The organism is Polyangium sp. 6x1, from assembly GCF_029946515.1.
GTDB lineage: Bacteria > Myxococcota_A > Polyangia > Polyangiales > Polyangiaceae > Polyangium.
In genome coordinates this window covers 1-56,924 of record NZ_JARZHH010000062.1, presented here as the reverse complement: position 1 = coordinate 56,924, position 56,924 = coordinate 1, and the positions used below count along the sequence as shown (strand labels likewise).

Here is a 56,924-nt window from a genome sequence, read left to right as displayed (position 1 = left end):
CATTCCCGTATGATAATGTGCCAAGAAAAACGTTCGTCCTGCGCTAAAATGGCTTGAACTCGCCACGCGAGCGCTCGTAAATCTAGCTCAGGCCGCCCCACGCGGTCCGGGAGCGATGCACAATGCAGCGCAAAGGACCCGAGCGCCCACCGGGCGCGAGCGGGATAGGACACGTCTACGCCGAATGCCGGGAGCGTTTAATCGTGGCGCTGCTCCGGTGCGGCGTACGTGAGGTCGACGCGCCCGATGTGCTGCACGAGGTTTTCGCCACGTATGCGCGGCGGGTAGCCGAGGGCGTACCTATCAAGCGGCCGACCGACTATCTCCGGCGGATCGCTTTTGGGCACGCCGCGAACTATCGCAGGCTCCACCGCTGGCATGTCGAGGTGACGACGAGCCCCGGGCGCATCGAGGAAGCTCCGGATCCTTCCCCCTCGCCGGAGGAGCGCGCCGCGCTTGCGGAATGGTGCGACCGCGCCGGGCGGCTGCCGCCCGGCGAGCGCGCCGCGCTGCGGCTCCACCTCGAAGGCTATTCGATCGATGAGATAGCGCGCAGGCTCGAAACCTCGCGCGCTACCGCTTGGAAACGATTGTCCAGCGCCCGCAAGGCGCTTGCACGAGGAAGGTAATAGCGTGAAAAAGCAAGAAAACAACGATGCCAGGATCCACTACTACCCCGACGGCCGGATCATGGTCGAGATTCCCTACGAGATCGACGGCCGAACGGCCTTTCTCGTGTTCTTGCAGGAGCGGCCGGATCTGCACTTCGCAGGATTCTTCCACGACGCTCTGACGGACCGACCGGGCCTCTTGCGACGCGAGAAGATCGCGCCCGGTGACATCCCCAATTCCGACAACGTGCGGAATCGGGCGCGGACGATTGCGGGCCGAGCGATTGCACAAGGACCGTTGCAGCGGCTCATCCGTGCCGTGGTCCGATGCTTCTACGGGGGCGCCGATTACTGGCATTGCCTGAACGACAACCACGACTTGCGCGACGTCGAGGTCAAGGCCGACGATCTGCCGCCGTCGTCGGGGCCGATCTCGGGGGTTCCGCAGTCCGGGCCCGTCTCCACCGCGCCGTCCACCGATCGCAGCGATCCGCCCGTTCCCTCGTCCACGCGTCGCCCGTCTCGGTCATGAGTAACGCTCGCGTTTTCATGGAAAACCGCATATCCCCGACTGCGGAAGACTTCGGCGTAAGCATTCCGCTTCCGGCTCCCTCTTCCTTGGTCACGTCGGCGTTGCGGTCGCGGCCGTTGCCGCGCCTGCTCGTGCATCGATTCCAGCGGCGGACATCGGCTGAGATCCACTTGTCCACGCGCTTCGGGTTTCTCGTGCTCGTATTCGCACAACGAGGCCGACGCGACCCGAGGCTCCTGGATCTCTTCGCCGATTGCTACCGCGGTCGCCGATTCCTGGCACGGGGGCGGGTGTTCAATGGCGATGCTCGATTGGCCGTGTGCGGCGTGGCTGCCGCGTATATGCCGCTCGTAACGAACGCGGTTCAATGGGCGAGCCGTCAAACCGGCCGCCCGCCGTGCTGGTCGCCCCTGGGTTACCATGCGATATGCTGGGCTCGCAACCACGGGACGCAGCCCACCTTGGCCGAGCTCTCACGGTAGCGGCGCGAGCCAAAGCGGTAGGGCTTTCGAGCCTGGACGGGGAAGAGGCGCCCGGGCGAGCCTCACGCGCTCGCCCGGGGCCACGGGCGCGGCCTACGCCTTGCGCCCCTTGCGCGTGCTCTTGACGCCCGATGCCGGCGCATCCTGGCCAGTCGTCGGGGGCTCGCCGAGCAGAGCGTCTAGCGCTCGCATAGCGCGCCTCGCCCCTTCGACGTCGCCTGCCTTGATTGACGCGTCCAGGGCTGTCCGGAGGGCCGCGGTAGCGGCGTCCAAGGGGTTCGTCGGGGGAGCCGCGGGCCCCTCGCGTTCTTGTCGGGATTCTGTCACGCTACCAGGAATCGCGGGGTTAGCCTCTCCGATCGCCATGGGTGGACCGACTGAAAGATCCTCGTTTCCCGTGGGTTCTAGCTCGATCGGGTCGATCTCGTACTTTGGAGAAGGCGATGGCGCGGGACCTGGGGATCACAAAAGAGCTTGACAAGATTCCGTCGGTGATCTTGACGGTGGCGGAGCACCGTAGGTTCAACACCCTGTTCAGAAACGCCAAACCGGACATCCATAGCGTCGGTGACCTATGGAAGGTTTATGAGGAAGCATATAAGGATTTTCCGCACTGGCTCAATGCCATCAAGCCGTACTTCGGGAAGTAACATGAGACATCGAGGCACGATATGAGGACCGAGGTCCGAATCTGGATGATGAACTTCCGCATCCCGGGAGGACCGCTGACGATCCTCGGACCTTCGGGCTGCGGTTCTGACGTGGCCGTCTTCGATGAGGTGGCGGATACCACGACCATCACGCTCGACGAGACGGACGAACGCGTGCACCGACTCTTGAGCGTCCTCGAGGAGCGCGGCATCACAGCTTGGTGGGAATCGCGCTACGACTGCTTCACCGATGACGAGCTCGAAGCCGCGCGCCTGATCCTCATGGCCGCCCACAGCATCCTGGATGGTATTTTCGCGGGTCCGCGGGTGGGGACCCGGTACGACATGTCCGAGGCGTGCAAGCTCTGCGGCGCAGGAGCACGGCAGACATCCGCGATGGTGGTCGATGGAGAAAGTCTCCACCTCCTCGAGGCGAAACGCACGATACATACCTGTTACAACGACATCCTCGTCGACGAAAAGCTGGCCGGCGCGCTCGCGGAGAGCGGTGCCACGGGGATCTCCTTCCGGGGTGTCTTCGCGGCGTTCGAGAAGCGGGGCCATTTTCAGCTCCCGTGGCGGCAGCTCTGCGCGACGCACACGCTGCCTCGCATGTCGCCGCGTTCGACCGGGATCCAACCCTACAAGTCATGCTCTTGCGGGCGGAGCAGCTTCCTCACGCCGAGCAAATTCCCCACCCGTCTCGTGTACCGCGCGGCGGACGTCGCCGATAGCCGCGACGTCAACGTGACCTGGGAATGGTTTGGCGAAGTAAAGTTCAACGGCGACGTTTACGACTCCGTCCTCCCGTACCCCATGTTCCTCGTCACCCCGAAGATCTGGCGCATCTTCCAGGGCGCAGGCGTCACCGGGTTCGACTGGATCCCGATCCAGGTTGTGGACGAATAGGTCTGCCGCGCTCGCTACCCCTCGTCCTCGCCGTCCTCATTTGCGGTCTCACCCAGCCAAAATTCGAAGGGGTTGAAATTCGGATCCTTCTTACGCTCCTCCCAGCGCTCCTTGATGCGTTGGAATTCCGCCTCTTCTTCCGCTAGCACCTTCAGGAGCCCGTCCATCGTCTTCCACTTGGCATGCACCGACGCCTCGATGTCCGTGTAGCCCTGCGCGCGCAGCCACGCGGTCACCGCGAGCGCCCCCGCGAGCGGATTCCGGAAGGGGAGGTCGAGCGCGACCGATCCCTCCTCTTTCTCCACGCGCGCGTCGGTGAAGGAGTCCAGCGTCGCATCACAGTCCTCGTCGCCTTCGAGCGCGGGATCCTTGCACTTCGCTCCCCAAGGCGGCGTCTTCCGTTTCTCCGTGAGATACGCCTGGAGGGCCCGCTCCGCCTTCCGGTTTCGACCACGCGCCGAGATACGTAGCGGGATGGCCCCGTTGTACATCTGATCGAGCTCGGTCGCGCCCGCGCCGGCCAGAAACTCTCGAATCTGCTTTACCGGCAACGTGAGGCAATAAGGATGGTACACGACGACGGCATGGCCTATCGTCCTCGCGGAGAGCGCCGGGCCACCTTCGCCGATCGATTCCCAGTTCATCCCCGCATCCTTGCCGCTCCAATCGACGCCATGAGCTTCGCCGAACGCCCGGAGCGGCGGCGAGGGAAGGTATGCGAGCGGCTCGCCCCCCTCGTGGTCGCGCCACTGCTCCGCGCCCAGGCTCCCCAGATACGCATCGTGCGCCCGCGCGACCTCCGCGAGCTCCTTCGCCGCCCGCCGCGCCGCCTCCTCGTCGCAGAAGCGTGCGACCACGATCCAACTGCCGCTGTTGTTGCTGGCGAACCCGCGCCAAACCCACGCCGTCTCCTCGCGCGGCACCTCCTGCGCGCGCGCCGAAAAGAGCCCGCGCGTGCACCCGCGCACCTCGGCGTGCGGGCGCTCGGCGCGCATCTCCGTGTAGATGCGCTGGAGGTCCTCGAACGTGTCGAACGGGATCCGGCGCTGCTGAAAGGAGCAGACCTGCACCGCGCGATCCGGGGTGATCGCGAGGAACTCGTCCCCGGCCCCGCAATCGGGGAGATCGAAGAGCTTGGGGACATCGGGCAGGTGGGGCACGAGGCAGACGTCGAAGCGCACGGGGAGGCCTTCGAGCCGGCGGAGCGCGCGGCGGAGGAGCGTGAGGTCGTTCTCCGCGAGATGAAGCGAGGGATCGGGGCCCTTGTATCCGAGGAGCAGGACGTTGTTCGCGCCTGCTGCGAGGCTGTCCTGCACGAGCGGCTCGATCAGGCCCACGTTCGCGGGGGTGACGAGCACATTGAGGCCGACGCGGAAGCCGCGGAGCCGTCGCAGGGTGGCGCGGTACTGGTTGTCCGGGTACGCCGAGACGCGGAGCTCGGAGACGAGCGGGCGGAGCTCGGTGAGGACGGCGTCGGTCAGGAAGGTGCCGTTGGTCGTGAAGCCGAGCCCGAGCGGCGTCGTTTCGCGGAGGTTTCGCAGCAGGGGCACGAAGTCCTTGAAGAGCAAGGGCTCGCCGCCACCGAAGGCGACTTCGAGGACGCCCCACGCCGCTGCTTTCTGGAGGAGGTCGAGCAGGAAGGGGGCGTCGAGCAAGCTCCTCGCGTTCTTGTCGCGATAGCAGAAGCCGCAGCGGAGGTTGCACGCGGTCAGGAGGCCGATCTGGAGGATACGCGGGGCGCGCTTTCGCACGTGGGCGGTGGAGGGTCCACGGCGGAGGACGAGCGTGCCGGTGTCGCGGTGAAAGCGGAGGAAGCCGCCGTCGACGTTCGTCTGTGTCCAGCCGGCGGGGGGAGGGGAGGGAGCGACGGGGTTCGAGGGGGGCATGCGTCCGCTGGTTTGTCCAGGGACGTGCGGGCGTCAATCGGAAATGCGCGCTGCTGCGGCGCTCGACGAGGGGAAGTCGCTTTGGGACCCCTGCACGAAAAGCCGCCGGCTTTCCCTCCTCACCTCACCACGAACGGATCCCGATCCGCCCCGCTCACGAACACGGGCAGCCCCGGCAGCGCACCGGCAATGCGCTCCCGAATGCGCGGCAGCACGGCCCGCTCGCTGTTCGAATGCAGCGCGCACACGACCGTCATTCCGAGCTTCGCCGCCCGCAGCGCGTCGTGGTGCCGCATCTCGCCCGTCAGGTAGAGCTCTGCTCCTTGCCCGAGCGCGTCCTCCACCATTGCGCCCGCCGCGCCTGCGCTCGCCGCCACCGTGCGCACGGGCCCCGTCGTCGGCCCTGCCACGAGCAATGCCTCGATCCCGAGGCCGCGCTTGATTCGTTCCAGCAGCTCCTCGCGCGGCACGGCCGCTTCGAGCTCGCCGATGCGCCCGAGCCCGAGCGATTCCCCTTCCGGCGCCGGTCCGAATTTCGCGCCCGGCGCGCGCATCGGCCGGCGCGCGGGCAGCCCGCGGCCGAGGCCGAGCACGTCGGCCAAGAGATCGTTCGTCCCGCCCTCGGCCACGTCGAGCGCCGTGTGCGGCGAGTAAATGGCGATCCCGTCCCGGATCGCCTCGAAGATCGGCCCCGGCGCGACCACGCGCTTCATCGCCTCGAAGATCGGCGGGTGATACGAATACACGAGCTCCGCGCCCTTCTCGCGCGCCTCCGCGGCCACGCCGGGCGTGTAATCGATGCAGAGCAGCGCCGCGCGGATCTCCGCGGCCGGATCCCCGACGAGCAGGCCCACGTTGTCCCAGCCCTCGGCGAGCCGGAGAGGGGCGATCGATTCCAGCACGGGGAGCACGTCGGAGAGGCGCATGCATCCGCTCTTATCACAAAGCCCGCCCCCGCCGCGCGCTTTTGCGCTACCAGAGGGCCATGCCCGAGGCGCCCCCCGCTCGTATCGTCGTCTACGCCTCCGATCACGGCTTCGGCCACGCCGCCCGCATGCTCGCGCTCGCGTCGCGCCTCGCCGAGGACGTCGCCCCCGTCACGCTCTGCGCGGGCGCCGCCGCGCCCATGATCCGCGCCGCTTTGCCCTTCCTCCCCGCGCCCGTCGACGTCGCGTTTGCCTCGCTCGATCCCGGCCTCGCCCCGCGCCCCGGCGCCCTCGACTTCGACCTCGACCGCTCCCGCGAGGCCCTCGCCGCGTGGCGCGCCGATCTCCCCCGCCTCGTCGCGATCGAGGCCGAGCGCCTCGTGTCCCTCGGCGCCGCGCTCGTCGTCGCCGACGTCCCCGCCGCCGCGATCCTCGCCGCCGAGCGCGCGCGGATCCCCGCCGTCGTCTGCTCGAACTTCACCTGGCTCGACATGTACGCGGGGCGATTCGGCGCCGAGCTCGACGCGATCCTCGGAGACGCGTATGCCCGCGCCCGCCTCGGGTATCGCCTTCGCCTCGGCGCAATGCCGCTCGCGGGCCTCTCCGCCATTCACGACATCGACGGCGTCCTCGCGCGCCACCCGCGCCGCGATCGCGCCGCTGTCCGCCGCGAGCTCGGCGTCTCCGACGGCGACCTCCTCCTCGGCCTCGGCCTCGGCGGCAGCCTCGACGTCGTCCTGTACGACGTCCTCTCCGCCGCCGCGCCCGCCTCGGGCGTACGGCTCCTCGCGCCTTCCCACGCCGCCGATCCTCCTCGGCGCGGCCCGCTCGTCCATTTCCCCGCGATCACGCCCGACCCGCAGAGTTATTTCGGCGCCTGTGACCTCGTCCTCGCGAAAGCCGGGTATTCGACCCTCGCCGAGGCCGCCATCGCCGGCGTACCGCTCGCCGTCTTCCCGCTGCACGAAAGCCCCGAATCGGTGCGCCTCGCCCTCGACGTCGAGGCGATCGGCCTTGGCGTGCGGCTCGCGGACGAGGCGGAAGCGCGCGCTGCGTTATCGCGCCCCGAAGCTCTCTTCGACGCTGCGCGTCGTGCGTGCCGCGGGCCTTTGCCTGACGCGGCGCCCGCGCTTGCCGCGGCGCTCCGTGGGCTTCTGCCCTGAGCGCTCACCAAAAAGGGGTTTTCAAAGGGGCCGTGCGCGTGTAAACTCGGGGCCATTCTTCGCGAAGCGGGAGGAACTCTTCCATGGGATACGACATTGCGCAGGTGGCCCGGAACTACGAGCAGATGCAAGGCCGGGAGATCTCCTATGCCGAGATGAAGTGCAACCAGTTCGTCGTCGCCGTGCTGCGGGCCTCGGTGAACCCGAAGTTCCCTTACATGCTGGCGAACGACTTCGGGAGCTCGCCCTACTTCCAGAAGGTGACCGAGCCCCAGGCCGGTGACCTCGTCCACTGGCCCGGGCACATCGGCATCGTGCTCGACCCAGATCAGGGCACGTTCATCGGCTCGCAGACCTCGACGGGCGTGGCCGAGGCGAACTACAAGAAGGGCTACTGGAACGGCTCGTACGGCGGCAAGAAGCCGGACTCGTTCCTGCGGTACACCGGCTTCTGATCCACGCATGACGCGCCCCCGCCTCGACGTCGATCTCCAGCAGGTGATCGACGATGTCCGCGCGGGGCGCCCCGTCTCCGATCGCGCCTTCGACCAGCTCTTCCCCGAGCCGATCCGACGCGTCTCGTCGCGCTTCTGGACCCCCCTCGTCGTCGCCCGCAAGGTGAGCCGCCTCCTCGCCGAGGAAGGCGGCCCCGTGCTCGACGTCGGCGCGGGCGTGGGCAAGCTCTGCCTCGCGGGCGCGCTCACGACCGACGCGGTGTTCCATGGGATCGAGCACCGCGCCGCCCTCGTCGAAACCGCGAGGGAAGTCATCGACGCGCTCGGGCTCACAGGCCGCGCCGAGGTGCGTCAAGGCTCGCTCGACGATATCGATTGGAATGCGTACCGGGCGTATTATTTCTGCAATCCGTTCGAGGAGAACATTTTCCCCGAGGCGAGGCGGCTCGACGACGCGATCCCGCTGACCGAGGAGCGTTTTCAGAAGGACACGGCGCGGGTGGAAGCGGCGCTCGACGCGGCGCCGGTGGGCACGCGGATCGTGACGTTCCACGGGCTCGGGGCGCGCGTGCCGGCGACGTACCGGAAATACCCCGAGCGCACGGCCGGGACGGCCTTCCTCAATTTGTGGATCAAGGTCGACGCCGGGAGCGCGGGCGGGGAGGGGACGTTCGACGGGTGGATCGCGGGGCGCTGAGCCCTATTTGCGCCGCGCGAGCGCCCACGCGACGCCTGCTTGCATCGTCGACAGCGTGACGATGCCTTCGAGGCGCGCATCCATTTCGATCATGGCCTGCGCCATGGCCGGCTTCACGCCCGTGAGCACCACGCGCGCGCCGAGCAGACGCACGGCCCCGGCGGCGTCCACGAGCAGGCGCACCACCTCGCCGTCGACCGTCGTGACGCCCGTCACGTCGAGCAGCACCACGGCGACCTGGCGCTCGGAGACGCCGTGGAGCAACGAATCGAGCGCTTGCGCGGCGCGCGCGCCGTCGATGCGGCCGATGAGGGGCATCGCGAGGACACGTTCGGCGAGCGGCAGGAGCGGCGCGCCGAGCTCGCGCAGGGTCGCGGCCTGCGCTTGTCGTTCCTCCTCCAGGCGCTCGGCGCGGCGCGCGCCGGTGACGTCCCAGTAGATGCCCATCGAGCCGATGATCGCGCCCTCCGGGTCCCGCACGGGCGCCTTCTTGACCTCCACATACCGCGAGCCCCCGGCGGCGGGCGCTTTGTGCTCCTCGACGCCCTGAAAGACTTCGCCGGTCTGGACCACGTGCCGGTCGTCGGCGTCGTATTTCTCCGCGAGCGCGCGCGGGTAATAATCGTAGACCGTCTTGCCGAGCGCCTCTTCGAGCCCGGACCCGACGCTCGCGAGCAGCGCTGCATTGGCCCAGACGCAGCGCCCTTCGCGATCTTTGCGGTAGAGGCTGAGCGGCAGCTCGTCGGCGAGCGCGCGGAAAAAACCGAGCTCGTCCTCGAGCGCGCGCACCTTCTCCTCGAGCGCGCGCACGAGCGCGCCCTCCTCCGCAAAAGACCCTTCGCCCTCTTCGGTCGCCTCGACCTTCTCGCTCATGATCCTCTCACCTTGGGCGCCCGTGTCGCATGCATGCGTGGGGATGGGAAGAGGAAACGACAGGGCGCGCGCGCGGGCCACGACGCGTGAATGGGCCTGGGATTCGGCTTTGCGGGAAAGCTTGGAGGGTCAGGTGTCCGTTGACGAAGGCCCGCGGCGGTGATGCTATCGACGCTGCCATGCGACCCCCGAGCAGGCTTGTGGAGCGCCTCCTCTCGTTTTTCCGGCGGCGATGGATCGCCCTGACGACGACCCTCCTCGTCGTGACGCCGGCGCTCGTGGACCTGCTCTCGTCGATCAAGACGGCCCCCTTTCACTGGATGGCCATCGACACCTATTATTACCTCACCATCGGCAGGAACCTCGCGCGGACCGGCAGGTTTTCCTACGACGGCGAGCACACGACGAACGGGTTCCATCCGCTCTGGCAGGTCTTCATCGGTTTTTCCGAATTCGTGCGCGAGAAGGCCGGGCTCGGCGACATCGGCCTCTTTCTGGCCGTGCTGGGGAGCGTGATCGCGGTGGGGGGCGCGACGTGGCTCCTCGGCATGACGCTGCTCCGCGCGCGCCGCCTGACGCCGGGCTTCGTCTTGCTGCCCGTCGGCGTGTATCCGCTCCTCGTCCTTCCTCTCTGGATGTTCGGCCTCGGGCTCATCGAAAAGGCCCGTGTGCCCCACTGGAGGCTCCCCGTGTTCGGGACGCCGTGGAGCTACATGAATGGCATGGAGAGCGGGCTTTGCCTCTTGCTCTTCGCGCTCTCCCTCTTCCTCGCGACCTCCCGCGGGGCCCTTCATTCGACGCGGGCGGGGGCGTACGTCGGGGCGGCGCTCGCGGCGTTCACGCTCGCGCGCCTCGATCACGGGCTCATCGCCGCGCCCATGCTGGCGGGGTATTGCTTTGCGTGCCTGCGTCGAGGCGGCCGGCGGGAGGCGGCCGGCGCGGCGGTCCTCGCGTTCGCCCTGCTGCTCCTGCCTTACCTCTTGATCAACCGGATCCATTTCGGTTCGTTCATGCCGATCAGCGGGGCCGCGAAGACGACCTTCCCGGCGTGGAACCCGGAGCACGCGCACCTCATCAAGGTCCTCTTCCAGGGCGCATTGAAAAACTCGCCGTGGTGGCTGCCGAATGCGTGCCGTGAAGCGCAGATCGTCCTGCCGCCGATTCTCTCCGTGGTTTACATCCTGCTCGTGGTCCTGCGCCGTCGCAGGGCGACGAGGCTCGACGTCATGCTCGCATTCGCCGCGCTGGGCGTCATTGCCCTCGGCGCTTACAACTTCTGCTTCGGGCTCTATCTGCACCAGGGCTACTGGTATTTCCCCGTCTCCACGCTGCTCCCCACGCTGTTCGTCCTGTCGTTCCGCCTCCCGCGGCGCTGCTTCCTCTCCCTCGCCGCGCCGCGACCCTCGACGGGGAAGATCTTGGCCTCTGCCGTCGCGATGGCGCTCGGCCTCGCGTTTTTCTTCAAATACCACCGGCACGTCGAGTACAACGCAGACTTCCTGCGGTTCTATCAAAGGACCGTGCCCGAGGTGCGGAAGCGGTTCCCGGACGGACTGCCGAAGTTCATCGAGGTCGACGACGGCGTGCTGAGCTACTGGTTCGACGCGCCGTCGCAATCGTTCCTCCTCGCGCTCGATCGAGAGGGTTTTACGGCGCGCCGCGAGCACCGGTTTCTGGAGCTGTCGTTTGCGCGAGGCTTTCACCATTTCGCCTCGTTCCAGTACCGGCCGCATGATTACCGGCCCTCCGAGATGTCCGCCTGGCTCGGCCGAGCGGCCGATCAGCCCCCGGAGCGTTTCCTCCTCGAGCGGGAGTACGTCTCGCCGGATGGGATGTTCGCCTTGCTTCGCGTGCGAAGTCGTTAATCGACGCGCTTGACGTGCCGGGCGGGATTTCCCGCCACGACCCAGCCCGGCGCCACGTCCCGGGTGACGACGCTGCCTGCGCCGACCACGACGCGGTCACCGACCGTCACGCCCGGCAGGATGATCGCGCCGCCCCCGATCCAGACGTCGTCGCCGATGCGAACGGGCCTCGCGAGCTCGCGCCCCGACGACCGCAGCGCCGCGTCGAGCGGGTGTGTCGCGGCATAAATGTGCACGCCGGGGCCGAAGAGGACGCGGTGGCCGATGTCGATGCGATTGCAATCGAGCAGCACGCAGCCGAAATTCATGTACAGCCCGTCGCCGGCGTGGATGTGGACGCCGTAATCGCAGCGGAAGGGCGGCTCGAGGAAGGCCCCGCTGCCGAGCGTGCCGAAGAGCGACGCCAGGATTTCGCGCCTGCGCGCGGGCTCGTCCTCGGGGACCTCGTCGTACGCGCGGCAGAGGCGGCGCGCGCGGGTGCGGGCGGCCGTGAGATCGGGGTCGTCCGGTCGATAAAGCTCACCGGCCAGCATTCGGTCGCGCTCGGACATGCGGCAACCATGGTCGCTTGGCCGGAGGCGTCAAGCTGCATCACGTGGTACGGTGCGGGAGGAAATACCCATGGCGCCCATTCGCCCTCGACATCTACGTCCTGGCGATACCGTCGCCATTGTCTCGCCCTCCTGGGGCGGGCCGGCCGTCTTTCCGCATGTGTTCGAGCAAGGCCTCGCCGTCCTCCGCGAGGACTTCGGCCTCCGCGTGCGGGAGCTACGGACCGCCCGCATGGCCCCGGCGGCCCTCCATGCGGACCCACGGGCCCGCGCAGCCGATCTGAATTTCGCCTTCGCCGATCCGGAAATCGCCGCGATCATCGCCTCCATCGGCGGCGAGGATTCGGTCCGCATCTTGCCCTACCTGGATCGTGAGATCGTCCGGACGAACCCCAAGATCCTCCTGGGATATTCCGACACGACCACGCTGCTCGCATTCGGAAACCAGCTCGATCTCGTCACGTTTCACGGCCCGTCGGTCATGGCCGGTTTTGCCCAGCTCCGCGCCCTGCCGCCCGCGTATGCCGCGCACCTGCGCGATATGCTCTTCTCGTCCGCCCCGACCTACACGTACCGCCCGTATGGCGCCTATGTCGAGCGTTACCTCGACTGGAATGACCCGGCGCATGCCGGCCTCGTCGAGCCCCTGCGCGACGATCCGGACGGCTTTCGCCGGCTCCAGGGTACGAGCCGGGTGGAGGGACGGCTCTTCGGCGGCAGCATCGAGACCCTCGAGCTCATGAAGGGCACATCCTTCTGGCCCGAGCCGTCCTTCTGGACGGGGCGTATTCTCCTGTTCGAAACCTCCGAGGACGTGCCGCCCCCGGCGCTCGTCGGGTATTTCCTGCGAAACTACGGTATGCAGGGCATCTTCGATCGAGCCGCCGGACTCGTCTTCGGGCGAGCCCGGGGCTACGCGCGCGAGCAAAAGCGCGAGCTCGAGGAGCGAATCGTCTCGATCGTCGCCGGCGAATTCGGCCGGAGTGACATGCCCATCGTCGCCAACGTCGATTTCGGCCACACGGATCCGCAGCTCGTCATGCCCCTCGGCGTGCGGACCGAGCTCGACCCCGCGGGGCCTTCGTTCCGCTTGATCGAGCCCGCCTGCGCCTCGGCTTGACGCGCGCGCGATTTTCTCACCCGCATTTGCTCTTCGCGCCGCAGGTCGAGGCCTTGGGGGGCCCGAGGCGCGGGTCCGAAGGCCTCAGATCGCAGCCGCTCTTGTCCGGGTTGATCGTGAGCGGCCCCAGGGCGAACTCGACCGGGACGCGCTCGCTCGGATACACCCAGTGCTTGCGCGTCTTTTTCGCAGCCGAAAGGTCGATGGTCATGGGCGAGCGTCCTCCTCCCGTCGCGGCGTACGGTGTACGGGTCTCGTCCGCCCCGCAAGGGGGAGGACGCCGCGGCGGAGGCGATCTCTCAGGGGCGTTTCATGACGGCCTTTGCCAGCGTCGCTTCGTCGATTTCGTCCTCGGCCGCGCGCTCGAGCGCCGCGCGCACGTCGTCGTCCGCGCACACGTCGGCCGCGATTCGAATGCGCTGCGCGGCCTTGGGCTCGCTCTTGCGCAGCAGCATCGCCGCGCCGAGGCGGCGCGAGGGCTCCTCCTTGTGGTCTTCGAGCACCGACCAGAGCACCTCGGGCGTGATCGTGGCGTGGCGATAATCGCCGTCGCGAACGAGCGCCGAAAGCGCCGCGCGCCATTGGTCGAGCGGGCGGCCCTGCCGATCGAGCAGATTCGCGACGCCGGCCGCACGCTCGCGAGGGTCGGCCGCGCGCACGCTCTGGATACGGCGCGCGGCCGCGGCGAGGAGCGCGGGCTCGCCCTTCGCGACGGTCTTCTCCTGCCCGCGCAGACGCAGGACGAGGCGATCGTGTCGGACGTGGACGGCCTCGATATCGGCGAGCGGGTAATAGTGTTTGCCGAACGGGCGTCGTACGAGGATGCCGTCCCCGCCCACGACCATTTCTTCGGGCTTCAGCGCGCGGGCCGAAAGCCACGTGAGAAGGGGCGTGAGGAACACCAAGAGCAGCAGGCTCACGAAGCTGACCGTCTGCGAGGAGGTCCCTGACGCGACCACATACGACAGGATACTGGCACCCCAGACGACGACCGCCGCCATGCAAGCGGCCGCGAGCATCCATTGCGGAGAGCCGAGGTGCAGGGTGACGCGGCGCTTGTCCGGCCGGAAGCCGAGCCGTTCGACGATGGCCTTGGCGAGCGCCTCGTCCGGGACCGCCAGGAATACCACATTGCCTCCGACGAGCGCCAGGCGGACCCCGGCCTTCGGCACGACGTACGCGCTCTCGATTCGTTCCCCCGACAAATCACGCGCTCGCCCCTCCATGTCGAAGACGACGCCCCTCCGATCCACGCGGATCGTGCTCTCCCCACCGGAGCCGTATCCCTGGGACATCGCGAAGAGGGCGCTCGCGGCCGCGAGGAGGGGGCTCGCCGCGAGCGCCGAAAACCAGGCGAAGCTCATGCACGATTGTACGGCGGGGGATTGGGGCACGACGAGCCACAGGATCCATGCCACGAGGGGCGGTGCGAATGCCGCGAGGAAGCTCGCCCGGGCGAAGAGCCGGCCCAGGCCAAACGTTTGCACGGTCGCGCGGACCTTGGGGACGTCGAGCGCGGGAGCGTTCATCGCGACGAATTCAGCTTGAACGCAGCAATGGCCGCGCCAAACCCGGCGGCGAGCAGCAGAATGTCCCACGGGGCCCACGCCACGCCCAGGGCATGCTGCAAAAGGATCGTCTCGAAGAAGCGCACGAGCAGCGAGCTCACGCCATAGATGCCGATGCCGAACGCGACGATCGGCAGCAGCCAGGCGAGGACCTCCGAGACCTTGGCATCGTCCGACGAGATGGCCTGGAAAGGGCGGCGCCCCAGGAACCACGCCGGTCCGAACACCAAGGCACCCACGATCAAAATCAGCAGCACGGCCTCCCCGCCCGTGATGTTGGAGTTCGGCGAGCTGCTGCGCGCGAAACGAAAGATGGCCGCGAGCCCCACGACGAGCATCGCCGCGGCGCAGCCGAGGCCCGTTGCGACGGTGACGAGGAGCTGCGTCCTGTCGGACAGGATCGCATTGGCGCGTCGCCTCGGCGGGTCGCCGCCGGGCTTCGCGGCGGCGCCCTCGTTCGGATCGGGATCGCCGGGATCGAAGGGCGCGAGGGCCTCGTCGAGCTCCTTCACGCTCGCAGGACGATGCTGCGGATCTTTCGCCATCGCCTTCTGGATGATGTCCTCGACGGCGCCCGAAATCGTGGGCTCGACGGCGCGCGGGGGCGGCGGATCCTCGCGGAGCACGCGGGCCATGATCGCGGTCGGATCCTCCCCGTCGAAGGGCTTTCGGCCCGTGAGCAGCGCATAGAGAATCGCGCCCACGGCATAGATGTCCGTGCGATGATCGATCTTCTGCCCCTTCGCCTGCTCGGGCGACATGTACGAGGGCGTGCCCATGATCATCCCGGTCCGCGTGAGCGCGGGCCCCGTGCCGGACTCGACCTTCGAGATCCCGAAATCGAGGATCTTGATCGTGGGCCGCTGCAAATCGCCCGTGAGAAAGACGTTCTCGGGCTTCATGTCGCGATGGACGATCCCGCGCGCGTGCGCCGCCGCGAGCGCCTTGCAGATTTGCCGGACGATCCGCACCGCGGGGCCGATCTGCATCTTGCCGGATTGCCTGAGGTGCGCGGCGAGCTCGCGCCCCTGCAAGAGCTCGCCCACGATGTAGGGACGCCCGTCCGGCGTGCGGTCGACGTCGTACACTTCGAGCACGTGCGGGCTGTCGATGGCCGCCGTCGCCTCGGCCTCCCGCAAGAACCGCGCGAGGATCTGTGGCTGCCGGGCGAACTCGGGGTGGAGCATCTTGATGGCGAATCGCTTGCTCGCGATGCGCACGTGCTCGGCCTCGTAGACGCGACCCATGCCGCCCTCGCCGAGGACACGCACGAGCCGGAACGTATCGCGCAGCGTGGTCCCGACGAGCTCGTCCTTCAGGGCGAGCGTCGCCCCGTCCTGCGGACAGATGTTGTACTGGAGCGGATATCCTCGGCCGCAGGTCGGGCAGACCTTGCCGTCGTCGGGGAGGGAGGGCGAGGGACCGGGAGCCATCGGGCGGCCACGGTATCACGGTTTGCGGGAGGCGCGGGGCGCGCCTGCCACGCGGAGCCGCGTCAGCCCGCCGCGGCCTTCTGCAGGGCTGCGATGTCGAGCTTCTTCATGCCGAACATGGCCTGCGTGGCCCGGCGCGCTCGATTCGGGTCGGGATCGGAGAGCAGCTCGACGAGCTGCTTGGGCACCACCTGCCAGGACACCCCGAAGCGATCCCGGAGCCAGCCGCATTGCTGGGCCTTCTCGTCGCCGCCCTCGGTGAGGCGGTTCCAGTAGTGGTCCACCTCCTCCTGGTTCTCGCAATGGACGACGAACGAGATCGCCCCGTTCATCGTGAACTGCGGGCCGCCATTGATGGCGGTGAAGTCCTGCCCGTCGAGCTGGAAGGCCATGGTCATGACCGACCCTTCGGCCTTGCCGGAGACCTGCGCGCTTTCCTTACCGTAGCGCGTGGTCGTCACGATCCGCGAGTTCGGGAAGATCGAGGTGTAGAACGTGACCGCCTCCTCGGCCTGCGTGTCGAACCAGAGAAACGGCGTGATGCGCTGAAACCTGTTTTGCATGGTCGTGGGTCTCGTTGTTTTCGTTTTCGTGACGGAGGAAACCGCGGGCGAGCGGCCGGTTCGTCCGGGAGCGTACCGCAACCCCGCGCGAAGGTGCTTCACGAACTTGGACCCGAGGCCGAGGGAAAACTCATCGGTCTCCCCGGACAAAAACGTGCGGACCCGGCAAGGGTGCCCGGGACATACGGGAGGCGATCAGAAGGTGAGCCGCATGCCCATGCGGATCGTCCTCGGGCTCTGGTACGACGTGGGGCTGCCGTAGCTCGGGTTTCGGTCGGCGGGATCGAAGGGCGAGCCGTCGAAATTCACCAGTCTGTACCGACAACCCGGGCTGGTGACGCACGCCGTTTCTCCCTTGTCCGGCAGGTCCGACGGGATTCCGCCCTCGATGGGCCTCACGTTCGCGTACGTGAAGGACTCGTCGCGGCTGGTCTCGGCCTGGAAGTTGAACAAATTGAACACATCCAGGCTCACGGAGAGCGTGCTGTCCTTGCCGACCCTGTAGGCGACGGCGAGGTTCGAATCGACGCTGTGGACCCAGGGCAAATTGCCCCCCGAACCGCGAGGCAGGATGAACGCGGCTCCACTGCCATCATACGGGTGCGCGCCGAGGACATCGAGCGGGGCGCCCGACGTGCCGGTGTAGCCCACGCCGACGTTGATGCGTATTCTCTTCGTGAGGGCGAAATCCTTGGCGCCGAAGACCTTGATCGAATGGCGCCGATCCCCGGGGAGCGGGCCATCGCGGTTCGGCAGGAGCGACCGCAGGTCGAAATCGGGGAGCGTATGAGGGCTCGGATACGGCCCCGAGGCGAGCCCGGGATAGTTCCCGCGGAGGTACGACGCCGTGTAGCTGGCGAGCGCGAGCCACCCCTTGGAGAACGTTTTCAGGAAAAACAGCGTCAGGGCATCGTAATCGCGCCGCGCTTCGGGGAAGTCGGACGCCGCGCCGAACCCGGGGTTGCCCACGAAGAACGACATGCCTTCGTCCCGGCTCATGTTCTCGATGGCGCGGTGGATCGAACGGTGCGTGTAGTTGACGCCCACGCGCGCGTCCTCGAAGACCTCGTACTCGCCGCCTGCCGAGATCTCGTCCATCGACTGCGCCTCGATCTCCGGATCCACCGACGCGAGATCGCCGTCATACACACCCCATTGCCGGTTCGGGGAGGAGGGCGGCCCGATCGTGAGGCGGTTCTTCGGGTCCAGGCAGGCCTCGACCTTCGCGGGGTCGCTCGGGTCGCACACGGAGCGGGGCACCGTGGACACGGTGAGGGGCCGCTGGACGAACAAGCGTTCGGCCAGGCCGAGGGGCACGTTCTCGTAATAACGCGCGTAGCTCGCGAAGAGCTTCGACTGGCCCCGACGGGTGGGGTCGTAGAGGACGCCGACGCGCGGAGACCACTGGTTCGGGAGCACCATGCCCATCCCCTCGCTGCTCGAGATCATCTGCGCGTCGTACCGCAAGCCTGCGTTCAGCTGTACCCGATCGAAGATGGAGACGCTATCCTGGACAAACCCGCCGACGAGGGTGGAGCTCGTCGTGGAGGACTGCATTTTCGGGACGTAGACATCGTTCGGGTTCGTCAGGCTGCCCATACGCCAGACTTGCCACCCCGAGCCATCCCGCGTCTCCGAAAACCACACGTTCCCCGTGTTCGCCCGGGCGAACAGGCTGTCCGACACCTCGACGTCGACCCCCGCCTTGATGACGTGGTGCCCCAGCGCCCAGAGCAGGTACGTGACGACGGCTTTCCCCTGGAAGCGGTTCGTCATGGACTCGTTCACGTTCCCGGGACCACCGGTCAGGTAGGCGCGCACGGGGCAATGGATGACGTTCGTCGACCCCTTCGGCTCGCAGCCACTCCCTGCCGGAAGATCCTCGAAATCGGCGATGGTACGCGGCCCCGGCGCCCCACGCGTCCAGGAGATCCCGGGGATGTTATCGAGCCCCTGGCCACTGCCGATCCCCGCCCCGTCGACCGGCAGGCGGCTCGAGGAGGCGTGATGATATGCGATCGTCGCGTCGAAGAGAAACCTCTGGTGCAGGAACGCCGACGAGAGCGTGAGGGAGGCGGTGTTGCTCATCTGCTCTTCCCGCCGCCCGAAGGCCGCGTATTGCCCTTCCAGCAAGCTCGTGTTGACCGTCGTGGTCGTGCCCGTGACCCCATTGAGCGAGATCCGCCCATCCCCCCCGGACCACGTGGGCGAACCGAACACCGAGAGCGTCAACGAATCCGACCTGTTTATGTACCATATGAGCTTGCCAATGTATTGCAGCGTCTCTTTCGACGCGATGTAGCGACGCGTCCCGCCCGCGATGGGCTCGGTGAGCTGCGATCCGTATTCATCGCGGAGGCTGATGGGATGGCCGTTCGTGTCGAGCTTCAAGGAGCCGTCGGGGTTCGTCTCATACCGCAGACGGTGGAGCGATCGCGCGATGTCGAGGTCCTGGAGGGCCACGTTCAATCCCGCGTAAAACCACAGGTGATCCTTCTTGATGGGTCCGCGGAGCTCGAACCCGAAATCACGCATCGCGCCGAGCTTCGGATCGACGGCGACCACCGTGCCCTCCGCGCGCACGGGCTTTCGTTCTCCCTCGAACGCGCCGGGCGCGACGCTGCCGAAGATCGACCCGCGGAAGTCGTTGCGATTCAACCACGAGCCGTGAAACTCGTCGACGTGCGCCTTCGTGACGATGTTGAACACGCCGCCGGTGGTCCGGCCGAACTCGGGCATGTATCCGCCCGTGGCGATGTTGACCTCCTTGACGAACTCGAGCGAGAGCGGCGTGTCGTTGATGCCGTTCGAAGCGCTGCCCACGGAGACGCCGTCGATCTGGAATCGGTTCTCGGGCGCCGACGAGCCGTGGATGGAAAAGCCGAGGCTCGTCGGCTGGGCGCCGGGCACGAGCGCCCCGAGGCTCTCGAACGATCGCACGGCCGAGGCTCGACCTCCCGGCGGCGCCACCGCGAGGTGATGCGAGAGATCCGAATCGACGATCAAGCCTGTCGTCGTCGATTCGATGTTGACCGACGGAGGCGGGTCGGGGTAGGGGTCGGGGTCGGGGTTGAAAGGCGGCTCCTGCAAGCGCAGGTCGGGCAAGAGCTCCATGTTGGCGCGGACCGTGGCGCCCGTCTGGAGCGTGATTCCGCCGCGCGCGTGGGGCTTGTACTGCTCCTTCTCGACCCGGATCGTGTAATCGCCCGGGGGGAGAGAAGGAACACGATAGGTGCCGGACGCGTCGGTCACGACGATGTGCTCGCCCTGCAGCCCGGGCAAGACCACGGTGACGACGACGTCCGCGAGGGGCTCTTTCGTCGCCGCGTTTCTGACGGTCCCGGTCAGGACCGAGTTTCCGGCGGCGAAGGCGGAAGAGGCGGCCGCGAGACCCAAGGAGCAGGTTGCTGCCAGCAAAAAACATCGGGTTCGGGAGAACAAACGCATGGCGATTCGATTTCCAATGCCGAGAGGCAAGGGCTCTTCTGCGCGAGGATCCCTTCGAGCATCCGCTGCCCTGCCTTCCGAGACGATCGTACACACGCGAGCAACACTTGTACCAGGCCTGATTCGTCGAGGAAACGGCCGCGCGTGCGCGCGACGGTCGGTGTCACGCGCGCATGACATCGACACGACGCCGTGACACCTCCGCTCGGACAACCGTCGCACGGAGGTGACAGGTCGCATCTGCGACGACCGTCCTCCCTGCATCTCGAACCGCCACCATTTCTGCTCCCGCCGCCACCTTTGTTTGCTCTATCCTGCGGAGCATGCGCACCTTCACGGTCTCCGATGTCAGCCCTGCCGAACGCCCGCTCTCGCCGCTCTCTCGTGAAATCGCGTGGGCGAGCCGTCTCGACGGCGCGCGCATCGAGGCTTGCGGGAGCAACCTCGACGCTCTGGTGACCTGCGCGGATGGTCATGCGGTGCGGCTCGCGCACCCCTTCCTGCTCGCCGTGCACGAGGCGTTCGCGCAGCATTATCCGCTGGTCCTCTCGCCGGACGACGTGTGGCTGTGCATTGCCCAGGGCTTTGGCATGCACGTGAACGTATACGCGGAGGAGCTGCGCGGCCGCTTCGTCAAGCACGAGGGCAAGGTGAAGATCGTCGTGCGCCGCGACGGGTTCGTCCGGGGCTCGCCGGAGAACGACTGGCCCGGCTGCTTTGCGGAGTTCTCGGACAGGATCGCCGAGCACGTGGGCAAAGTGCGGGATCTCGTGGTCGCCGACTTCTCGACCACGGGCCCGGTCGAGCGGGCCGCCTCCGAGGTCGTGCTGATGAGCGCGATGCGGGCCTATTTCTCCTTCGAGCTGCTCACGATGTGTGGCATACCGGAGATCACGCTGCTTGGCACGGCCGAGGACTGGAGGAACGTCCGGCGGCGGGCCGAGTTTCTGTCGGAGTTCGAGCTCGCCACCTGGACGCAGGCGCTCCTGCCCGTGCTCGACCATTTCGTCGCCGCCGCCGAAGGCAAGGCCCTGGATCGTGATTTCTGGACGTCCTTTTACAAGCTCGACGGCGGCTCGGGCGGTCCCTACGTGACCGGCTGGATCAACGTGCTCTTCCCCTATCTCGGGCCCCTGAACCTTCCCACAGGGAAGCGCGCGGAGCCGGAGCCGAACCGCTTCGTATCGTCATGGCGCAAGCCGACGAATGCTTATCACTGGGGACCGAACGCCGGCGAGTTCCCCAAGGGTCTCTCGATGGCGCCCTTCATCTGGGACTACCTCGGAACCCGGATCCCCATGGAGCTCGTCGCCGGATTCGTGGGCGTCTCGCAAGACCCGACGTCGCTGGCCGTCCGCCCCTCGATCGGCTGGGCGGTGCGCGATGCCTCGCCCACCTCGGCGTAGCCCATCGCCGCCTCACCTGTACGCGACGAGCACCGTCGAGAGCTGCTCCTTCGGCTCCGTGTGCGCCCCGCCGAACCCCGTTGAACCCACCCGCCGTCGCTGCCAGAGTCCTCCCGATGCCCCCGGAAGCCTCTGCCACCGATGCCGCCCTCGCCGCCCAGGGCCTCGTCAAGCATTACGGCCCCACGCTCGCCGTCGCCGGCCTCGATCTCGTCGTTCGTCCGGGCGAGGTCGTCGGCCTGCTCGGCCCGAACGGGGCGGGCAAGACGACCGCGCTGCGCATGCTCGCCGGCATCCTCCGGCCCACGGAGGGGCGCGTCCGCATCGGCGGCATCGACATGGCCGAGCGGCCGCTCGAAGCCAAAGCCCTCATCGGGTTTCTCTCCGGCGACACGCAGCTCTACCAGCGCCTCTCTCCGCGCGAGACTTTGCAGTATTTCGGCCGCCTCCACGGCCTCGCCGAGGCGCGCCTCGCCGCGCGCATCGACGACCTCGTGCGGGACCTCGAAATGGCCTCGTTCGCCGATCGCCCCTCGGCCACCCTCTCCGCCGGGCAAAAGCAGCGCGCCAACATCGCGCGCGCCTTCCTGCACGAGCCCTCCGTCCTCATCCTCGACGAGCCCACGAATGCGCTCGACGTCCTCTCCGGCCGCTTCATCGTCGAATCCATCCGCAAGGAGCGCGCGAAGGGCCGCGCCATTCTCTTCTCCACGCACATCATGAGCGAAGCCGAATACCTCTGCGATCGGATCGCCCTCATCCACGAGGGCCGCATCGTCGACGAGGGCGAGGTCGCGGCCCTCTGCGCGCGCGCGGGCGGCGCGAAAAACCTCACGGACGCATTCCTCTACCACGTCGAGCGCGGCGCCCCGCGCGCGGACGGCGCGGCTCCTGGAGGTGCGGCGTGAGGCTCTCCATCGTCCTCGTCATTCTGCGCAAGGAGCTCGTCGAGACGCTGCGGGATCGCCGCACGTTCGTGAGCCTCGTCCTCTTGCCGATGATGCTCTATCCGCTCTTCGCGCTCCTCATGAGCCGGATGGCGGGCGCCGAGGCGGATGCGCTCGAGGCGCGCCCGTCGAAGGTCGCCGTCTGGGGCGAGCTCTCGCCCGACGTGTCCGCCGCGCTCGCGGCCGAGGAGAACAAGCTAGAAATCATGCCGTGGCACGGCGCCCCGGAGCCGCTCCGCCGGGACCTCGAAGCCGGCGCCATTGCGCCGCCCGCGCCCGCGCCCCCGCGCCCGCCCGGGCCGCCTCGCAAAGCCTCGAATGCCGAAAACGCGGGCGCCGAAATCAAAAAGCACGACGCGGACAGGCCCGACGCGGCCGTCGCCCTCGCCGCCCGCGCGCTCGTCGGCGCCCGCGAGGCGCACGCCGTGCTCGTCCCGTGGCGGGGTTTTTCCGAGGACGTGCGCGCCGGCAAGGCCGCCCGCGTCACCCTTTATTACGACTCGGTCTGGGGCGACTCCGATTTCGCGGCCGACCGCCTCGATTTCGCGCTCGCCCGCGCCCGTGACGGCTTGCTCGTCTCCCGCGAGGGCGAAAAAGGTTTGCCCAAGGGATTCACGTCCGGGCTCGAGGTCGTCTCGCGCAACGTCGCGCCGGACGAACGGCGCGTCGGCAAGGTCCTCGGCACGCTCATGCCGATGATGCTCATCCTCATGTCGCTCCTCGGCGGCTTCCTCCGCGCGGCCGACATGACGGCCGGCGAGAAGGAGCGCGGCACCATGCAGACGCTCCTCTGCGCGCCGCTCCTGCCCATCGAGATCATCACCGGCAAGTTCCTCGCCGTCTTCGTCGTCTCCCTCGTCACGGCCCTCGTCAACGTCGCGAGCCTCGGACTCACGCTGCGCCGCATCCTGCCCGGCGAGATGGACGTGCCTTTCTCGGCCCACGCGCTCACGTTCGCGCTCCTCGTCCCGGTCACGCTCCTCTTCTCGGCGCTCTTTCTCGCCATCGCGGCCTTCGCCCGCGATTTCAAGGACGCGCAGAACCTGCTCACGCCCGTCTATCTGCCCGTCATGCTTCTCTCGATGCTCACGTCCTTGCCCGGGATGGAGCTCTCCGTCGCCACGTCGTTCGTCCCGCTCCTCAACGTCGCGCTCCTCATCAAGGCGATTTACCTCGGCGACGTCTCGCCCGATCTCGTCCTCTTCACGCTCGGCTCGTCCACCCTGTTCGCCGCGCTCACGCTCGTCTTCGCCGCGCGTGTCTTCGAGCGCGAGGACGTCCTGCTCGGCGGCCGTGGCTCCTTCCGCGCCGTCTTCTCGTTCGAGCGGCAAAAAGGCGGGATCCCGAGCCTCGGCTTCTCCCTCGGCGCCTTCGCCGTCATCCTCGTCGTGATGTTTTACGCGAGCTTCCTCGTCGAGAAGACGACGAACAAGACCGCGCAGCTCGCCGGCACCCAGATCGGCCTGTTTTTCCTGCCCGCGCTCGCCGCCATTGCCGCGTCGGGCGCCTCGATGCGCGAGACGCTCGGCCTTCGCTTGCCGCGCCCGCGCGCCCTCGTCGGCGCCGTCCTCGCGGGCCTCTCCGGGGGCGCCGCCGTGAGCGCCGTCGCGACGCGGCTCGTGCCCGTCCCCCGCGAGTTCGCGGACAAACTCGGCGACGCGCTCCTGCTCGACGGACAGCCCCTCTGGGTGCTCTTGATCGTCATCGCCGTCCTGCCCGCGCTCTGCGAGGAGACGCTCTTTCGCGGGCTGCTCTTCTCGGGCCTCACGCGTGCTGGGTTCGGCGTGGCGCTCCTCGCCTCGTCGCTCCTCTTCGGCCTCGCGCACGGCTCGATTTACCGCCTGATCCCGACGTTCTCGCTTGGCCTCTTGCTCGGCTACGCCCGCTACGCCACGCGGTCGCTCCTGCCCGGCATCGTCGTGCACGGCATCAACAACGCCCTCGCCGTCACGATCCTGGCGGTGCGGCCGGCGTGGCTGGAGAAGCTCGTGCGAGACGATCAAGTGCCCGTCGGGATCGCGGCCGCCGCGGCGCTCGTGCTCGCGCTCGGCGTCTATCTCATGCGTGAGCCGCGCGAGGCGGAAGCGCGCGGCTGAAGGCGGGCCTCACGCCGTCTTTGGCTGCTCGGCGGGCGCGTCGTCCTCGTTTCCGCGCGCCACGAGGCTCCCGAAGGCGGCGGCCGTGAAGAACATGATCAGGCTGTAGATGGCCGGCGGAACGGCCATCATCGAATTGTTGAGCAGCGTCGGCGTCGAGGCGATCGCGATCGCCAACGTGCCGTTGTGGATCCCGATCTCCATGCCGATCGCGGTCGCCTGGCGCTTCGGCAGCCGCGCGAGCAGGGGGACGAGGTAGCCGAGGCCCATGCTGGCCAGGTTGAACACGAGCGCCGCGAGGCCGACCTGCTTGAAGTACGTCACCAGGTTCGCCCGCTCCTTCAGCACGGCCGCGGCGATGATGAGCACGAGGAACACGGCCGACGTGATCTTCACCGGCTTCTGCAGCCGCTCCGAGGCGGCCGGGCGCTTCGCGCGGATCCACATGCCGATCCCCACGGGCACGAGCACCACGGCGAAGACCTGGATCACCTTGTCGAACTGGAGCGGAATGCTCTTTTCGGTCCCGAGGAACGCAGCGAGTGACATGTTCACGATGAACGGCAGCGTGAACAAGCTGAGGAGCGAGTTCGTTGCGGTCAGCGTGATGTTCAGCGCGACGTCGCCCTTCGCGAGGTGGCTGAACAGGTTCGCCGTCGCGCCGCCGGGCGAGGCGGCGAGGAGCATGAGTCCGACGGCGAGCTCGGGCGGGAGCGCGAAGCTTTTCGCGATACCATAGCAGGCGAGCGGCAGGAGCACCGTCTGGCAGAGGAGCCCGACGAAGACGGCCCGCGGGTACACCACGACGCGGCGAAAATCCGCGAGCGTGAGCCCGAGCCCGAGACCCAGCATGATGACGCCGAGCGCGAGCGGCATGAACACGGCGGTGAAGACATTCGATTGCATGGAGGTTGTGATGGTCGCACGACCGTTGCGATCGACTCAACCGCGGAACGAAAGCGCCCCGACGTGCTTGCGCTCATTTCGGACAACGTTGTAAGAATACAAGAACGGACAGTCATGGCAGACGAACGAACGGCTGGGAGCGCGGCGGGCACCGGGGGGTCGGACATCGCCGCGCTCGAGGCGGAGATCGCGGCGCTGCGGCGTGAAAATGCGGCGCTGCGGGCGCAGGTCATCGCGCTCGAAGGCGCGCTCGTCGATGGCCGGATCGAAGCGCCGCGGCCCATGGCCCCGACGATGCGCGCGGCCGTGGTCGAGCGCGTCGAGCTCGAACGCAGGCGCCTCTTGAACGCGATCATCGACCATTCGCCGAGCGTCATTTTCGTGAAGGATCCGGACGGCCGTTACCTCCTCGTGAACCGCCGCGCCGAGGTCCTGTACGCCAGGAAGCGGCAGGACCTGCTCGGGCGGACCGACGCTGACTTCTTCCCGCCGGAGATCGTTCAGACCATGCGGGAGAAGGACGAGGAGGCGGCTCGCCGGGGCGAGCCCATTCAGTTCGAGGAGGCGGTCTCATTCCCGGACGAGACCCGCCATTACTTCACGATCAAGTTCCCGATCCTGAACATCCAGGGCGCGCTCATGGGCGTCTGCGGCATCGCCACGGACATCACGGAGCAGAAGCGACAGGAGCAGGAGCGCGTGCGCCTGCGCGAGCAGGTGATCATGGCGCAGGAGGAGGCGCTCCGCGAGCTCTCGACGCCCCTCGTCCCGATCGCCGACGGCGTCGTCGCCATGCCGATCATCGGCAGCGTCGACCAGGCCCGCGTCGAGCGGATCATGACCACCCTCCTCGACGGCATCGGCCATCACGGCGCGCACACCGTCATCCTCGACGTCACGGGCGTGCGCACCGTGGACGCGAACGTCGCGAGCGCGATCGTCGCGGTGGCCCGCGCGGCGAGGCTGCTCGGCGCGCGCGTGGTCGTCACGGGCGTGCGGCCCGAGGTCGCGCGGACCCTGATCGAGATCGGCACCAATCTCGAAGGGATCGTCATGCGGGGCAATCTGCAGAGCGGTATTGCATTCGCGCTCCGCGGTACGCCTCGCGTGCAGTAACGACAATTTTTATCACTCCCATCCAACATTGCTGCGCGTGCGAGAGGGGTCTTGCTGGGGCCCATGCGTGATGTATAACGCCGCGGCCCTGGGAGGTAACATGCAGCCCAAACAAGCCCTTTCTTTGCACGCATCGGGGAGCACGAAGCTCGAACGATTGTGGCGCGCGGTGCACGGTCACGCGGTCCCCAGCACGGTCACGCGTGTGTTCGATCTGTTCGTTCCGCCCGATCTGCTGCATTCCGCGTGGCCGTCGCAGGTGAGCGACGACCACACGCCGTACGAGTTCTCGCTCCTCCTCGGCGGCGTGGAGCCCGAGGTGCGTATCCTCGCCGAGGCGCTCCCGACAGCGGGGGCGAGCACGCTGGGGGAGACCCTTCGCGCGGGGCAGGGCCTCCGAACGGTGCTGGAAACCGAGCTCGGGGCCGACTTCCAGCGCTTCGATCGCATCGCGGATCTGTTCCTGCCACGCGAGCCGATCGGCACGTTCGCTTTGTGGTATGGCGCCTCTTTCGACGCGCGCGGTTTGCCCTCGTTCAAGGTCTACTTGAACCCGGCCGTCCAGGGGGCGCACGCGGCCCCTCGGCTCGTCGAGGAGGCGCTCGATCGCCTCGGCTTCCGCGACACGTGGTCGACCGTCGCGCGCGCCTTCTGTCGCGGCAGGGAGCGCGACGAGCTGCGATTCTTGTCCCTCGATTTGTCGAGCGGTGCGGACGCTCGCGTGAAGGTGTACGGGTTTCTTCACGACGCGCCGCTCGAGCACCTGCTCCACGTCGCGAGCACCGTCCCCGGCGCCGACCTCGAACGGGTCGCGCGTTTCGTTCGAGCCGTCGCCGGCGGAGACGGCGTGCTTTCGGCCCGGCATCAGCCCGCGACCTGCCTCGCTTTCGCGGCGGGTGAAACCCTCCCGAGGGCGTGCACGGTCCACGTCCCCGTACGAGCCTTCGCAGGCAACGACGCCGCGGCGCACGGCCGCGTGCTCCGCGCGCTCGCCGAAATCGACATTCCGAGCGCGCCTTACGAGTCCGCCGTCGAGGCGCTCGCCGCGCGGCCGCTCGATCAGGGCAGCGGCCTCCTGGCATGGGCTGCCCTCCGGACCGGCGGAGAGCGACGCACGTCGACCGTCTATCTCGCGCCGCTCGCCCTCGCAGACGAACCGTCGCACGCCGAGGTATTGCCTTCGCCGAGCGTCGACGACCCCGAGCACGTCGTCCGTAGGCACGACGAGCGACCCATCACCGACCATCCGTTCTTCGCGAGGCTCGAACGGGAGCCCTTCAACGGGCGTGTCCTCGCGATCCTCGTGCTCAACATGCGCGAGGCGATCACGCTGCATTTCGCGCGGCGCCTCGCGAGCGTCGTCGCGCGCGTGGAAGAGGACCCCATTCGTTCGATCCTCGCCAAGCAGCTCAATGACGAGCTCGGCAATGGAGACCCGAGCCGGACGCACAAGGTCCTCTTCGATGTCTTCGCGAACGGCGTGAAGGAGTGGCTCACCGAGCCTCCGTCGCCGGCGTCGCTCGAGCCGGGCCGCGTCTTCGGCGCTGCGCTGGAGGAGCTTTATCTCGCGCGCAGCCCTTACGAGGGCCTCGGCGCGACGCTCATCATGGAGGTCCTCGGCAAGCAGGCCGATCTGGCCCTGGGCAAGTTGTTCCGTCGCAACAGGGAGACCTTGCCGGCGCCCGTGCTCGAATGGCTCGTGCTGCACGAGGAGCTCGAGCACGACCACGTCGACGAGTCCCATGCGCTCGCGCGGATGATCCCCGCGGGCCCCAAGAAGCGGCTCGCGGCCCGAGGGGCGGCGGAGCTCTGGGACGTCGCCTGGGCCTTCCTCGACGCCATGTACCACGTCTGCTTCGCGAGGGCGTGATGATTGATTTCGCCCGTGAACGACGGCGGTTCCCGCTCCTCGACGAACGAAGTTATTTCGCCTGTCAATGCATGGGGCCGTATCCGTCCCAGATGATGGACGACCTCCGGGCCTACGAGCGCACGCTCGTCCTGCGGAGCCGCGCCATTCCGGAGTGGGCCGGGCGCTGGGCCGAGATGCACCGTTTGACCGAGGAGCTCGTCGGCGCGCCCCAGGGCAGCATTTTTCTGCGGGACTCGGCGACGGCCGTGCAGGCAGCCATCTGCGCCGGGATCGAGCCCATCGGCGAGCGCTCGCGCATCCTGATCGGCACGGGCGATTTTCATTCGAGCCGCTACGTCTGGGCCGCGCAGGAGCGGAGGGGTTTTCAGGTCCTGGATCTCCCCACGAAGGGGCCCGATGCGCTCGACGCCGAGGCCATCGCCGCCCAAATCGACGAGCGCGTGCGCGTCGTCGCGCTCTCGCTCGTGTCGCCGAGGAACGGCGCGCTCCTCGACGCGCGGCCGATTGCGTCTGCGGCGCGCAGGGCAGGGGCGCTGCTCGTGCTCGACGTCTACCAGGCGATCGGCGTCGTCCCCGTGAGCGCATCGGAGCTCGGCGCGCACGTGCTGGTCGGAGGTTTTCACAAATGGGTCGGCGGGGGCGGCACGGGCCTCGCGTTCGGCTACGTGGAGCCTGGGATCCTCGACGAGATCACGCCCGCCTTCCCGGGATGGATGGCGCACCGAGAGTTGCTCGGGTTTCGTGACGATTTCGAGCCCTCCGCAACCGCGACGAAGCTCGAACAAGGAATGCCGGCGATGGAGCCCATTTACACGTCGCGGGCCGGCATCCGCTGGGTCCTCGACGTCGGGGTGGCCGCGCTCCGCGAGCGGAGCCTCCAGCTCACCGAGCGGCTCCTCGCGCATGCGGAGGCGGCTGGCCTGCCCCTCACGACGCCTCGCCGGGCCGACCGACGAGGCGGAATGGTTTGTCTCGGTGTTCCGCACGGCGACGCGGCGGCGATCGTCGCGGCTCTCGAACAGGAGGGCATCGACATCGACGTGCGACCCGGCGCCGGTCTGCGCATCGGGCCTCATCCCTGCCTCGAGGACGACGAATGCGATCGGCTCATGGCGCGGCTGACCGAGAGGCTTGCATGAACGAGCAAGACCTCGCGTCGCGGATCGAGGGAATGGTGACGGGCTACCTGCCCGCCTTCGTGCTTTTTGCCGCGGTCGAGCTCGGCGTCTTCGATGCGCTCGGCGAAACGCGCACCCACGACGAGCTCGCGCGCGCGACAGGGACCACCGAGGATGCGGTGAGGCGCCTCTGCCGTGTCCTCGCGTCCTTTGGACTCGTCACGATCCACGGCGACAAGATCGAGGCCGTCGACGCCGCGCGCGCGGCGCTCGCGAGCGGCGGCCCGCGCTCCCTGGCTCTGGTGATCCGTCATCACCAGCGGCAGGTCGCGCCGGTCTTCGGGCAGCTCGCGGCGGCCGCGCGGACGGGCAAACCGCAGCACGCGGCCTGGACCTTCGCGCGCGCGCCGGTCGCCGAGGCGGCCTACACCGAGCTCGCGCGGCACCCTGCCGAGTATCGATCGTTCCTCGCGGCCATGGATCACGCGAGTCGTGGTGTCGGGGAGGCGCTCGTCCCTCTCGTCCGTTCGTTCGGGATTCGTCGCCTCGTCGACCTCGGCTGTGGAGGGGGGCAAGTCGCCCGGGAGCTGCTTTCGTCGATTCCCGAATTGTGTGTCCAGAGCTTCGACCTCGTGCCCGCGGTCGAGATCGCTCGTTCTCAATCCATCGAGGCAGGGCTCGGCGATCGTCACGAGGTGCGGGCGGGCGATTTGCTCGAGGGAGTCGACGCCCGCGGAGCCGACGCAGTGCTGCTCTCGGCCGTGCTCGCGGACTGGAGCGAGGACGAGCGTGCCCGGATTCTCGCAGGAGCGCTTCGTACGTTACGCCCCGGCGGGTACGTATTCATCAGCGAGACCCTGCTCGATGACGACGGCGCAGGGCCGACGTCGGCGGCCATTCTGTCGCTCGTGATGCTCGTGGCCATGCGCGGCGATCAGCTCACCGGCGAGCAGCTTCGAGGCGAGCTCCTGCGCGCGGGGTTCGTCGAGGCAGAAGTGATGCGTGGTTCGCCGCGGGATCTGGTCGTCGCGCGGGCGCCCTAGCACAGCAGCCGCGGCTCGCGGTCTCGACCGGGCTGGCCCGCGCTGGGGAACACGCCCTCGGCGGGCAGGATCGACACAGGACGGTCATGGCACCGTTCTTGGTTGCTTTCCCGTCGTGCCGCGGCAAGCGAAGTGAACATCGAGATCAAACGTGCGGACTGGCTGCTCTTTCTGGTCATGCTCGTGCCGATTGGCCTGAGCATCTGGTTTGGTTTGTCCCAGATCGACGTGATTCACCGCCGCCAGGCCGCGGCGACCGTCCAGACGGTGCTCGCCGTGACCCGCGAGGGCCTGGTGACGTGGGAGCGGAACACGGAGAGCACCGCGAGGGCTTGGGCGGGCGAGGTGAGCGTGCGGCGCGCCGTCCTCGGGCAGTTGAAGTTCCGGAGGGACGGCGGGGCGCTCCACGAGAGCCCGTACCTCGGCGAGCTGCGGCGATTGCTGCGGGACATCGTCCAGCAGAAGCACTATCAGGGCTTCGACCTCATCGCCACGGATGGCATTGAAATCGCCTCCGACCTTGGGGACGCCGTGGCGACGAACACGCTGAGCCGCCTGGACCCGGACACCGTTACCGCGGCGCTTCGTGGCGCGACCGTCACCGGAGTGCCCTTCCTCGTGCGCGATAAAAACCTCGACGTCGACGTCCCGACGATGCTGGTCGCGGCGCCTGTGCGCGACGAGGAGGGGACGATCGTGGCGGCGCTCATTTTCCGCATCGATCCCGGCGGAGATTTCTCGCGCATCACGCAGTCGGGCCGGGTCGGCGAGACGGGCGAGACCTATGCATTCGACCATCACGCGCGCCTCGTGACGGAGAGCCGGTTCGATCCGCTCCTCCGCGACATCGGCTTGCTCGCGGCCGGCGAGCACTCGAGCCACGTGATCGATCTGCGCGATCCGGGTGGCGACATGGTCCGCGGCTTCCGCTCCGCCGTGCCCCGGTCGGAGCAGCCCTTGACGAAAATGGCCACGAGCGCCGTCGGCGGAAAATCCGGGATCGACGTCGACGGCTACCGCGATTATCGGGGCGTGGAGGTGATCGGGGCCTGGGTATGGGATCCGGAGCTCGAGCTCGGGATCGCGACCGAGGTCGACAAGGCCGAGGCCTACGCCGCGCTCACCGCGACGCGCAAGGTCGTCCTGCGCACGTTCCTCGTCGGGCTCGGCATCACGCTCGCGCTGACCCTCCGCTTGCAGCAGCGCGAGAAGGCCCTCTTCCGCATCGCGGATCGGGAGCGGGAGCTCCGGAACGAGCTCGAGGAGCGCGTCGACCGTCTCCAGGAGGTGGAGGGAGAGCTCAAGAGCGCGGTCCATGCGCGCGAAGAGTTCTTGCGATTCGCGTCGCACGAGCTCCGCACGCCGCTCACCAGCCTGCGGCTCCTTTATGAATACATGCTCCGAGCCGGAGCCGCGGGCCCGACGCCCGCAATGAGCCCGACGGAGGTCCATCGATTCTTGAAGGTCTCCACGCGCGAGCTTTTCCGGATGACGCAGGTCATCAACAACATGTGTGTCCTGTCGAGCGTCGCCGCGGGCAACCCGGTGCTGAACCTCGAGCGTGTGGAGCTCGAGGAGCTCGTGCGGAACGTCGTTCGGAAGATGCAGCCCGAGGTCGCGGCCGAGGGGTGCATCGTCGAGGTGGAGAGCGAGGGCCCCGTGTACGGCCACTGGGACCGGGCACATCTCGAGCAGGTCTTCGTGAACCTCTTGTCGAATGCGGCGCGATTCGGCGCCAGGCGGCCGATCACGATATCGATCGGCCGTGCGTCGGGCTTCGCGTTCGTCGCGGTGCGGGATCGCGGCGTCGGCATGACGGCGGAGGACCGGGAGAGAATCTTCCAGCCGTTTCAGCGGAGGCAGGACGCGCACGCCGGGCTCGGCGCGGGCCTCTTCGTTTCCCGCGCGATCGTCGACGCGCACAAGGGCACGATCTCCGTCACGAGCGAGAAAGGCGAGGGCACGACCTTCCGCGTGGAGCTCCCGCTGCCCCCCGGGAGCGACGACGGCTAGAATTGAATGGGCAATCGTTTCTTCGCGTGCAGGAGGAGCAGCATCGAGCTCGGCTCGAGCTCCTCGCGCGGGACGGCGAGCTTCATTCCCGGCAGGCGCCGGAGCAACGTCTCCACGGCGATGGCCGCCTCGAGGCGCGCGAGCGGCGCGCCGAGGCAGAAATGGATCCCGTAGCCGAACGCGATGTGCTTGTTCGGCTTTCGCCCCACGTCGAAGCGGTCCGGGTCCGGGAAGCGTGACTCGTCGCGATCGGCCGAGAGCAGCGACGCCAGCACGAGCTCGTCTTTCCGGATGGTCACGCCGCCCATCTCCACGTCCTCCAGCGCGAAGCGGTACGTCGTGGTCTCCACCGGCCCGCAATATCGCAGCATCTCCTCGATCGCCGATTCGAGCAGCGTCGGATCGGCGACGAGGCGCTCGCGCTCCTCGGGGTGATCCATCAATGCGAGCATGCCGTTCGTGATGAGATTGACCGTGGTCTCGTGGCCCGCGACGAGCAGGAGGAACAGCATTCCCACGAGCTCCTGCGTGCTCAGCCGATCCCCGCCTTCCTCGGCCGCCACGAGCGCGCTCACGAGATCGTCGCGCGCCTCGGCCCTCCGGCGCTCGATGAGCGCCATGAAATACTGGAGGAACGCGAAGCCGGTGGCGCGCAGGTTCGCGAGCTTCTCCTCGGTGTCCGCGGGCGTGAAGAGCGTCGTCGTCCAGCGGCGAAAATCGTCCTGATCCGAGGCCGGCACGCCGAGCAGCTCGGCGATGACCGTGACGGGCAGGGGATACGAGAACTGCGAGACGATGTCCATCCCGCTCGAATCATGGGCGATGGCGGCCGAGACGAGGTTCTCCGCAATCGTGGAGATGCGGCGCCGCAGGCCCTCGACGATCTGCGGCGTGAAGGCCTTGGCCACGAGGGATCGCAGCCGGGTATGGTCCGGCGGATCGGCGCTCAGCATGTGCTTGCCGAGCACGTCGAATTCGTCCGCCACGCGCAGCCGCCCCTTCACCTCGGGGGGCAATTTCGTGAAATCCTTGCCGAAGCGAGGATCGCGCAGCATGTCGACGCAATCGGCGTACCGCGTGAGCAGCCAGAAAGGCGTCTTGCGGTAGGGCTCGAGGATCTGCACGACGGGCTCTTCGGCCCGGAGGCGCTTGTAGATGGGGTGAGGGGCCTTGCGGCCCTCCAGCGTGAACAAGGGGTGCATGGGCGAGGCATGTTGAGCCGCGTGAAAGGGCCCGGCAAGGGCGCGTGGTATGCGCGGGTGCGCCCGAACTGTGACGTTCGGGACGCTTGACTCCCCGAGCGACCTTGCTTATGGCTGGCAGATTGAAAAAGGTGCTCTCATGGTAATGCGTTCTTCTCGGGTCGGGGTTCTTCTCTCCCTCTGTTTGGGCCTCGCGGGGGCGGGGATCGGCTGCGGAGGTGGTGGTTCTTCCACCTCGAGCAACGGTGATGGCGGCGATGACGGCACGGGCGGCTTCGGAGGCACGGGCAGCGGCTCCGGAGGGATCGGCGGCACGGGAGGCAACGGCGGCGACGCTGGATCCGGCGGGAGCGGCGGCAACGGCGGCGGCGGTGGCAGCGCGGCTTGCGTGAATGCCGGCGACTGCGACGACGGAGATGCTTGCAGCACCGACGATTGCGAGAGCGGCGTTTGCGTGAACGATCCGATCTCCGTGGACGACGGCGACGCGTGCACGCTCGATGCGTGTGATCCGCTGGACGGCCCCTCGCACGTGGCGATCCCCGTCGACGACGGGAACATGTGCACGTTCGACACCTGCGATCCCGCGAGCGGTGTGCAGCACGCCCCGGTGAACCCGAACGACAACAACGTCTGCACGGCCGATTCGTGCAACCCGCAGTCTGGCGTCGTGAACACGCCCGTCGATCCGAGCGACAACAATGCTTGCACGATCGACGCCTGCGATCCGGTGCTCGGCGTCAGCCACAAGCCCATCGATCCGAACGACAACAACGCTTGCACGGCCGACATCTGCAACCCCGCGATGGGCGTGCAGAACCTGCCGATCAACATCGACGACGGCAACGCCTGCACCTTCGACGCGTGTGATCCGGTCCTCGGCGTCTCGCATACGGCGATCCCGCTCGACGACGGGAACAAGTGCACGTTCGACACCTGCAGCGCGCAGACCGGCGTGCAGCACGTGCCCATCAACCCGAGCGACAACAACGCCTGCACGGCCGACGCGTGTGATCCGGCGCTCGGCATCATCAACACGCCGATCAGCCCGAACGACAACAACGCATGCACGATCGACTCGTGTGATCCGGCCCTCGGCGTGCAGCACGTGCCCGTCAACGTCAACGACAACGACGCCTGCACGGCCGATAGCTGCGATCCGATCTTCGGCGTCCAGCACATCGCGGTCCCTGTCGACGACGGCAACGCGTGCACGGTCGACGCGTGCAACCCGCAGACGGGCATCTCGCACACGCCGCTCTCGTGCAACGACAACAACGCGTGCACGATGGACTCGTGCAACCCGCAGATCGGCTGCGTCAACAACTCGGGCGCGTATTTCGAGGATTCGTTCGCGAACAACAGCAAGGGCTGGACGCTCGCCGGCAAGTGGCAGATCGGCTCCGCGCAGGCCTCGGTGCTGCCGGCGTATGCCGTGACCCCGCCCTTCGGCGCTGATCCGAGCGCCGATCACACGAACACCGCCGACAACGGCATCGCGGGCGTGGCCCTCGGCGGCGACATCAGCGCGGCGCAACTCGAGGCCCTCACGTACCTCACGAGCCCGGTGATCAACCTCTCGAACGCGCAAGGCACCGTCTACCTCGAGTTCTGGCGCGTGCTGAACAGCGATTACCCGGCTTATGCCGAGTCGACGATCGACGTCTGGAACGGCTCGGCCTGGGTGAGCGTCTTCGCCGTGCCCACGAATGGTCCGCACGTCTCCGAGACGACGTGGACCAAGTATTATTACGACGTGACGGCCTACAAGAACGCGGCCTTCCGGGTGCGGTTCGGCTACTCGGTGCTCGGCGCCTCGGCGTTCACCGTCGGGAGCTGGAACATCGACGACCTGCGCGTCGCCCCGGCGCTCTGCCCCTGAGACGCGCCCTTTACGCCGCGGGCGCGATTCCGTAGTCTCGGCGCATGGGCCGCCTCGAAACGAACGGGTACTACGCGCTCGGGGTCCCCTTTTACCTCGCCATCATCGCCCTGGAGATCGCGCTCTCTCGTTGGAAGGGAAAACGCGTCTACGGGTTCGCCGACACGCTCGGGAGCTTCTCGGCGGGGCTCGGCGAGATCGTCCTCGGTCTGTTTCTCGGCCCCGTTCTCCTCGGCCTCTACGATTTCGCCTACGGCGAGCTCGCCCTCGTGCGCTGGCCCGAGGGCTCGATCGTCCCCTGGATCCTCGCGTTCGCCCTCGGCGACCTCGGCTATTACTGGTACCACCGCGCCGGCCATTCCGTGGCCGCGCTCTGGGCCATCCACGGCGTCCACCACCAGTCCGAGCATTTCAACGTCTCGGTCGCCACGCGCCACCCCTGGTTCTCCGACACCTACGCCTTCCTCTTCTACGCGCCCATCCCCATGCTCGGCGTCCCGCCGCTGCATTTCTTCGTGGCGATCTCGATCATCTCGTTCTACGCGCTCACCGTCCATTCCCGCGTCTTCCACAGGCCGGGCCTCTGGTTTCTGGTCACGCCGGCGACGCACATCGTGCACCATTCGAAAAACCGGCGGTACCTCAACAAGAATTTCGGCGCGATGTTCACGGTGTGGGACCGGATGTTCGGCACGCACGTGGAGGTCGATCCGGCCGATCCGCCGGTCCTCGGCACGCCGTTCGGCTACCAGACGCACGACGGCGCGCGGGCGCAATGGGTGTTTTTCCGCGACCTCTTCGCGGTCGCGCGGCAGGCGAAGACGTTCGGCGACAAGGTCCGGACCTTCGTCCGCCACCCGGGATGGACCCCTGAAGGGATCGTGTTCCCGCGCCAGCCGCCCGCGCGGCCGGACGCGGCCATTCCCACGCGCACGAAGATCTATGCGGCGCTCGCGTTCGCCGCGACGCTCGCGTTCGCGCTCTACCTGCTCTGGCTGCGCGATCGGCATCCTTTCTGGCAGCTCGCGGCCGGGGCGCTCGTCGTCCTCTGGGGCCTGTCGACGATCGGCGGATTGCTCGACGGGCGCGATGGCGCGGCGAAGCGGGAGGGCGTGCGCGTCGCCGCGACGGCCGCGCTCGGCCTCGCGATCGCGCTCAGCTCGTCCGCATCCTAGTGCCGAGATCGAAGAGGCTCCGCGCCGACCCGCCATTCCCGAGCGCCTGGTTGATCCCGCGGCACGCGGTCCAGCATTGCTGGCAGCTCGCGATCTCGGCCTGTTTGTCCTGCAAGCGCCGATGAAGCTCCCCGAGGCTCGCCTCGCGCACGTTGCCCACGCTCTCGTCGATCCGCTCGATGCAGGGCGAGACATTGCCCACGTGATCGATGTTGAACCCCGTCTTGCCCGCGCTGCACGTGGGCATCTCGCCCTGCGTGAGGAAGGCGTCGATGCGCGCGAAATAATCGCGGAAGTACCGGAGGTGCGGGTATTTCTCCCAGAGCGCGAGCACGTGCTCGGACACGCCCACGGGCGGCATCTTGTCGGGCCCCTCCTTGCCGCGGCGATATCCCGCGATGCTGAGCAGCGTGAGCTGATGGCCGACCCCGCGCGCCTCGCTCTGCCGGAGCAGCGCCTCCAGATCGCGCCAGTTGTCCTCCATCAGCACCGTCATCACGTGCACCTGTTTGCCCCCACGCGGCGCGGTGTCGCGCAGGATGTCGACCGCCTTCCAGGCGCGATCCGTGGTCCCCGCGAGCCTGCGTTTGCCGTCGTGCCGGCTCGCCTCGGGGTAATCGATGCTCACGTTGCCGTGCACGAGCCCCGCGTCCCAGAGCGCTTTGGCCTTCTCCTCCGTCACGAACCAGCCGTTCGTGAACAGCGCGGTGATGTGCTTCTCCGACAGGATCCGCACGATCTCCACGATGTCCGGCCGCGCGAGCGGCTCGCCGCCCTCGACCGAGATCAAGAACGTGCCGAGCTCGGCGAGCTCGTCCGCGACGCGGCGGTATTCGGCGAGCGAGAGCTCCTGCTTCGGCGGCGCGGGGTTCGGCCAGAAATCGCAGAAGCTGCACTCCATGTTGCAACGGTTCGTGACCTGGATCAGGCAGGAAAACGGGCGCCTGCGGAGGAGCGTCGCGGCGAACGCGGCCTCTTTTTTCCACGTGGCGAAGCTCATCCGAACCTCCATCCGCCGGCGAACTGCTGGCCGAGCCGCGATGTCGCGTCGCGCACGATCGGAGCCACCTCGCGGTATTCGTCGAGCAGCGCGCCGATCCGGTCCACGACGCGGTCGATCTCGGCGTCCGTCACCGTGAGCGGCGGTTCGAGCTTGAGCACGTTCCATTGCTGGCTCGCGGGCTGCGCCACGATGCCCTCTTCGAGCAGCCGCACGCTCAGCCATTGACCGAAGATGCGCCGCGAGACCGCCTCCACGAGGCCCGGCAAGGCCCGGTGCAAGAGTCCGCCTTTTTCGGTCGGCCCGAGCTCGATCCCCACGAAGAGCCCGCGGCCCCGCACCTCGCGCACGAGCGGGTGTTTGCCGATGCGATCCCGCAAGGAAAACAGCAGCCGCTCGCCCTTGTCCCGGCTCGCGCGCACGAGCCCCTCCTCGTCGAGGATCGCGAGGATCGCCCCCGCGGTGCGGCAAGCGAAGGCATTGCCGGCGTACGTCGAGCCGTGCAGATCGAAGCGCTCGGCCGTGCCGAACGCGCGCTTTCCGAGGTCCGGCGTCGTGAGGGTGGCGGAGATCGGCACCATTCCGCCGCCGAGGGCCTTGCCGAGCACGAGGACGTCCGGGAAAAACCCTTCGGCCTCGCAAGCGAAGAGCGAGCCCGTGCGGCCCATGCCGGTTTGCACCTCGTCCACGATGAAAAGCGCGCCGCGCTTCTGGCAGAGCTCCTGCGCGGCGCGCAAATACCCCTTCGGCGGCATGATCATGCCGCCCTCGGCCTGGATCGGCTCGACGAGGAACGCGGCGGCGCGGGTCTTTCCGAGGGCCTCGTCGAGCGCGTCGAGATCGCCGAACGGGACCTCCTGACAGGCGGGCAAGAGCGGCTCGAAGAGCTCCCGCATGCGCGGGATGCCGGACGTCGACAGCGTGCCGAGGTTCAGCCCGTGATAGCCGTTCTTGCAATAAAGGAGCGTCTTTTTCCCGGTCGCGGCGCGCGCGAGCTTCAGCGCGGCCTCCACGGCCTCGGCCCCGGTGCACGACAAGAGGCACATCGTGAGCGGCCCCGCGCGGCGCGCGAGCTCGGAGGCGAGCTCGGCGGCGTGGACCTGGGGCCCCACGTGCACCAGGTTCGGCACGTCGTCCGCGAGGAAGCCGGCCATGCGCGCCCGCAGCTTCGCGTGGTTGTGCCCGAGGCTCTGCGCGCCGAAGCCCGAGAGGAAATCGAGGTATTCCCGCCCCTCGTGGTCCCACAAGGTCGCCCCGCTCGCGCGGACGAACACGCGGCCGTAGCCGAAGGCGCCGAGGAGTTTGACGAAGGCGGGATTGATGTGCTCCGCGTACTTCGCGACGGCAGGGTGGGAGGAGGGCGAGGGAGGCATCCGCGGGCGATTGTCGCCCCGCGGCGCGCGGAGACGCAAGCGCCGATCAGGTCAGAAGACCGCCCTTCGGCTTGAGCAGGGGCGGAAGGTCCGTCTCGCCGAGCCGTTGCCGCAGGTTCACCTCGATCATGCGCGAGAGGCCCGAGAGCGGCAGGTCGTTCGCGTCCGTGCCGAAGGGATTTTCAATTTCGTCGCCGATCGCGTCGAGGCCGTAGAACGCATAGGCCACGATCCCCACCACCACGGGCGTGAACACGCCGACCGTCTTCGCGATCCCGAACGGCAGCGCGAAGCAATAAATGGCCACGAGCTGGTGGATGAGCGAGGTGTACGAGAGCGGGATCGGCGTGCTCTTGATGCGCTCGCAGCCGCCCTGGAGGTCCGTGAGGACCGTGAGGCTCTGCTCCAGCACGGAGAGGTGATACGGGTGAATCCAGCCGCGTTGCCACGCATCCCGCAGGCGGAAGGCGGCCGATTGGAGGATCGCCGTGGGCCGGTTCAGCTCGCCCCGCAATGCCTCGATCTCGGCCGCGGCGAGGAACGGTCCGAGCTCCTCGAGCCGATCCTGATCCCGGAGGTGCAGCCGGAGCGCGTGCGTGTAGCCGATGATCCGATAGACCATCTCCTTGCGGAACGCCGTGACGGCGTCGCTCTCGGCGGGGCGCTCGGGCGTCTCGTTCACGAGCGTGAGGATCTGGCGCGTGATCGTGCGGGTCGTGTTGACGAGGCCGCCCCAGAGCTTGCGGCCCTCCCAGAAGCGGTCGTAGCTCGTGTTGTTCCGGAAGCCGAGGAAGATGCTGAGCGCGAGGCCGATGAGCGTGAACGGGATCGTCGTGAGGTCCGGGTGGAAAAACCCGAACTTCAGATCGGCCACGGTCACCGCGACGGCGAGCAGGGTGGTGAGGGCCATGCGGCCACGGATCCGCTGCAGCGCCGTTCCGCGGTACTTGAGGAGCAGGCGCAGCCAGGAGTAGCGTTTTTCCGTCACCATCATGGGGCACGATCCCGCGAGAGGCGGCGGGCCTTAGCACGGTGTCGTTGGTGCACCAACGGCAATCAGGCGTGCCCGAGCGGCCGCGCAGCCGCGGCGAGCGCGGCGTCGATGAGCCGCTTTTCGGAGGCGTCGAGGGTGCGGCGCAAGGCCGAGACGCGGCCCGGGAGCTCGTCGAGCACGGCCGGGAGCTTGTCCACGGGGCCGAGCTCGCGCAGGGACGTCTCTGCCGCGTCGATCCGCGCCCGCGCCGCGGCGTGCGCCTCCTCCGCGGCCCCGAGGAGCGGCATCTGCCACGTCGAGCCAGACGCCTTCTCCGCGCGGCCGAGCCAGACCTTGGCGGCGTCGAGGTGCTGCCCGGCGTCCCGGATCGCCGAGATGATCGCGTCGAGGTAATGGGTCATGGCAGCCGCACCTCGGGCCAGTCTACACGGGAAGAGGGGCCCGCGCTCGCCCGCTTCCGGGGGAAGCCCGACTTGGCGTGGCCCGCGTGGTGCTGATATCCCCTGCTTCATGACGGACGAACGGCGTTCTCTGCCGCTTGCGCGCCCGAGCCGGTATTCGCCCGAGGTCTACGTCGGCGTCGCCGAGGGCGAGAGCCAGGCGCTCGCGCCGCTCGTCGCGGAGAGCCCGGAGCGCGCGATCGAAGCCGCCGGGATCGCCAGCGAGCGCGCCGCGTCGCTCACGGCGGCCGCGCACGCGCACGAGCCGCCCGACGCGCCGATCGCGTGCCGTCGCGGCTGCTCGACGTGTTGCCACGCGAAGGTGCTCGTCGTGGCGCCCGAGGTCCTGCGCATCGCCGCGCACCTCCGCGCCACGCGTTCGCCCGAGGATCTCGCGGATCTGCTCGCCCGCGTGCAGGCGGCCGACGTCCGTGTGCGAGGGCTCTCGCGCGCCGCGCGTGCCGAGGCGCGCGTGCCGTGCCCGCTGCTCGACGCGGACGGCGGCTGCGGTGTGCACCCGGTGCGGCCGCTCGTGTGCCGGAGCTGGACGTCGTACGACGCAGGCGCTTGTGAGCGGTACTGGGAAGCGCCCGCGGGAAAACAGACGCCGCCGCAATGGGCGATTGGCTACGAGCTCGCGCAGGCCGTGCTCGCGGGGCTCGGCAAGGCGTGCTTCGACGTGGGCCGGGATGGGACGCCGCTCGAGCTCATCGCGGCGCTGCGCATCACGCTCGAGAGGCCCACGGCGGGCGAGCGCTGGCACAAGCGGTTGCCCGTGTTCTCGGCGGCGAAGGATGCGGAATGGATCGAGGCGAACGTGCCGTCCGGTCCGTCAGGAAAAACCGTCCCGTAGGGCCGCCGAGGCCTCGCGGACGATGCGCGACGTCTCCTCGCGGCAAGCGGGCGCGACGCCTCCCGTGAGCACGAAGCCGTGGATCATCGATTCGTGGCAGGCGTGCCGCGCGGGGACGCCTGCGGCCGTGAGGCGCTCGACGTACGCGACGCCCTCGTCCCGCAGCGGATCGAAGCCCGCCGTGAACACGAGCGCGGGCGGCGCGCCCTCGACGCTCGGCGCGAGCAGCGGCGAGGCGTCGACGTTTCGGCGCGTCGCCGGATCGGGGCCGAGATAATGCTCGTAATACCAGTCGATCATGCCCTTCGTGAGCATCCAGCCGTTCGCGAACACCGCGTGCGAGCGGTGCGCGCAGGTCGCGTCGAGCGCGGGATAGAGGAGCACCTGGAGCGCGGGCCGATGCGTCTCGCCGCGCGTCTTCAGCGAGACGACCGCGGAGAGGTTGCCACCCGCGCTGTCGCCCATGACCGCGATCCGCGCCGGATCGACGCCGAAATCGGCCGCGCGCGCCGCGACGTCGCGGAAGGCAGCGACGCCGTCGTCCACGGCCGCGGGGAAGCGATGCTCGGGCGCGAGGCGATAGTCGACGGCGATGACCCGCACGTGGCCCTCGACGGCGAGCTGCCGGCAAAACGTGTCGTGTGTGTCGAGGTCGCCCGTGACGAACCCGCCGCCGTGGTAGAAGACCACGCACGGCGAGGGCGCGGCGAGGCCCTCCGGCACGTACTTCCGGGCCGGGATCGGCCCCGCGTCGCCGCGCAGGCGCACGTCGGACACGGCGACTCCTTCGAGGCGCGGGATCTCGACCATGCACACCGACTCGGCGAGGCGCGCGCGGGCCTCGGGCGGCGCGAAGCGGCGAAGGTCGCTCGATTTCATGAGGTCGTCGAGCGCGAGCATCAGCGCGACGTCCGGATCGACGGTGCAGCCCTCCACGGACCGCGCCCGCCAGCCGACGAGGCGCGCGGAAAACCCTTTCGAGCTGCGAATGGCGTCCGCGAGGGTACGGGCGACCTTGACGCGGGCGCGGGCCAGCGGAGAGAGCAACATCGCGGTCGATGGTAACGGCGGCCGTGGCGGCTGTCATCACGGGCCGGACGCGTGGACGCCCTTTCCAGCCCGCGGTACGCTCGGCCGGGATCGGACGAACGTCATGCGAGACGGCCGCGCTCTGCTCCGAGGCTCCCTGGTTGTCGCCCTCGTGCTCGCGTCCGCGTGCGGCAAGCGCGCGCCGGCGGGGGAGGAGCTCCCGCGGGCCACGTCGGCGGCGCCGCTCGCGACGAACCCGGCCCCGCACGCGCCGGGCGGCCCCTGGGCCGATCTCACGCCCGACCGCGCGTTCGCCCGTGCGCGCGCCGAGGGCAAGCTCGTGTTCCTGTACTGGGGCGCGGCCTGGTGCCCGCCGTGCAACGATCTGAAAGCGGAGGTCTTTTCGAAGCCCCGTTTCGCCGAGCTGATGCGTGATTTCGTGCCCGTCCACCTCGACGGCGACACGGAGGACGCGCAACGCGCGGGCGAGGCGCTTTCCGTATCCACCTATCCGACGATCCTGGTCCTCGGCCCCGAGCGCGAGGAGCTTTTGCGCTTGAACGGGAGCCTCGACATCGACGAGCTCGATCGGGCGCTCGGCGCGGTGCGCGGCAAGGCGCAGAGCTTCCGGGCGGCGGCCGCGCGCCTCGACGAGGGCAAGCCGAGCGCGGAGGATTGCAGCACGCTCGCCCACGCGGCGTGGGAGCTCCTGCCCGAGGAGACGTGGAGCCGCCCGCGGATCCTCGCGGCGCTGCGCAAGGCGATCGAGGTTTGTCCTGACACGATGAATCGCGAGCGCGCCCTGCTCGCGGGCACCCTCCTCGGGCTCGCCGCGGCGTACCGGCGCGATCCGGCGCTCGCCGAGGAAACACGCGCCGCCCAGGCGAGCGCCGTTTCGTACCTCGATCTCGTCTTCTCGAACGCCGAGACCACGTGGGCCGCGCGCGCGCTCGTCAATCACCGCGCCGAAGCCCTCGCGGCCTGGCTCGCCGCGGATCCCAAGGACGCGGCCTATCTCTCGTGGAAGGCGAAATGGCTCGCGGCCGCGGCTTCCCTCCGATCACGCGAGGGGGCGCCCGTCGACGTCCGGCTCGCGGCCGTGGCGCCCTCCATCGATTTCTTCCGGCACGAAAACCCGAGCGGCCCCGTGCCCGAGCCGCTCCAGGCCGACGTCCTCGCCGCCGCGGCGCGGGCCGAGCGCGAGGCGAAGACCCCCGAGGAGCGGTATTCGGTGATCTCGACGGCGTCGTACCTCCTGCGTCGCGTGGGCGCGCACGACGAAGCGCGGAGCATGCTGAAGGCGGAGGCCGAGCGTTCGGACACCCCGCATTACTGGTACTCGATGATCTCGGCGCTGGAACAGGAGCTCGGCCGCATCGAGGAGGCGCGGGCCTTTTCGCAGAAGGCCCGCGAGGGCGCGGGCGGGCGCGCGACGCGGCTCCAGTGGATCGCAAACGACATCCTCTTCCACGCGAAGCTCGAAGGCCCGCCGCCGCGCGCGTACCTCCTCGCGCAGGCCGAGGCGTTCTACGAGCTCGCGTTCTCGCTCCCGGACGGGTTTCAGGGGAGAAACCGGACGCGCGCCGAGCAGGTGCGATCCGCGCTCGCCGCGCTGGAAAGCGATCCGGATTTCGTGAAGCTCGTGTCGCGTCTCCGGGATCGGTGCGCGTCGCTCCCCGCGGACGCCGCCGATCGCTGCCGGGCCTGCCTGCTGCGCTGACGCGAGCGGAAAAACCTCACTGGATGACGATCTGAAGGCCGTACGGGCTCGGGTTCTTGGCGAGGGAGCCGCCGCGCGTGCGCACGAAATACGTGCCCGCGGCGAGGTTCGTCGCGAGCGCGGACCCGCAATTGCCGACGACGTCGTCGCCCGTGGCGAGCACGGTCGTGCCATCGGGCGCGAGGATGTCGACGATCGTGTCGAGCGTCTTCGCGGCGCAGGCATTCGTACCTTGATCGGTCGTGGTCGCCGTCAGGCTCGACGCGGGAGCGGCGAGGACCACGGACACCACGTCGACGTCCCAGTGCGGCGTGAGCACCGCGTTCCACGGCTCCGAGAAGGCGTCCGCGATCGCCGGGGCGCCGTTGGGCTCGCTCTCGGTGATCTCGATCGAGCAGGTCGGGCTGCACCCGTCGCCCGCCGCGGTATTGCCGTCGTCGCAGGCCTCGGCGGGCGTCTTCTGCCCATCGCCGCAGACGTCGACGATTTGATCGATGCGCAATCGATAGAGGAACGTGGGGCTCGGCGCGGAGCCCGAGGCCGCGACGCGCGCGAAATAAGATCCGGGCGCGAGGCTCGGCAGAACGGCGCGCGAGCAGGCTCCCTCTCCGGCGTCGTCGTCGCTCGCGAGGACGGTGGTCCCGTCCGCGGCGCGGATTTCGAGGATCGTGTCGATCGCGCCCGTGGCGCAGCCGCCGTCGCCGACGTCGAGGATACGCGCGATCACGCTCGTGTTCGCGGCCGCGACCGTGAAGGAGACGAAATCGACGTCGCCGTCGGGATCCATTTTGGCCGGGAAGGGGTCCTTGTAGGGGCTTGCCTCGGCGGGGGTGTCGTTCGGCTCCATTTCGCCGAGCTCCACCGCGCATTCCGGGGAGCAGCCATCTCCGGCTTCACTGTTTCCGTCGTCGCACTCCTCGCCGGGATCGAGCGCGTCATTGCCGCAGACGGGCGCGGGCTCGCCCCCCGCGCCGCCTTGTCCACCGGCGCCGCCTTGCCCGCCGACGCCGCCGATGCCGCCCTCTCCGCCTTGCCCGCCCGCGCCCCCCGGCCCCGCGCCGGAGGACGACGCGCTGCTGGTGGACGCATGGCTGCGCGGCGGGAGCCCCGAGCCCTCACCGCACGCGGCGAGGGCCGTCACGAGGAGACCAAGCACGAGGATCGATCGTTTCATTCGGAATCCGGGCAGGAGTAGGAGAGGTCCCAGCTCTTCACGATGGCCGCCGCGCTCTTGTTCGACGCGGGGTTCAAGGTGATCGAGAGCTCGAGGTGGCTTTGCCGGGCGTCACCCGCGCCCAGTTTGTCGAAGAAGGAGATCGGGCACGGCGCCGGGCCGCCCATCGGGCAAACCTGCGTATCGGGCGAGGCCTTCGCGGTCGCGAGGCTCTTGTACGTCGCGCCGGCGAGGCCCGCCTGCGTGTTCGCCGTGCGCGCCTTGAAGACCACGTTCGTATCGGCGGCCGTGAGCGTGTCGTACGCGAGGAAGCCCCATTGCACCGTGGTTCCCTGCGGACAAACCGCCTCGTACTTGTACGTGAACGTCGCGGGATCGTATCCGCCGGGGCAGCCGAGATCGACGGAGAGCTTGGCGCCCGCGTCGTTGAGGACCGTCTGGCAGGTCGAGGGGCAGAGCTTCAGTTGATTCGGGTTCGCCGGGTCGTCGTAATACCAGCCCGCTCCACAGGCCGCACCGGAGGGCAGGTTCGAGAGGACCAGCGGCGCGCCGGAGCTCGGCGTGAAGGTGACCTTCGCGGCGCTCGGATCGTAGACCCCGCCGCTCGGCACGACGAAATCACACGAGAGCGTGTCGCCCTTGATCTGGATGAGCGCCGAGAGCAGCTCGTTCTCGACGTTCCCGCCGGGCGCCACGAAAAAGCCTTTTTTCGTGCCGCCCTTCGTCGCGATCTGGTTCATGAAGTTCTGGTTCGCCCCCTGGATGCCGATCGCGTACGTCTTGACGGCCTTCGTCGAGAACGCATTGCCCGCAATGTCGGAGATGTCGGTCTCGTTCTCGTTGCAGCCGACCGGATCGCCGTCGGTCGCGAAGACCACGATGGCGTCCTCGGTGGGGTGCGCGTTCTTGTAATTGATGGCCCATTGCGTCGCGCCCGAGAGCGCGGGGTACATGGGCGTGTTGCCGTTCGGGGATTTCGCGTTCAGGGCGTCGACGAGCTTCTTCTCCTGGGCGTCCGCCGGCGCGGATTGGAGCGTCAGGATGCCGACGTCGACGAGCGGCGACCGGCACGCCGTGGCGCTGCAGCTCGTGTCGTTGCAGCCCGAGACCGGCGCGTTGTCGGGCCAGAACCGAAGCGCGACGCCGAGGCCGGCCGAGCCGGGATCCTGGACGAATTTCTTGAGCGCCTTCACGGTCGCCGACCAGCGCGTCTCGCCGCCACCGATGTCCGTTTCCATCGAGCCGGAGCGGTCGAGGGCGATGAACATGTTCACGCGCTTGACCGTCGCCGTCGTCGTATTCGAGCAGCTCGGCGAGCCGCAGGCGACGTTCGGCGCGAACGCCGCCCAGTTGTCGAGGCACTGGCATTCGTCGAGGTGCGTGGAGCCGCCGTAGCTCGGCGGGTTCACCATGATCTCGCGCTTCGAGGCGCCGAGGCCGCAGCTCGCCGCCGGGACGTTGATGCACTTGCCGGGAGGAATGGGGCTCGGCGTGGAGCAGCTCTGGATGCCCGCGAGCGCCTGGTTCGGCTCGCATTTGCCGAACTGGCCGGAGCCCGCGGCGTAATGGATGAGCTTCACTCCCGCGGGGACCGTGGTGTTTCCGTGGTTGCACACCGGCACCGATCCGCTGCAGGGGACGCCGATCGACAGGTCGTAGCCGGCGCACGCCGGATCGGTTTGGCCGGGCAACCACGGCACGCAGTCGCCCTTCACCGGGCAGCCCTGGCCGCACAGCGTCTTCACGCGGTCGACGCAGAGGTTCGTCCAGGCGACGTTGCAGCAATCGGGTAGCTCCTGGCAGATCGTGGCGACGCACGAATCACACGCCGGAGCGAGCTTCTCGCCCGAGTCGCACTTGTTATGGGAGCAAGGCGGATCCTGGTAGCACTTCGCGCCGCAGACGGTGTCGACCATGCCCACGCAGGCGGAGTCCCAACCGAACGGCCCGCACGATTTGCCGCACACGCTGCCGACCTTGTCCACGCAGGACGCGGCCCAGCTCGCCGGATCGCAGGATTTGCCGCACAGGGTGGGGACCTTGTCGACGCACCGCTGCGCCCAGCCCGCGGTGCACGAGTTTCCGCAGACGGTCGTGACCTTGTCCACGCAGGACGACGTCCATTTCGGCGAAGGGCACTTGTCGTTCTGCTGGCAGACCGACGCGACGAGGTTCACGCAGGACGCGGTCCAGCTCCCGCTGCAGCAGCTCGGCTGCGCGGCGCACACCGCGGCGACGCAAGGATCGCAGGCCGTGTTGAGCTTCGAGCCCGTGACGCAGTAATCGTGCGCGCAGGCGACCGTGCCGGGCGTGAAGTCGCAACACTTCGGCTCGGCGGCGCAGATATCGGCCACGCACGAATGACACCCCGGGACGAGCGCCGTGCCCGTCGAGCAATACCCGTGCGAGCACGTGCCGGTCGTGCCGAGGTTGCAGCATTTCGGATCGTCGGCGCAGACGGTGGCCGCGCACGGATCACAGTTGGTCGTGAGCGAGTTTCCCGTCTTGCAAAAATCGTGGCTGCACGAGCCCCAGTTCGGCAGGCCGCAGCATTTCGGATCGACGTCGCAGATCGCGCTGACGCACGGATCGCAGCCGTCCGTGAGCTTCGCGCCGACGTCGCAGTAATCGTGCGCGCACGTCCCACCGTACGACGCCTCGCAGCATGTCGGGTCGATCGCGCAGATATCGTCCACGCAGGGATCGCAGCCATACCCGAGCGGATCGCCGACGGCGCACTTGTTGTGGTTGCACGTGCCGAAGACCGGCGCCGAGCAGTATTGATTGAACTGACAGTCCACGCCCTCGTCGCAAGGCTGGGCCACGCCCTGCGCGACGACGTCCGCCGGATAATTGCCGAGATCACCCGTCTGCCACGAGAAGATGGGCGTCTGCGCGAACGGCTTCAGCCCGCCGGGCGGGTCCTCGTCGAAGACCTGGCACGACGGATCACAGGGATTGTTCGCGCATGCCGCGAGGACATTGCTGCCCGGCGGGCCGGGCTTTTCGCTGGAAGCGCCGCCCGGGGCGAAGGAAGCCTTGTCCTCCTGACACGGGCCCCACGCGCCATTCATGCAGACGCGGACGCCCTTGAAGCACGATTTCACGCCGTTGTGCTCGCCGAGATCGACAGAGCACGTCTTCTTTTGGCCCTCCTGGCAAAGCGCGGGCGCGCCGCCCGCTCCGCCAAAGCCCCCGTCGCCGCCGCCTTCCCCCGTGCCCCCAGCGCCGCCGCCATTGTCGCCGCCCGCGGACGGATCCGAGCCGCGCGGAGGCAGGTCGTCAATGCCCTGACTGCATGAAACGAGCAAAAACAAGCACGGCACGACGAGGAGCGTGAGCGGGAGCAGCCGATGGAACGACCGGGTTCTCGACGGTCCGGGACCATAAGTCATGGGGAAGTGCCTCCAGTGCCAACCTTCCATGATGCATGAAGGCTGTCTGGAATCAAGGCGTTTTGGTCACTCGAATGACCGGCCCCGGTTGCTAGTGTTACCAGGGTGCTCCGGCGCGCGCTTCCTCACGCGCCGAGCGTCGCGGCGAGGTGCGGCAAGAGCTCGCCGAGGCGTGCGTCCACGCGCACGGCCGCGTGTTCGTCGCCGCGCGTCGGGCCGAGGTTCACAATGGCCACGGGCACGCCACGCTCGCTCGCGCGCCGCACGAACCGATATCCCGAAAAGACCGTCAGCGACGAGCCCACGACGAGCAGCGCCTCGGCCTCGTCGAAGAGCGCCCACGCCGCCTCGGTGACGCGCGGCGGCACGTTCTCCCCGAAAAAGACGACGTCGGGCTTGAGCGTGCCGCCGCAGCCGAGACAAACGGGGACGTGGAAATCGGCGAATGCGTCGTGGTCGAGGTCGGCGTCGCCGTCGGGCGCGAGGGCCGTACCCCACCTGTAAAAGGAAGGGTTCTCCGCGATCAGGCGCTCCTGCAATGCGTCACGCGGCTCGATCGTCCCGCAGCCGAGGCAACGGACGCGGGCGAGCGCGCCATGCAGCTCGACCACGCGCACGCCGCCCGCGGCCTGGTGCAGCCCGTCGACGTTCTGTGTGATCGTGCCCGCGAGCCGGCCCGCGCGTTCGAGCGCCGCAAGCGCGTGGTGCGCCGGGTTCGGCCGGGCCGCGGCGATCCTCGGCCAGCCGTTCATGCTGCGCGCCCAGTAACGCGCCCGCGACGCCGGTTCGTGCAGGAACTGGCGCGCTTGCATGGGATTGCGGGCGCGGCGCGCGGTCTCGGGGCCACGATAATCGGGGATGCCCGACTCCGTGCTCATGCCCGCGCCGGCGAGCGCGACGATACGCCGGCCGTCGAGCAAACGAGCGAGGCGCGAGGCGGGGGCGAGGTCGTTCGCTTCGGGGCTGGAAGACGCGGAGAGCGACGAGGCCACGCCCGAGCCTAGCGCACGCGACGAAGCGAGGCTTGTGGAGGGCAGGAGCGAGGATAAGATCCCCGCTCGGCATGGCGAACGACCCGAAGCGAAAGAGAGACGACACGGACGCCGATCTCGCGATCGAGCAGAAGCGCAAGGTCGAGAAGGCGAAGCGCTGGCAGGTCGTCTTCCACAACGACAACTACACGACGAAATGGTTCGTGGTGGACGTGCTCGTCCGCTTCTTCCACATGGATGAGACGTCGGCGCTGAGCTTCATGCTCGTCGTGCACACCACGGGCCGCGGGGTGGCCGGCGTCTACACGAAGGACGTCGCCGAGACGAAGGCGAAGCTCGTACAGGAGCACGCGCGCGAGTACGGGATGCCGCTCCGGCTCACGGTCGAGCCGGACGACGATTGAGAGGCGCGCTCAGGGCGCGTCGTCGCGTGTGCCGGCCACGAACGGGACGACCTCTCGGACGACCTCGTCGTAGAGCCAGAGATCGCTGTGGTGCGCGCCCGCGATGGCCATGAACCGGCCGCGCGGGAGGCGCGCGGCGAGCGTCTTGCCGTGATCCACGGGGATGAGCTCGTCGTCGGTGCCGTGCAAGACGAGGACGGGCACCTTCACGTTCGAGGCCCGCGCGGCGGAGTCGAATCGATCCTGCAAGAGGAGCCGCACCGGCAAGAACGGGAAGACCCGCGCGCCCACGTCGGCGATCGATGTGAAGGGGCAAAGGAGCAGGACGCGCACGCCGTGGCCCCGCGCGGCCATCTCCATCGCCACGCCCGTGCCGAGCGATTGCCCCGCGAGCACGAGGTCGGTCCGCTGGATCCCCCGCTGCTCGACGAGGTGCCCGATCCCGCGCTCGGCCGCGTCGAAGAGCGCTTGTTCGCTCGGCGCGCCGACATCACGCGCGAGCCCGTAGCCGGGATACTCGATCGCCGCGAACCCCGCGCCCGCGCGGGCGAAGACATCCGCGAGCCACGCGCTGTCGCCGATCTGCTCGCCGTTTCCGTGAAAATACACGACCACGGGGCCACCCGCCGGGGGCGGTCGAAACAGCATGAGCGTCCCGCCGTCGATCCGTAGGAGCTCAAAGTTTCCGGCGGGCGTGCGGCCCACCGTGGGCGCGGGGAAGAGGATGCGGCGCTGGGCCGAATACACGAGCCCGCAGATCCCGAGGTACACGACGACGATCGCCCCGAGGACGATGGTCATCACGCGACGCGCCCTGCGTCTGGGGCTCGGACGAGCGACATCGGTCCCTTCGGCCACGGAAGACGCGCCTATTTTCCGCCGCCGAAGAGGAGCGCGCCGCCGAGGATCGATTCGAGCGCGCCGCCCACCGAGCCCACGAGATCCCCGACCTTGCCGAGCGCTGCGCCCGCCGCGCCCGCGACCTTGTCCACCGCGGCGCCCGCCTTGTCGGCCGCCTTCTCCGCGGCGCCGAGCGTCTTGTCGACCGCGCCCATGGCCTTGTCGATCGTGCCCGTCACGGCGCCCGTCGCCTTGTCGATCGTGCCCGTGACCGCGCCCGTCGCTCGATCGAGCGCCTTTTCGTACTTCGCCTCGGCCTTGTCGAGCCTCTTGTCGATCGCGCCCGTGACCTTGTCGAGGGCCGCGTTGACCTTCGTGTCGACCTTGTCGAGCGCCGCGTTCGCCTTGCCCTGGGCCTTATCCAGCGCCTTGTCGACCTTCGCCTGCGCCTTGTCGAGCGTCTTCGACACCGCGCCCGTGACCTTGTCCGCCGCCGCCGAGACCTTCTCCGCGCCCCGGGCGAGCGCCGCGCCGAGCTCGTTCATCCGCTCGATCGCGCCCGTCTTCGTGAGCACCGCGCCGAGCACGACCGCGCCGAGCGAGCCCGCGAGATCGGAAAGCGAGACCGGCTTCGGCGCCGCGGCCGCGCCTCCCACGACGACGGTCTTCACCCCGTCGCAGACCATGGCCCCGCAGCTCGTCTTGTCGCCGACCCGCACGAGCTGCATCCCGTGCACGAGCACGTTCGGGCTCCCTGCGACGATCGGCTGCGCCACGTGCGGCCCGCACGGCTGGGGCAGGGAAGGGGCGAGCACGGCCATCTGCCCCGGCCCGAGCATCACGTCCGCCGCGCCCGTCGCCACGACGCCCGTCGTGAGGATCGGGACCATGTCCACGATCGAGATCATCGTCCCGGCCGGCGCCGCGCCGATGCCGGCGCCGAGGCTCGCCGCGCCCGCGCCGCCGAGCCCCGCCGGCCCCACGACCTCGCTGCCCAGCGTCGCCGCGACCATGGCCTGGCTCGGCGTGACGAGCGGCATCGCCGCATGCGCGAGCCTCGAACCGACCTTCGCCGCGAGATGCCCTGTGGTCATTTACACCCTCACGTCTCCTCCCCCGGGCGGGGGAAACGCACCGTGGACAGGATCCGATCGAAGAGCGGGTTCATCTGATCCGCGTCGACCTTGGCCGCGGTCGCATTGAAGCAAAACACCGTGCGCCGCCGCCCGAGCGCCATGGCGAGCCTCTGCTCGAGCTCGCCCGACTGCGCCCGCCACGTGAAATGCAGCTCGATCCCCGGCTGCCCACCGAGCGTGCGCTCTTTCCGATCCTTGAGCTCGAACCCGTCGAGGCGCTTGCCGAGCTCCGTGAGCTGCTTGTCCGCGTAGGACCCGAGCGTCTCCTCGGGGGAGAGCACGTCGCGGGTCATGACCACGTTCGGCGCCGTGGTTTGTCCCGGCCGCGGGGTGGCGGCGAAGGCGACCATCGTTCGGTCTTCCCAGTGGCGGGGTACGTCGAAGGAGACGTCTCGGCTCTCGTATCGCGACATTCGCTGTATTCTCTCCTCAGATGACCGCGGCGCGCTTCACGAAGGCCTCGGCGAGCTCGCCCCAGGGCCGCTCGTAGACCACGTACCCCTTCTTCGTCAGGGTGTGAACGAACGCGTCGCTCGATGAAAACCCGTTCATCTGCGCCTCGACGAGGTTCGCCTCGAGCTCGGCGCCGGAGACCGGCATCGCGCTCTGCGTCTTCATCACGAAGAGCTGCCCCTCGCCGGGGCTCTGCAGGATCGTCGCGCCCTTCGAACCGCCGTTGATCGCCGAGGCGACGTCGTCCCCCGTGAACCCACCGGCGCGCGAGAAGAGCTGCCCGAGCGATCCGCCGTCCGGCGTGGCGCTCTGGCCGACGTTGAATTGCGGGCCGGAAAGCGCATTCGATCCGTTTCCGCCGAACGCGTTTTGCAGCGCGCTCTTCGCGTCGCCGAGCGCGCCCTGGCCTTGATCCTGGGCCGCGCCGAGCGCGTCCTTCGTGCCCTCGGCGGCGTCCTTGCCCTGGCCCTCGAGGTCGCCCCAGAAGTCCTCGGCCTCGTTCTTGATGTCGCCCCAGGCGTCCTTCGCGTCGCCCTTGATGTCCTTCCAGGCTTCCTTCGCGTCCTGCCCCGCCTGCTTGAATTCGTCCTTCGTCTGGCCCCAGGTCTCTTTCGCGTCGGCCTTGGTCTGCTTCCAGGCTTCCTTCGCGTCCTCGACGCTCTGCTTGGCGTCGGCCTTCGTCTGGTTCCAGGTGTCCTTCGCGTCGGCCTTGGTCTGCTTCCAGGTCTCCTTGGCTTCTTCCCAGGTCTGCTTGGCCTCGGCCTTGGTCTGGTTCCAGCTCTCCTTCGCGTCGGTCTTGATCTCGTTCCACGCGGCCTTCGACTCGGCGACGAACTCCTTCGGGATCGCCTTCACGTCGGCGATCATCTCCTTGGCGTCCGCGATGGTCTGCTTGACCGTCTCCTTCGCGCTCTCGATCTGGCCCTTCACCTCGTCGACGACGGCCTTCGCCTGGCCCTTGATCTCCTCGACCTTGGCCTTGGCCTGGGCCTTCCACTCCTCGACCTTGCCCTTCCACTCCTGGACCTTCTGCTTGACCTCTTCCTTGGCGCCCTCGATCCGCGCCTTGAGCTCCTGCACGCGGGCCTTCGCAGCCTCGACCTGCGTCTTGGCCATCTCGATGATCTCGCCCGCCTGCTTCTTCATCTCCTGGAAGCGCTCGACGGCCTGATCCTTGAGCGCGATCACGCGCTCCTTGATCTCCTGCACCTTGGCCTTGGCCTGCTCCTTGAGGTCGTTGATGCGGCCCTTGATCTCCTCGATCTTGGCCTTGGCCTGCTCCTTCACGGCCTCGATGCGGCCCTTGATCTCGTCGATCTTGGCCTGCACCCGCGCCTTGGCCTCGGCGAACTTCTCCTTCACCTCGGCCACCTTGCCGAGCACGGCCGCCTTCGCCGCTTCGAGCTTGCCCTTGAACTCCTCGACGATCGCCACGGCGCGCGCCTTGGCCTCCTCGAGCTTGCCGCGGAGCTCCTGGATCTTGGCCTGCACCTGCGCCTTCGCGGCTTCGAGCTTGGCACGCACCTCCTCGAACTTGGCGATGGCCATCTGCTTCGCGGCTTCGGCCCGCGCGCGCAGATCCTCGACCGCGCCGCGGATCTTCTCCTGCACGTCGCCCGCGATCTCGCCGGCCCGCGCGCGGATCTGATCGATGCGCTCCTGGAGCTTTTTCTGTTCGAGCGCCACGCGATCGAGGACGTCGTCCATGATCATGCCCGGCACGCCGAGGACCTTGTCGATCGCGTCCTTGAGCTGCTCGTTGATGGCCTCGGGCACCAACAAATAACCCGGCGCGTCCGCGAGCGAGGCGGGCGGCTCTTCGAGCAAGCGCCGCAGCGCGCCCTCGACGGCCTGTTCGTCGAAGCCGCCCGGGATCTCGTCGAACAGCTTCGCCTGGAGCGCCTTCGCCGCGTTGTTCACGGCCTCGGGGAACGAGAGGTCGGCGAGGTTGATCTCGGCCGCGCCGAGGGACATCGGCACGGGCGAGCTTGCGCCCGCCGTGTTGAGCAGGACGTTCGGCGCGCCGTCGATGTGCACCTCGCGCCCCGCGAGCCCCGCGAGCCCGCCGGCGCTCACCTTGATGCTGCCGCTCGCGTCGAGGAAGATGTCGCCGCCCGCGATCGTGAGCGAGGCCTTGCCCGTCGAGAGCACGACCCGATCGTTCGACAAGGACGCGCCCGTCTCGCCGACCTGGATGTGGCACTCGCCGCCGACGACGAGCACGTCGCTCTGCTCGACGCGCGTGGTCCGGCTGCCGACGACGTGCAGCGTCTGATCCGCGCCCACCTTGCGCGACTCGCGCTCGCCGACCTGCACGTCGAGATCGGTGCCGACCTGGAGCGTGTGTTTCTCGCGGACGACCTCCTCGCGGTCCTTCTGCGCGTGCATGAACACCTTCTCGCGCCCCTTGGCGTCCTCGAAGGTGATCTCGTTGAATCCGCCGGAGCCGGGCGAGCTGTCGCTCTTCCACGACGTCTTCGTCTTGTGATCGGGCAGCTTGTACGGGTGCGGCGAGGTGCCGTTGAAGACCCGGCCGACGATGATTGGCTGGTCGGGATCGCCCTCGAGGAAATCGACGAGGACCTCCTGCCCGACCCGCGGGATCGCGACGTTTCCATACCCGCGACCGGCCCAGACCTGGCTCACGCGGATCCAGCACGAGCTCTCGTCCGTGTACTTGCCCTCGCGATCCCAGTGGAACTGCACGCGCACGCGGCCGTACTCGTCGACGTGGATCTCCTCGCCGGCGGGGCCGACGACGACCGCGCTTTGCAGGCCGCCCATGCGCGGCTTCGGCGTGACGGGCACGGGCCTGTACGGATCGTCGGCGAACACGGCCGTGCCCGTGCTCGACCAGTCGCCCTCGCTCGTCCCTTCGAGCGTGCGTTGCACGAGGAGCAGGCGGTTTTCCTTGGCGAGATCGTCGCGCGGATGCCCTTCCATGCAGAACACGTCGCCGGGCGAGAGGCCGAGCGCGGTCGTCTGGAACAGGACCTTGCGGCGACCCTGCCGCGCGCCGTCGAGCCTGCGCGACGCGAGCGCCTTGGCCTCGCGCTCGTCGACGCGCCCCGGATCCACGACGAACGCGCCCGGCACATAGCTGTAGCTCTCGTATCGATCTTCTTGATCGAACGTCGACTTCGCCTCGGCGATGAGCTGGAAGTCGGGCCGCCTGCGGAAATCGTGATCTCGCAGCGTCATGCGGCCCTGCCGCACCTGGTGGGAGACCTTTACGTGCGTGATCGCGTCGCGGGATTTCGCGTGCTCGAGGTTGTTCACGTAGAGCAGCGGCGCGCCGGCCTCGCGCACGGTGGGATCGGTGATGAGGACGAGCCTGCTCGGCGCCTCGCTGCCCGGATCCGGCGGCCGGAAGTGGTAGCTGATGCCCGCCTCTTCGAAGAGCCGCGACAGGAACGCGAAGTCGGTCTCGCCGTACTGCACGCGGTACTCGAGCTTCGGGAACGTGGCCGCGTCGAGCTCGAAGAGGGGCTCGATCTCCCAGTCCGCGAGGAGCTTCTTCGTGATGTCGGGGATCGAGATGTGCTGGAAGATGCGCTGATTGCGGCGCTGCGACGTCCGCCAGAGCGCCGGCACGATCCGCAGGAAGTACGTCGAGAGCCCGTCCGGCTCGACCTCGATCTGCTCGGCATACTGCACGACGCCGGTCCAGGCGAGGCCGCCCGCGACCTTGAACCCCGCGCCGTTTCCGACGAGGGCGTCGAGATCGATGTCCTCATCCGCAGATCGCGCGACGAGCGAGACGTCGAAGAGTGTCGACATCTCCTCGACGACCGAAAAGCTCCGCACGGAGAGGTTGATGTCCTTCGCTGCGAAACGAAGCTCTAGGTTTTCCATGGGACAGCGTACGAAACGATACGCGAGCCCAAGGCGGGCGGGAAGAGGGACGCGACGCGGAATCCGGATCGGACCCGCCGGAGGGCCCTCCGCGGTCGGCATTGGGCGGCCGCGCCCGTGGTAGCTTCACGCATGGCGTCGAAAGCACCCAGCAAGAAGGCCGCGAAACGCTCTGCACCCGCCCCCGAGGACGTCGAGGCGTTCCTCGTATCGCTCGACCATCCCTTCGAGAAGGAGATTCGCGAGATTCGAACGCTGATCCTCGGCGCCGATCCGCGCATCGGCGAGGGCATCAAGTGGAACGCGCCGAGCTTTCGCACGACCGAATTCTTTGCGACGTTTCACCTCCGCGCGAAGGACGGCGTGCAGGTCATCCTGCACCTCGGCGCGAAGAAACGAGAGGCGTCCCCCGACCTCGCCATCGCCGATCCGGCGTCGCTCCTCGAATGGCTCGGCAAGGACCGCGCGTCGGTGAAGTTCCGCGACGCGAGCGACATCGAGGCGAAACGCGGCGCCTTCGTGAATGTCGTTCGCCAGTGGATCGAGCACGTGTAGCTTCGCGATGGGGGGTCGAGCAGATGACCTCGGCCCCGCCCCCTCCTCCCCCTGGGTTCGACCCCCCCTCGGGGCCCCCCGCGCCCTCGCCGCGCGCGGGTCGACCCCCGGCCGAGGACCCCCGCGCCCTCGCCGCGCGCGGGTCGACCCCCGGCCGAGGACCCCCGCGCCCTCGCCGCGCGCGGGTCGACCCCCGGCCGAGG

Annotated in this window: 46 protein-coding genes; 23 read left to right on the top strand and 23 right to left on the bottom strand. The window is 68.4% G+C overall.

Translation table 11 applies throughout. The features are described from left to right. Window positions 1–122 precede the first annotated feature (122 nt). The 4 genes from QHF85_RS38580 to QHF85_RS38565 all read left to right on the top strand — a co-directional run bounded on the left by QHF85_RS38580 (window position 123) and on the right by QHF85_RS38565 (window position 3,184). The gene (locus QHF85_RS38580) at window positions 123–629 is read left to right on the top strand and encodes a sigma-70 family RNA polymerase sigma factor (protein WP_281332432.1); all 507 of its coding nucleotides are present in this window, start codon (window positions 123–125) and stop codon (window positions 627–629) included. Between the two features lie 4 nt (window positions 630–633). Continuing rightward, window positions 634–1,143, top strand: coding sequence for a hypothetical protein (locus tag QHF85_RS38575; RefSeq protein WP_281332431.1), 510 nt, complete (start codon window positions 634–636; stop codon window positions 1,141–1,143). Between the two features lie 925 nt (window positions 1,144–2,068). Next, window positions 2,069–2,275 carry a hypothetical protein gene (locus QHF85_RS38570; protein WP_281332430.1) on the top strand — a complete coding sequence of 69 codons (207 nt, stop codon included), beginning with the start codon at window positions 2,069–2,071 and terminating at the stop codon, window positions 2,273–2,275. 111 nt (window positions 2,276–2,386) lie between these two features. Next, the gene (locus QHF85_RS38565; RefSeq protein ID WP_281332429.1) at window positions 2,387–3,184 is read left to right on the top strand and encodes a hypothetical protein; all 798 of its coding nucleotides are present in this window, start codon (window positions 2,387–2,389) and stop codon (window positions 3,182–3,184) included. Window positions 3,185–3,198: 14 nt separating this feature from the next. Here QHF85_RS38565 and QHF85_RS38560 read toward each other — a convergent pair whose 3' ends face one another. Continuing rightward, the gene (locus QHF85_RS38560; RefSeq protein WP_281332428.1) at window positions 3,199–5,070 is read right to left on the bottom strand and encodes a radical SAM protein; all 1,872 of its coding nucleotides are present in this window, start codon (window positions 5,068–5,070) and stop codon (window positions 3,199–3,201) included. Between the two features lie 119 nt (window positions 5,071–5,189). After that, window positions 5,190–5,996 carry a Nif3-like dinuclear metal center hexameric protein gene (locus tag QHF85_RS38555; protein WP_281332427.1) on the bottom strand — a complete coding sequence of 269 codons (807 nt, stop codon included), beginning with the start codon at window positions 5,994–5,996 and terminating at the stop codon, window positions 5,190–5,192. Between the two features lie 59 nt (window positions 5,997–6,055). On the opposite strand from QHF85_RS38555, the gene QHF85_RS38550 reads away from it, so the two are divergent. From QHF85_RS38550 to QHF85_RS38540, 3 genes are all read left to right on the top strand, one after another. Continuing rightward, on the top strand, window positions 6,056–7,159 hold the full coding sequence (locus QHF85_RS38550) for a glycosyltransferase (RefSeq protein WP_281332426.1): 1,104 nt from the start codon (window positions 6,056–6,058) through the stop codon (window positions 7,157–7,159). Window positions 7,160–7,242: 83 nt separating this feature from the next. Then, a complete protein-coding gene (locus QHF85_RS38545; protein WP_281332425.1) occupies window positions 7,243–7,614 on the top strand; it encodes an NlpC/P60 family protein in 372 nt (123 codons plus the stop codon). A 7-nt stretch (window positions 7,615–7,621) separates the two neighbouring features. Continuing rightward, window positions 7,622–8,311: a methyltransferase domain-containing protein gene (locus QHF85_RS38540; protein WP_281332424.1), complete on the top strand. Its 690-nt coding sequence runs from the start codon at window positions 7,622–7,624 to the stop codon at window positions 8,309–8,311. 3 nt (window positions 8,312–8,314) lie between these two features. Here the strand turns inward: QHF85_RS38540 and QHF85_RS38535 are convergent, their stop codons facing one another. After that, window positions 8,315–9,184 (bottom strand): PAS domain-containing protein, encoded by an 870-nt coding sequence (locus tag QHF85_RS38535; protein ID WP_281332423.1) that lies wholly within the window; start codon window positions 9,182–9,184, stop codon window positions 8,315–8,317. A 179-nt stretch (window positions 9,185–9,363) separates the two neighbouring features. Between QHF85_RS38535 and QHF85_RS38530 the strand changes: the two genes are divergently transcribed. Further along, a complete protein-coding gene (locus QHF85_RS38530; RefSeq protein WP_281332422.1) occupies window positions 9,364–11,049 on the top strand; it encodes a hypothetical protein in 1,686 nt (561 codons plus the stop codon). On the opposite strand, the gene QHF85_RS38525 is transcribed toward QHF85_RS38530, so the two are convergent. Continuing rightward, on the bottom strand, window positions 11,046–11,600 hold the full coding sequence (locus QHF85_RS38525; protein ID WP_281332421.1) for a sugar O-acetyltransferase: 555 nt from the start codon (window positions 11,598–11,600) through the stop codon (window positions 11,046–11,048). The genes QHF85_RS38530 and QHF85_RS38525 overlap by 4 nt on opposite strands. A 70-nt stretch (window positions 11,601–11,670) precedes the next feature. On the opposite strand from QHF85_RS38525, the gene QHF85_RS38520 reads away from it, so the two are divergent. Beyond that, window positions 11,671–12,720 carry a S66 peptidase family protein gene (locus QHF85_RS38520; RefSeq protein WP_281332420.1) on the top strand — a complete coding sequence of 350 codons (1,050 nt, stop codon included), beginning with the start codon at window positions 11,671–11,673 and terminating at the stop codon, window positions 12,718–12,720. 16 nt (window positions 12,721–12,736) lie between these two features. Here the strand turns inward: QHF85_RS38520 and QHF85_RS38515 are convergent, their stop codons facing one another. The 5 genes from QHF85_RS38515 to QHF85_RS38495 form a co-directional block, all read right to left on the bottom strand. Continuing rightward, window positions 12,737–12,931 carry a hypothetical protein gene (locus QHF85_RS38515; protein ID WP_281332419.1) on the bottom strand — a complete coding sequence of 65 codons (195 nt, stop codon included), beginning with the start codon at window positions 12,929–12,931 and terminating at the stop codon, window positions 12,737–12,739. Window positions 12,932–13,019: 88 nt separating this feature from the next. Beyond that, entirely contained in the window at window positions 13,020–14,249 is a 1,230-nt protein-coding gene (locus QHF85_RS38510) for a PH domain-containing protein (RefSeq protein ID WP_281332418.1), read from the bottom strand. Beyond that, a complete protein-coding gene (locus QHF85_RS38505; RefSeq protein ID WP_281332417.1) occupies window positions 14,246–15,721 on the bottom strand; it encodes a serine/threonine-protein kinase in 1,476 nt (491 codons plus the stop codon). The genes QHF85_RS38510 and QHF85_RS38505 overlap by 4 nt, the downstream gene beginning before the upstream one ends. Before the next feature lie 62 nt (window positions 15,722–15,783). Next, entirely contained in the window at window positions 15,784–16,284 is a 501-nt protein-coding gene (locus tag QHF85_RS38500) for a VOC family protein (RefSeq protein WP_281332416.1), read from the bottom strand. 195 nt (window positions 16,285–16,479) lie between these two features. Next, window positions 16,480–19,680: a TonB-dependent receptor gene (locus QHF85_RS38495; protein ID WP_281332415.1), complete on the bottom strand. Its 3,201-nt coding sequence runs from the start codon at window positions 19,678–19,680 to the stop codon at window positions 16,480–16,482. Window positions 19,681–20,054: 374 nt separating this feature from the next. On the opposite strand from QHF85_RS38495, the gene QHF85_RS38490 reads away from it, so the two are divergent. The 3 genes from QHF85_RS38490 (at window position 20,055) to QHF85_RS38480 (ending at window position 24,180) form a co-directional block, all read left to right on the top strand. Further along, window positions 20,055–21,137: a DUF4419 domain-containing protein gene (locus QHF85_RS38490; RefSeq protein ID WP_281332414.1), complete on the top strand. Its 1,083-nt coding sequence runs from the start codon at window positions 20,055–20,057 to the stop codon at window positions 21,135–21,137. 116 nt (window positions 21,138–21,253) lie between these two features. Beyond that, complete coding sequence (locus QHF85_RS38485; RefSeq protein ID WP_281332413.1) at window positions 21,254–22,045, top strand: ABC transporter ATP-binding protein; 792 nt, start codon at window positions 21,254–21,256, stop codon at window positions 22,043–22,045. Next, window positions 22,042–24,180, top strand: coding sequence for an ABC transporter permease subunit/CPBP intramembrane protease (locus QHF85_RS38480; RefSeq protein ID WP_281332412.1), 2,139 nt, complete (start codon window positions 22,042–22,044; stop codon window positions 24,178–24,180). The genes QHF85_RS38485 and QHF85_RS38480 overlap by 4 nt, the downstream gene beginning before the upstream one ends. Before the next feature lie 9 nt (window positions 24,181–24,189). Here the strand turns inward: QHF85_RS38480 and QHF85_RS38475 are convergent, their stop codons facing one another. Next, entirely contained in the window at window positions 24,190–25,086 is an 897-nt protein-coding gene (locus QHF85_RS38475; protein WP_281332411.1) for a bile acid:sodium symporter family protein, read from the bottom strand. A 114-nt stretch (window positions 25,087–25,200) separates the two neighbouring features. On the opposite strand from QHF85_RS38475, the gene QHF85_RS38470 reads away from it, so the two are divergent. The 5 genes from QHF85_RS38470 (at window position 25,201) to QHF85_RS38450 (ending at window position 32,249) form a co-directional block, all read left to right on the top strand. Beyond that, window positions 25,201–26,202, top strand: a complete 1,002-nt coding sequence (locus QHF85_RS38470) for a PAS domain-containing protein (protein WP_281332410.1) — start codon at window positions 25,201–25,203, stop codon at window positions 26,200–26,202. Between the two features lie 100 nt (window positions 26,203–26,302). Beyond that, a complete protein-coding gene (locus QHF85_RS38465; protein WP_281332409.1) occupies window positions 26,303–28,072 on the top strand; it encodes an iron-containing redox enzyme family protein in 1,770 nt (589 codons plus the stop codon). Then, window positions 28,072–29,214 (top strand): aminotransferase class V-fold PLP-dependent enzyme, encoded by a 1,143-nt coding sequence (locus QHF85_RS38460; RefSeq protein ID WP_281332408.1) that lies wholly within the window; start codon window positions 28,072–28,074, stop codon window positions 29,212–29,214. The genes QHF85_RS38465 and QHF85_RS38460 overlap by 1 nt, the downstream gene beginning before the upstream one ends. Then, on the top strand, window positions 29,211–30,236 hold the full coding sequence (locus QHF85_RS38455; RefSeq protein ID WP_281332407.1) for a methyltransferase: 1,026 nt from the start codon (window positions 29,211–29,213) through the stop codon (window positions 30,234–30,236). The genes QHF85_RS38460 and QHF85_RS38455 overlap by 4 nt, the downstream gene beginning before the upstream one ends. Window positions 30,237–30,368: 132 nt before the next feature. Then, on the top strand, window positions 30,369–32,249 hold the full coding sequence (locus tag QHF85_RS38450) for a sensor histidine kinase (RefSeq protein ID WP_281332406.1): 1,881 nt from the start codon (window positions 30,369–30,371) through the stop codon (window positions 32,247–32,249). On the opposite strand, the gene QHF85_RS38445 is transcribed toward QHF85_RS38450, so the two are convergent. After that, complete coding sequence (locus QHF85_RS38445) at window positions 32,246–33,451, bottom strand: cytochrome P450 (RefSeq protein ID WP_281332405.1); 1,206 nt, start codon at window positions 33,449–33,451, stop codon at window positions 32,246–32,248. The two genes, QHF85_RS38450 and QHF85_RS38445, sit on opposite strands and share 4 nt — an antisense overlap. 145 nt (window positions 33,452–33,596) lie before the next feature. Here QHF85_RS38445 and QHF85_RS38440 point away from each other — a divergent pair, with 145 nt between their 5' ends. Both QHF85_RS38440 and QHF85_RS38435 read left to right on the top strand, forming a co-directional pair. Then, window positions 33,597–35,333 (top strand): hypothetical protein, encoded by a 1,737-nt coding sequence (locus QHF85_RS38440; protein ID WP_281332404.1) that lies wholly within the window; start codon window positions 33,597–33,599, stop codon window positions 35,331–35,333. Between the two features lie 44 nt (window positions 35,334–35,377). Beyond that, window positions 35,378–36,508 (top strand): sterol desaturase family protein, encoded by a 1,131-nt coding sequence (locus QHF85_RS38435; protein WP_281332403.1) that lies wholly within the window; start codon window positions 35,378–35,380, stop codon window positions 36,506–36,508. Here QHF85_RS38435 and QHF85_RS38430 read toward each other — a convergent pair. The 4 genes from QHF85_RS38430 to QHF85_RS38415 all read right to left on the bottom strand — a co-directional run bounded on the left by QHF85_RS38430 (window position 36,489) and on the right by QHF85_RS38415 (window position 40,276). Further along, window positions 36,489–37,508 carry a radical SAM protein gene (locus QHF85_RS38430; protein WP_281332402.1) on the bottom strand — a complete coding sequence of 340 codons (1,020 nt, stop codon included), beginning with the start codon at window positions 37,506–37,508 and terminating at the stop codon, window positions 36,489–36,491. The two genes, QHF85_RS38435 and QHF85_RS38430, sit on opposite strands and share 20 nt — an antisense overlap. After that, entirely contained in the window at window positions 37,505–38,881 is a 1,377-nt protein-coding gene (locus QHF85_RS38425; RefSeq protein ID WP_281332401.1) for an aminotransferase class III-fold pyridoxal phosphate-dependent enzyme, read from the bottom strand. The genes QHF85_RS38430 and QHF85_RS38425 overlap by 4 nt, the downstream gene beginning before the upstream one ends. Window positions 38,882–38,927: 46 nt before the next feature. After that, window positions 38,928–39,875 carry a bestrophin family ion channel gene (locus QHF85_RS38420; RefSeq protein ID WP_281332400.1) on the bottom strand — a complete coding sequence of 316 codons (948 nt, stop codon included), beginning with the start codon at window positions 39,873–39,875 and terminating at the stop codon, window positions 38,928–38,930. Window positions 39,876–39,937: 62 nt separating this feature from the next. Beyond that, complete coding sequence (locus QHF85_RS38415) at window positions 39,938–40,276, bottom strand: hypothetical protein (RefSeq protein ID WP_281332399.1); 339 nt, start codon at window positions 40,274–40,276, stop codon at window positions 39,938–39,940. Between the two features lie 109 nt (window positions 40,277–40,385). Here QHF85_RS38415 and QHF85_RS38410 point away from each other — a divergent pair, with 109 nt between their 5' ends. Then, the gene (locus QHF85_RS38410; RefSeq protein WP_281332398.1) at window positions 40,386–41,168 is read left to right on the top strand and encodes a YkgJ family cysteine cluster protein; all 783 of its coding nucleotides are present in this window, start codon (window positions 40,386–40,388) and stop codon (window positions 41,166–41,168) included. On the opposite strand, the gene QHF85_RS38405 is transcribed toward QHF85_RS38410, so the two are convergent. Then, window positions 41,148–42,218, bottom strand: a complete 1,071-nt coding sequence (locus QHF85_RS38405) for an alpha/beta hydrolase (protein ID WP_281332397.1) — start codon at window positions 42,216–42,218, stop codon at window positions 41,148–41,150. The two genes, QHF85_RS38410 and QHF85_RS38405, sit on opposite strands and share 21 nt — an antisense overlap. Window positions 42,219–42,321: 103 nt before the next feature. On the opposite strand from QHF85_RS38405, the gene QHF85_RS38400 reads away from it, so the two are divergent. Next, window positions 42,322–43,917 (top strand): thioredoxin family protein, encoded by a 1,596-nt coding sequence (locus QHF85_RS38400; protein WP_281332396.1) that lies wholly within the window; start codon window positions 42,322–42,324, stop codon window positions 43,915–43,917. A gap of 16 nt (window positions 43,918–43,933) precedes the next feature. On the opposite strand, the gene QHF85_RS38395 is transcribed toward QHF85_RS38400, so the two are convergent. The 3 genes from QHF85_RS38395 to QHF85_RS38385 form a co-directional block, all read right to left on the bottom strand. Continuing rightward, window positions 43,934–45,091, bottom strand: coding sequence for a DVUA0089 family protein (locus QHF85_RS38395; protein ID WP_281332395.1), 1,158 nt, complete (start codon window positions 45,089–45,091; stop codon window positions 43,934–43,936). Then, on the bottom strand, window positions 45,088–48,486 hold the full coding sequence (locus tag QHF85_RS38390; protein ID WP_281332394.1) for a hypothetical protein: 3,399 nt from the start codon (window positions 48,484–48,486) through the stop codon (window positions 45,088–45,090). The genes QHF85_RS38395 and QHF85_RS38390 overlap by 4 nt, the downstream gene beginning before the upstream one ends. A gap of 125 nt (window positions 48,487–48,611) precedes the next feature. Beyond that, window positions 48,612–49,406, bottom strand: coding sequence for an NAD-dependent protein deacetylase (locus tag QHF85_RS38385; protein ID WP_348652796.1), 795 nt, complete (start codon window positions 49,404–49,406; stop codon window positions 48,612–48,614). 143 nt (window positions 49,407–49,549) lie between these two features. Here QHF85_RS38385 and QHF85_RS38380 point away from each other — a divergent pair, with 143 nt between their 5' ends. Beyond that, entirely contained in the window at window positions 49,550–49,882 is a 333-nt protein-coding gene (locus QHF85_RS38380) for an ATP-dependent Clp protease adaptor ClpS (RefSeq protein ID WP_281332392.1), read from the top strand. A gap of 9 nt (window positions 49,883–49,891) precedes the next feature. On the opposite strand, the gene QHF85_RS38375 is transcribed toward QHF85_RS38380, so the two are convergent. From QHF85_RS38375 to tssI, 4 genes are all read right to left on the bottom strand, one after another. Then, window positions 49,892–50,683, bottom strand: a complete 792-nt coding sequence (locus tag QHF85_RS38375; RefSeq protein ID WP_281332442.1) for an alpha/beta fold hydrolase — start codon at window positions 50,681–50,683, stop codon at window positions 49,892–49,894. Window positions 50,684–50,751: 68 nt separating this feature from the next. After that, complete coding sequence (locus QHF85_RS38370) at window positions 50,752–51,816, bottom strand: PAAR domain-containing protein (protein WP_281332391.1); 1,065 nt, start codon at window positions 51,814–51,816, stop codon at window positions 50,752–50,754. Between the two features lie 8 nt (window positions 51,817–51,824). Beyond that, window positions 51,825–52,271 carry a DUF1795 domain-containing protein gene (locus QHF85_RS38365; RefSeq protein WP_281332390.1) on the bottom strand — a complete coding sequence of 149 codons (447 nt, stop codon included), beginning with the start codon at window positions 52,269–52,271 and terminating at the stop codon, window positions 51,825–51,827. 16 nt (window positions 52,272–52,287) lie between these two features. Then, a complete protein-coding gene (tssI, locus tag QHF85_RS38360; protein WP_281332389.1) occupies window positions 52,288–56,166 on the bottom strand; it encodes a type VI secretion system tip protein TssI/VgrG in 3,879 nt (1,292 codons plus the stop codon). A 132-nt stretch (window positions 56,167–56,298) separates the two neighbouring features. Between tssI and QHF85_RS38355 the strand changes: the two genes are divergently transcribed. After that, a complete protein-coding gene (locus QHF85_RS38355; protein ID WP_281332388.1) occupies window positions 56,299–56,721 on the top strand; it encodes a DUF1801 domain-containing protein in 423 nt (140 codons plus the stop codon). Window positions 56,722–56,924 lie beyond the last annotated feature (203 nt).

What these genes read in the sequence shown, in the direction of transcription:
- QHF85_RS38580 (WP_281332432.1), top strand. Translation starts at nt 123, where the DNA reads ATGCAGCGCAAAGGACCCGAGCGCCCACCGGGCGCGAGCGGGATAGGA.
- QHF85_RS38570 (WP_281332430.1), top strand. Translation starts at nt 2,069, where the DNA reads ATGGCGCGGGACCTGGGGATCACAAAAGAGCTTGACAAGATTCCGTCG.
- QHF85_RS38560 (WP_281332428.1), bottom strand. Translation starts at nt 5,070, where the DNA reads ATGCCCCCCTCGAACCCCGTCGCTCCCTCCCCTCCCCCCGCCGGCTGG.
- QHF85_RS38555 (WP_281332427.1), bottom strand. Translation starts at nt 5,996, where the DNA reads ATGCGCCTCTCCGACGTGCTCCCCGTGCTGGAATCGATCGCCCCTCTC.
- QHF85_RS38550 (WP_281332426.1), top strand. Translation starts at nt 6,056, where the DNA reads ATGCCCGAGGCGCCCCCCGCTCGTATCGTCGTCTACGCCTCCGATCAC.
- QHF85_RS38545 (WP_281332425.1), top strand. Translation starts at nt 7,243, where the DNA reads ATGGGATACGACATTGCGCAGGTGGCCCGGAACTACGAGCAGATGCAA.
- QHF85_RS38540 (WP_281332424.1), top strand. Translation starts at nt 7,622, where the DNA reads ATGACGCGCCCCCGCCTCGACGTCGATCTCCAGCAGGTGATCGACGAT.
- QHF85_RS38535 (WP_281332423.1), bottom strand. Translation starts at nt 9,184, where the DNA reads ATGAGCGAGAAGGTCGAGGCGACCGAAGAGGGCGAAGGGTCTTTTGCG.
- QHF85_RS38530 (WP_281332422.1), top strand. Translation starts at nt 9,364, where the DNA reads ATGCGACCCCCGAGCAGGCTTGTGGAGCGCCTCCTCTCGTTTTTCCGG.
- QHF85_RS38525 (WP_281332421.1), bottom strand. Translation starts at nt 11,600, where the DNA reads ATGTCCGAGCGCGACCGAATGCTGGCCGGTGAGCTTTATCGACCGGAC.
- QHF85_RS38520 (WP_281332420.1), top strand. Translation starts at nt 11,671, where the DNA reads ATGGCGCCCATTCGCCCTCGACATCTACGTCCTGGCGATACCGTCGCC.
- QHF85_RS38515 (WP_281332419.1), bottom strand. Translation starts at nt 12,931, where the DNA reads ATGACCATCGACCTTTCGGCTGCGAAAAAGACGCGCAAGCACTGGGTG.
- QHF85_RS38510 (WP_281332418.1), bottom strand. Translation starts at nt 14,249, where the DNA reads ATGAACGCTCCCGCGCTCGACGTCCCCAAGGTCCGCGCGACCGTGCAA.
- QHF85_RS38505 (WP_281332417.1), bottom strand. Translation starts at nt 15,721, where the DNA reads ATGGCTCCCGGTCCCTCGCCCTCCCTCCCCGACGACGGCAAGGTCTGC.
- QHF85_RS38500 (WP_281332416.1), bottom strand. Translation starts at nt 16,284, where the DNA reads ATGCAAAACAGGTTTCAGCGCATCACGCCGTTTCTCTGGTTCGACACG.
- QHF85_RS38490 (WP_281332414.1), top strand. Translation starts at nt 20,055, where the DNA reads ATGCGCACCTTCACGGTCTCCGATGTCAGCCCTGCCGAACGCCCGCTC.
- QHF85_RS38485 (WP_281332413.1), top strand. Translation starts at nt 21,254, where the DNA reads ATGCCCCCGGAAGCCTCTGCCACCGATGCCGCCCTCGCCGCCCAGGGC.
- QHF85_RS38475 (WP_281332411.1), bottom strand. Translation starts at nt 25,086, where the DNA reads ATGCAATCGAATGTCTTCACCGCCGTGTTCATGCCGCTCGCGCTCGGC.
- QHF85_RS38470 (WP_281332410.1), top strand. Translation starts at nt 25,201, where the DNA reads ATGGCAGACGAACGAACGGCTGGGAGCGCGGCGGGCACCGGGGGGTCG.
- QHF85_RS38465 (WP_281332409.1), top strand. Translation starts at nt 26,303, where the DNA reads ATGCAGCCCAAACAAGCCCTTTCTTTGCACGCATCGGGGAGCACGAAG.
- QHF85_RS38460 (WP_281332408.1), top strand. Translation starts at nt 28,072, where the DNA reads ATGATTGATTTCGCCCGTGAACGACGGCGGTTCCCGCTCCTCGACGAA.
- QHF85_RS38455 (WP_281332407.1), top strand. Translation starts at nt 29,211, where the DNA reads ATGAACGAGCAAGACCTCGCGTCGCGGATCGAGGGAATGGTGACGGGC.
- QHF85_RS38445 (WP_281332405.1), bottom strand. Translation starts at nt 33,451, where the DNA reads ATGCACCCCTTGTTCACGCTGGAGGGCCGCAAGGCCCCTCACCCCATC.
- QHF85_RS38440 (WP_281332404.1), top strand. Translation starts at nt 33,597, where the DNA reads ATGCGTTCTTCTCGGGTCGGGGTTCTTCTCTCCCTCTGTTTGGGCCTC.
- QHF85_RS38435 (WP_281332403.1), top strand. Translation starts at nt 35,378, where the DNA reads ATGGGCCGCCTCGAAACGAACGGGTACTACGCGCTCGGGGTCCCCTTT.
- QHF85_RS38430 (WP_281332402.1), bottom strand. Translation starts at nt 37,508, where the DNA reads ATGAGCTTCGCCACGTGGAAAAAAGAGGCCGCGTTCGCCGCGACGCTC.
- QHF85_RS38425 (WP_281332401.1), bottom strand. Translation starts at nt 38,881, where the DNA reads ATGCCTCCCTCGCCCTCCTCCCACCCTGCCGTCGCGAAGTACGCGGAG.
- QHF85_RS38420 (WP_281332400.1), bottom strand. Translation starts at nt 39,875, where the DNA reads ATGATGGTGACGGAAAAACGCTACTCCTGGCTGCGCCTGCTCCTCAAG.
- QHF85_RS38415 (WP_281332399.1), bottom strand. Translation starts at nt 40,276, where the DNA reads ATGACCCATTACCTCGACGCGATCATCTCGGCGATCCGGGACGCCGGG.
- QHF85_RS38410 (WP_281332398.1), top strand. Translation starts at nt 40,386, where the DNA reads ATGACGGACGAACGGCGTTCTCTGCCGCTTGCGCGCCCGAGCCGGTAT.
- QHF85_RS38405 (WP_281332397.1), bottom strand. Translation starts at nt 42,218, where the DNA reads ATGTTGCTCTCTCCGCTGGCCCGCGCCCGCGTCAAGGTCGCCCGTACC.
- QHF85_RS38400 (WP_281332396.1), top strand. Translation starts at nt 42,322, where the DNA reads ATGCGAGACGGCCGCGCTCTGCTCCGAGGCTCCCTGGTTGTCGCCCTC.
- QHF85_RS38395 (WP_281332395.1), bottom strand. Translation starts at nt 45,091, where the DNA reads ATGAAACGATCGATCCTCGTGCTTGGTCTCCTCGTGACGGCCCTCGCC.
- QHF85_RS38390 (WP_281332394.1), bottom strand. Translation starts at nt 48,486, where the DNA reads ATGACTTATGGTCCCGGACCGTCGAGAACCCGGTCGTTCCATCGGCTG.
- QHF85_RS38380 (WP_281332392.1), top strand. Translation starts at nt 49,550, where the DNA reads ATGGCGAACGACCCGAAGCGAAAGAGAGACGACACGGACGCCGATCTC.
- QHF85_RS38375 (WP_281332442.1), bottom strand. Translation starts at nt 50,683, where the DNA reads ATGACCATCGTCCTCGGGGCGATCGTCGTCGTGTACCTCGGGATCTGC.
- QHF85_RS38370 (WP_281332391.1), bottom strand. Translation starts at nt 51,816, where the DNA reads ATGACCACAGGGCATCTCGCGGCGAAGGTCGGTTCGAGGCTCGCGCAT.
- QHF85_RS38365 (WP_281332390.1), bottom strand. Translation starts at nt 52,271, where the DNA reads ATGTCGCGATACGAGAGCCGAGACGTCTCCTTCGACGTACCCCGCCAC.
- tssI (WP_281332389.1), bottom strand. Translation starts at nt 56,166, where the DNA reads ATGGAAAACCTAGAGCTTCGTTTCGCAGCGAAGGACATCAACCTCTCC.
- QHF85_RS38355 (WP_281332388.1), top strand. Translation starts at nt 56,299, where the DNA reads ATGGCGTCGAAAGCACCCAGCAAGAAGGCCGCGAAACGCTCTGCACCC.